This window comes from Phyllobacterium sp. CCNWLW183 (assembly GCF_037203775.1).
Lineage (GTDB): Bacteria > Pseudomonadota > Alphaproteobacteria > Rhizobiales > Rhizobiaceae > Phyllobacterium > Phyllobacterium ifriqiyense.
Map to the genome: position 1 here is coordinate 282,196 of NZ_JBBCBN010000006.1, position 57,312 is coordinate 339,507.

The following is a 57,312-nucleotide window of genomic DNA, read 5'->3' on the forward strand; positions in this document are numbered from 1 at the left end:
TTGGAGGCAAAGCTTGAAACCGAACAGGCCACCCTGCAATGGCTGGCACAAATCCCCGACGATCCGGTCAGGTTCCTGCGGTTGCGAATTGCGGCCGAGCACAAGCAGCGGCAGGAGAAAGGAATCGCCATTCAGTCGCAGGATTCCCTATGGTGAGTCTGGTTGCAATGGCACGCATAATCCTGTTGGCTGTAACATTCCTGGTGACGGGAACAATGACGAGCGCTCAGGATCAACCCCAGTCAGTCGGACGCATCTGGGTGGATGTCGATCAAACAAACCGACTGCCCTTCGTGCAGGAGATGATCCTGCTGCGACTGCGAGGCACCTATACGAGGCCTGTCGCGCTCGTCAAAACGGAGCAACCTGCGCTTCCTGGTTTTCGCTGGATGCTTATTGGCACGGATGAGTGGTCCGATGCCGTCGAAAACAGCCCGCAAGTGCGTGGCTTCGAGCAAGTTATCGCCGTCTTTGCCCAGCGCAGCAGCAATCTCGTGATACCGCCATTCGTCCAGAACCTGACTTATATCGACCGGGGCGGCGCCCGGGTAACGACGGTCATTCAAACCGAACCGGTGACCATTCAGGTCGCACCGGAATTGACGGATGCCAGTTCGTGGTGGCTTGCTGCCCGCAGCATCACTGCAAAGGAGGAGTGGAGCCGCGATCCCGATGGCATCGACATCGGTCAATCGGTCAAAAGGTCTATCACCATAACCGGAGTGGGTGTAACCGACGACCAACTGCCACCTCGCCCGGAAATCAAGGTGCAGGGATTGATTATTGTTCCGGCGGCCCCGGTGCGAAAAACCGAAATTGGCCTGGGCAAACCGCTGAAACAAATGCCGAAACTAAAAAAACCAGGCCCCTACAGGATTGTCGAGGGTAGAGAAGGTCCAATTTCATCAGTGACCTATTCATGGACAATCCGCCCGGTTACCGGCGCCCCTGCAGCACTGCCGGCTATCGAAATCCATTGGTACAATACAGACCTAAATGCTATGCAGCGCATCGTTATTCCCGGACGCACCGTTGCACTCAAGGATACTGGTCCAACACTTGCAGACATGGAGCGGTCGCTGGGGATCATCGAACGATCTGGCGAACGGGAGACAGTTTCTATCGACTGGGCTTTGATTGCGATTGTCTTTGTTATCGCTTTGATCGTGACTTTACTGTCGTGTTCACCGCAATTCCGGGCGCAAATCGCGAAAATTGCCCTACGCTTGCGAGCCTATAGGATCGGGCTTCGGATGAAACGCGCGGCAAACGTTGGCGATGCCGTGCTGGTCTGGCAGTTGCAGCGGCAGGTCGACGGACATTCGCGGTTTGCAATTGAAAACCTGGAGTCCATGGTGTTTGGCAAACAGCAAGCAGACAAGGCCTCGCTGGCTCGCATTGTCAAGCACCTGATCGACAAAAAGCTTGCCATTCATTGAGGTGTCTTTGCAATTTGATAAACGTACCAGGCTGTTGATTCGAACTTTAAGGCCATTGTAGACTTTCATGATACAATCAAACGCCAAAAATGGGCTGTCATCGGCATTTTCAAAGGAAGGGTTGCTGATCACTTCCCGGTTTGTACGCAGCAGTATCTGTAGGTCTGCGATTCAGTTCCATTCAGGGTGCGCAATGCCAACAAGCCGATTGCATCGCTCGGAGCGATCTTTAGTGCGTGGATGCCACAAACGGCGGCCGATTACGACGCACGGGTGAAAGCTGTGGCTACACTACCATCGCCTCGCTAATCGAAACCCACAAGGTCAATGCTGTCGATACGTTTACGTATCTGACCGCCAAACTCGCCTCCATCGTCAACGGTCACAGGCAGAGTCGCATCGATGAGCTTTTGCCGTGGAATTATTCGGGACGAACAAACGGCGAAGTCTGCTGTCGGCCCTAAGCGCACATGATCGAAGGCGAACCGATGAAACCTGCGACGAAAAGATTGGAGCGCCATGCCCATTGTAGGGAAGCGCTTCACAATCGATTTCTTGAAGAAGTTTCAACACGAGAAATGCAAGTAATTGCGGATGAGGCTCAGCTGTCTGGCTGGGTTCTTGGAAGTGCGACGGGCAATCGACAACGTGCGCGCCTCGCGGGCACTGACACGTGCGAATATAGGGCAGTTAAACTTCGTTAAACTGTGACGGTTTCAGGCTTTTCTTTCAATCTGTCCGCCTTTCATTTTGAAAATGCCGTCTTGTCCGCCCTGCGCATTGAAATCGCGCTCAAGCTCGGCCCAGCGTCCAATAAACTGATTGCAGGTGCTGCAAAATATAGGGCTGTCGCCTGTTACCGTCGCTGGAATCGTAAATCGTACCGCAATCCTTGCAGTCTAGCTTGTGGTCGAGTCTTTCCATTTCTCCATCGCCTCAGTGAAGTGGAGCCCACTTTCGCTAGAGATATCATTATCGCAATGTGAAGGAACGTCGCGTGCGCGTGCGACATCAATCAAGCTCGTCTCCCGGCTCATTGCCAGGGAACTCAATGTGCTCGTACAATGCACTCCGCTGTCAAAGAACGTCATGATACACCGCGCCAGCCGGTCACGTTGCAAGGATGGATTTTTTCCAATTTGCTGAATTGCGAGTTCATAGGCTTTCGCCATTACATCCCAGTCAAGGGATGAATATTTATTGGTGTAGACCTGTCTACGAAAAGGCATGACCGTGCTCCTCCCACTAGGCGGAGAGCACGTAAAATCTCTCAAACATCGACCGCCAGCTCAATGCGCAGTCTCGATGGTGCAATTAGTTTACGCTTTCATTCAGAAGAGTCTAGCCTATGTCTGATAGGGAACCTAACCCATTGCTTGGGGTTCACTGACAAATCCTGAAGGTGCGTCGTGGCTGACAATATTCTAAAGCCAAGTGGGACGAGCATATTCTCCGCCGAGAAATGCTCAAACCAATTTTACGGCAGCAATTCGACGGAAATGCTTCTCGTGCCGACCGACGAAAAATTCTTGGATTTGTTAAGTCGGTTGGAGCAAGCCGAAAAGGAGCGCAGTGATTACTCAGCCCGGTTTTCCAGCTGCTCTAGGCACCGCGCTTTCCGGAGAAGCTCGCGCCCAGTCTGGGAGGAACGGGCTCAGTCCGATCAAGGTTGCGCCAGTTTCCTAGTGCCAACCCATTCGCGCATTTCCTTTATCTCCTGCTTCTGAGCTTCAATGATCTCCCCAGCAAGATGGTGATTTTGAGGGTCTTTGCCAAACCTAAGTACGATCTCCGACATGTCGATGGCGGCCTGATGATGAGGAATCATACCCAGCACGAATGCGGCGTCGGGATCGGCATTGCCTATACCGGTGATCATCGGCCCATGCATTTTATCCATGGCTGCCCGATAGGCGATACCTGCATCCTGTGACACGTCCGGCACTGAGTCGCCATGACCGGAAGCCCCGTGGGGATTCTCGACATTTGGCGCGTGTGTGAGCCGGCGGTTGGCTGCAAGATCGATATTTCCAGCTGGGCCGTAAAAGGCAGCATGCAACCCCCAATATCCGCAGATGAAAACGATGAAGGCCGCTGCGAGACCGGCGGGTACCCCTGCAAGTTTGCGTTTCAGAGTTGGAAGGAAGTGCATTTCTCGAGTGTGGTCGGCGGTGATGGCGACGATGATTGCCATGATCAGTGCGTGTCCGATGAGGTCGATGCGGCCAAAAGGGTAGACCGATGCATTGAATATGACGAACAAGGCGATGGCTGACAGACGCCGGACCAGTGGGGTCCATAGCAATCCGAATCCCATCGTGAACTCAGCCACACCCGCCATCGGAATGAACACGTCCCGCGGAAGCCCGAATGTGAGGAACGGCTTTTCGACGACCAGTGGATAGAACCAGTCAGGGTAGGCGAACTTCTCCAGGCTCGACCACATCAAGGCGATCGCCACGCCCCACCGCAACGCCTGGAACCGGTGCTTGCGCCATTCCGGGTTTGAGGACGATTCAAGAACCAGATAGGCCGCAACACCGACGCCCAGTGCAAGGTAATCGAGCAGGTGAAAAACATCATAGTCACGCAGTGCCAGAAGCCACAGCCCGATGATCCCCGCCGCAGCGAAAGGCTGCGTCCTGCGCGAAAAGATCAAACCTGCGATCAGCAACTGCGCCCAGGAAACTAGTTCCGAGGGCGTTTTCAAATCCGGCGTCAGGTATACGCCACCGACAGCGAAAATGGCGATAAAGAAAGCACCGATCACAACCCTGACGAAATCGTCAAGACGCGTCCACAACGGATCAGAGAGCCGGTCAAGTCCAAGCAGAATATTTTCGCCTGCCTTGGACTTTTCGAGCGCACGCGTCGCCACGAAGAATGCAACGACAAGAACGATGCCCGTCCAGAACCAGACATTGCTCAAAGTAAGGCCAATGGACTGGGGAGGGGCGCCGACAATATAAGGGGCGAACCATTTGACGTGGGCTTGCGCGGGAACAGCGATGAAAGCGGCGATGGCCGCCGAAGATACCATAGCGGGGCCAGTGCGGCGGGCGGTGCTCTTTGCAAAAGCAGTCAACTAGGCTCCGGTGGTGCGTCGATCAAGGTTGAACATAAGATTCTCGTTGTGCATGAAGACAACGAAATGAACGTTACTCTTGCCTTGCAACCGCGGCTGAATGCCTTGGACCAAGTTGGAGTGCGTTTGGCCCGATATTGAGACCAATCTGTAGGCTATCAGCGATCCGGTTCGCGCGGACGATGAAGAGTTCCGCGGCGGATACCGTGCAAATATCGTCGACCGTCTTCTTGAAGAGATTCAGCCAATGGACAAAATGCTCGGGCTTGAGTCCTAGATGCTGGTGCATGCTGTGCGGGTTGCCGCTGTACCGGCCCGTGCGCATCGCCACGGACGACCAGAAGTCCACCATCTTGGCGAGATGAAGCTCCCACCGGCCCGCCAAACGGTCTTCAAAAATCGGCCCGAGGAGACTGTCGTCGCGAACACGCCGATAGAACTCATGTACAAGACGCTCAACTAGCATTTCGGTAACGGTATCTCTGCGTTCGGCATCTGACATGTTGGCAGTTCCCCAATAGTTCTTTTCTTATTCTGGAAAAGAGGTATTGTAAATGCATGATTTGGAGAGAGACGTGCGACTAACTGCCCACACAGACTATGGATTGAGAGTTCTGATAGCGCTGGCCGCTATCAACGACCGGCTTGTGACGATCGAGGAACTTTCGGTCAGGCACAGGGTGTCACGCAATCACTTGATGAAAGTGGCACAGACACTCGTCAATCTGGGGCTGGTGAAGAGTGTGCGCGGCAGGCGCGGCGGCCTGACCCTCGCCAAGCGCCCGGCAGATATACGTATGGGAAGCGTTGTACGAGCGTTGGAAGTCGATATGGAACTTGTCTCGTGTTTGGGCGATCAACCAGCCAGTTGTGTGTTCAGTGGCATCTGCCGTCTAACCGGAGCTTTGCGCGGTGCGATGGAGAGCTTTTTCGCAGAGCTCGACCGGCTTACCCTTGCTGATCTTGCCTCTAGTCCACAAAATCTAAGGGAAAGATTGGCAGTGCCAGTGTGACAGGGCATGGCTCCAATGACTGGAAGCCGGCACATAAGGCGGCGAACTGGGAGGATATCAAAGCGCTGAAGATTCTCGTTGATCACGGGGCGGATCTATCCATCCGCACGTGCATTGATGATTATGCAACGTCACTCGAAGAAGCGCGTCTGCTAGGGCGCACCGCCGCTGTCCGCTTTCTGGAGGGGCTGAGTTAAACGGCTGAGCTCCAGTCGAAAACCGGGAAGTTTCCGAACAAATAAAGTCGGTCGCGCGCAGTTAAATGATGGCTGTGGGTTGGAAAAGCTTACCCAAGTGTATCATTGCCGGCTTGTAGAATAAGGTTCACTCGGCACTCTGCAAGGGAGCCACGAATACCTCGGCCGGAGTCTTCTCAAAACGGACTCAATATACCTCATGAAAATTGTCGGGCCTTGGATAATCAACACGCTTTTTGCGTACGATCGGTTTGTGAACGCTCTCAATACAAAGCCCATAGGAGCTGGCGGATTAGTTCAATATAAGGTCGGCCGCTTTGGCAGCCGCAGCAAGAACAGCGGCATTGGTGTTACCGCTTACAATTGTGGGCATCAACGACGCGTCAATTACACGCAAGTTGTCCAAACCACGCACCTTTAGATTTGAGGTTAAAACAGCCTCCGGATCATCGTTGCGTCCCATCTTGCATGTTCCGACCGGGTGATATCCTGTCTTGACCGTCCGCCTGCAGTGCGCAGCAATCGCCTCGTCACTGGTTACGTCTGGTCCCGGAAAGATCTCACGCTCGATCAGTTCGCGCATGGGTGAGGCAGAAAGAACAGAACGGGCAAAGCGGAACCCGGCCATAGACAGCCGCAGATCCTCAGGGTGACCGAAAATCTGTGTGTCGACTATGGGGTTTGCAAAAGGATCCGCTGAGGCAAGGGTCACCGTCCCGCGCGCTTTTGGTCTAAGCAGCAGTGCGTTTATGGTTACGCCGTCACCCGGCTCTGTTCCCAGAACATCACGGTCGAGATAGACGGTTGGGACGCAAAACATCTGAATCGTTGGCATTTCATTGTTTCCGTCCGGATCAAAGAACGCACAGGTTTCAACGCCCGTGGTTGTCACCGGACCCGATTTGAACAGGAGATACTGCAAGCCCGCTTTAAGCATAGCGAGGCCCCTGTCCTGACCATAGTAACCGAATGCACCTCGCGTCGTCGCCACGACGGGGACTTCGTAGTGATCTTGCAGGTTCTTGCCAACGCCGGGGAGATTGATACGGGTCTTGAGACCGTGGCGTGTCAGCTCCTCTTCAGGACCTATCCCTGAGAGCATGAGCAGTTTCGGCGTCTGATATGCCCCGGCAGCCAGCAGAACTTCCATGCCCGCTGCCACCGTTTTCGGAATGCCACCCTGGACATATTCAACTCCGGTCACCTTGTTTTGCTCCAGACGCAACAGGGTCACGGTTGCGCCCGTCTCGATTGTCAAAAGAGGATTGTCCATGACAGGTGCAAGGAACGCATCCACTGCACTGCATCGACGTCGTTTGTCCCAATCCATTGTATGTTGCATGAAACCAACGCCGAACTGGCGCACGCCGTTGAAATCGGGATTGTAGGGAATGCCCATGCCTTGCAGTGTCTTCATGTAGGTTCGGGTCATGGGACTTGTATGGCCAAGGTCAGAGACTTTCAAAGGCCCGCCGACACCGTGGTATTCGCCTGCCAGATGATCGTTGTCTTCCTGCTGACGAAAATAGGGAAGCATATCCCGGTAGGACCATTGCCCGGCATTGCCCGGTTCTGCAACCGCTTCACTCCAGCGATCATAGTCCGCGGCCTGACCACGCATATAGACCATGGCATTGACAGTACTTCCACCACCCAAAACTTTCGCCTGCGGAACGATCGGGCCGCGTCCGCCCAGCTGGGGCTGGTCCTTGGTCTTGTGCATGGTCAGGTAAGTGTCCCGGGCAAGGAACTTCATGTAGCCTGCAGGGTAGTGCATAATCTGACTGGCATTGCGTGGTCCCTGTTCAAGGATCAGGACGCGCGCCTTCTGTTCGGTGATCAGACGGGCCGCAACAACGCAGGCCGAACTCCCGCCCCCCACGATGACGTAGTCAAATTGCCTGTTCTCAGACATGGTTTCTCCCCGCAATCGCGCTTCGTTACCAGTCAACGACTGTGCCATCATCTATCAGCGCCGATTGTGTGATGAAGGGTTCTTGTTGGTAGGGATGCGCATCGGCTATCGCTTCGTCAACTTCTACCCCAAGCCCTGGAGCTTGTGGAATTGACCAGTAACCATCGACCAGCTTGATGGGCCCCCGGACAACTTCAGAGTACCACGGCACGGCACCTGACATTTCTTCCTGAATGGTGAAATTAGGTGTCGAGATCGCAAAGTGGAGCGCTGCCGCTCCCGCAATCGGGCCGAGAGGATTGTGCGGAGCCATGCCGATCCCTGCCATTTCGCACATGGAGGCTATCTTCTTTGTCTCCAACAGTCCGCCCGTGTGGCAGATGTCGGGTTGCGCTATCTGGATTGCTCGTTCCGCGACAAGCACCTCGAATTCCTCACGGCCGATCAAACGTTCCCCTGTCGCAAGAGGAACGGGACAATGCTGTGATAGTTTGATCAGTCCCTTGATATCTTGAGGGGGCAGAGGTTCTTCGATGAACATGGGCCGATATGGTTGCAAGACTTTGGCGAATTGCAATGCCGCACCCCATGAACCACAACGCCCATGGAAGTCCACCATGATCTCGATATCGTCACCAACAGCTTCCCGCAGTGCCTTCATGGAATTGTCGACCTGGCGCAGTGATTGACCATCGGCCGTCATATGCACATAAGGGATGAACACGACTTTGATCGCCTTGTATCCCTTTTCGATAACCTCGAGTGCGCGTTCCACAACTTCGGCCGGCCCGAAGGAGCCATAAACCGCGTCCTGTTGCCCAAGTCCGAGATGCGTATAGACCTTGACCCTGTCGCGCACTTGACCACCAAGAAGACGCCAGACTGGCAGGCCCACCGATTTGCCGAAGATATCCCACAAAGCCATCTCAATGCCGGATACAGCCGTCATCCCGATTACACCCAGTCGCCAGAATCCCTGTTTGATAAACCGACGATAGATCCCCTCAATATTCCTTGGGTCCTGTCCGATCAACAATGGTGCAAGATCGTCGATTGCACCGACAACAGCGCGTGTCTTCCATTCCAGCGTCGCTTCGCCCCAACCGATCAAACCGTCTACATTCGTTTCAACGCGTACAAAAATCCAATTGCGCAATCCCGCGTTGACCACTTGGGTGGTGACCGAAGTAATACGGATTGTATCGCTTAGCTCGGTTATGGCCGGTATTGGCTTTTCGCTTGTCTGTATCATTTCCATTTTTCTCCGCTTAGCCAATCAATTCCGGGCGCAAACTGATTTCGCCTGACAGTGTCTCTCCTGGGTGCAACACCTGTAAATCACCCAGCGACTTCTGGTGATGGCCGTCAGCCAGATGGCTCATCGGCTCAAAGCAGAAATAATCGCGTTTGAAATCTGGATCGAAGGTGGTGTTGGAGACGAAAATGAAAGCATGTTTGAAGAGGCTGTCCGCCTTCAATGTCAGTCGGGTATTTCGCTCCGGCCAGGTGACCTGTGCGTAGCCGCTCCACTTTTCGAATCCATTGTTGACCCAGCGATGCGGCAGTCTGCGTGGTTGGCGAAAGTCGAGGTCATCGGGTATCTCCGTGGCCTCCCCTGGGAGCCAACCATCGAGTTCCGTCCAGAAGCGCTCGGCCGGGGCTAACAAGGTAGTTTCGGGTGTCATTGAAAAATAAGGGTGCCAGCCAAGACCAAACGGCAAGGCGTGTTCTCCCTTGTTGGTAACCGACAGACCGATGGTAAGCCCATCCTTCTCCAAGCGGAACTTTTGCTCTGCTTCATAAATATACGGAGTGTCATTGCTCCGATGCGAGAACCGCAGCGTCGCCGCGGTTGGAGATGTGTCGGTGATGTCCCATGTCGACAGCCACCCTTCACCGTGCAGATAATGTGGATCCCAATCAGTGTTCGGTTCCAGCTTGAAATGCTTACCTTCGAAAGTGAATGTGTTGCCTTTGACGCGATTGCCAAAGGGTACAAGCGGGTAGCATCCGGATTGCAAAGCTGTGGCGGCATCATCAATTGCTTCGCGTAAAATAGCGGTTCGCTTTGACTTTTGCAGTAACCAAAAACCAAGAACAGTTCCGCCGCGGGTGGAAATGCGGGCTTCCAGATTGCCTTCGGCCAGTGTGAGGATAGGCATTTGAATACCGTCAACCCTTGTTGCGCGCGAGGCTTCGCTTGATCGCCTGGATATTGGCGAGCACAGCAATGACGATAATCAATCCCCTTACGACCTGCTGGAAGAATGGATTGATGCCCAGGAGTACCAGGCCGTTACCGATCAGGGTGATAACCAGAACCCCGAGAAGTGTTCCCAGCATCGAGCCTCGTCCACCCGATAGCGCGGTGCCACCTACTACAACGGCGGCAATGACGTCAAACTCCAAACCGTTGGCTGCGGTGGCGTTCCCCGACCCGAGACGCGAAACAAGCAGAATGCCGGAGATGGCGGCCATTGCGCCGGCGATGGCAAACAAGGCGACCCGAATTCGCGCGACATTGATGCCGCTCAGGAATGCCGCATGATCATTGCCGCCGATGGCAAACACTGAGCGGCCAAACGCTGTCTTGCGGCTGACGAATGCAAATACTGCGAAGAAGAAAAGCATGATGACAGCTGCTGGCGGTATACCGAGGATCGGCTGATCCAGGAGATCGACGATATAATTGCGTCCGATTGAAACGGGGAGGGCGTCAGTCAGAAACAGCGCTGTTCCGCGCAGTGCACTCCACAGGCCAAGCGTGGCAACAAAAGACGGCACATCGAAATAGGCTCGTAAAATGCCGGCGATCGAACCGAGTGCTGCGCCGATTGCGATGGCAACCAGGAAAGCGATCGGTGTGGGTATTCCCCACTGCAAAAGATACGCCAATACAACTGAGATGAATGCCACCATAGGCCCGACGCTGACATCAATCTCCCCCGATATGATGATCAGCGTTGCTGCCCAGGCAGCGATACCGATTGTTGCGGCATCACGCAGAATATTGATCTGATTGTTAAAAGACAGGAAGCCATTGGCCAGACTGCCAAACACAACATAGAGCACTAGGATCGCCACGAAAAGACTGATCTCGTTCATATGATTTGAGATGCGCCATGCGCTGCCTGCTGTGGCTTTTGTTGTCTGGATTGCCATAATCTACTCCGTCAATGGCCCGCGATGCAGGCTGTCATCAAGGCATCCTGATCAATGTTAGGGGCCTTAAATTCTTCATTCAGAACGCCATCGCGCAGAACGAGCGCGCGGTCACAAACAAGCGGCAGTTCCTCGATCTCGCTTGACACAAAGATGATACTACAACCATCGGCAGCGAGCTGCCGCATGATCGCATATATCTGACCCTTGGCCTCGACATCGACGCCCCTCGTGGGCTCGTCAAGAAGCAGAATACGGCTATTGGCATAGACCCAGCGCCCGATAACGACTTTTTGCTGGTTGCCGCCTGAAAGGGTGCCAACCGGAGTATTGGTCTGCGCCGCTTTTATATGGAGGCGCTCCATTATCTGACGGGTGGCATTCATCATCATCCGGGCGGACAAGACACCCCGTTGGCTGACAGCAAAAAAATTGGTTGCAAGTGTATTCTCATCGACGCCAAGGAGTGGAACGATGCCCTCATCCTTGCGGTTTTCCGGCGTATAACCAACGCCAAGATCAAGCATTTTTCTGTAGTGAGGAGTGCCGACACCGCGTCCGTCGATCTGGATTTCTCCACCGTCCAGGCTGCGGATACCGGTGATCGCCTGAAGGAGTTCTGTGCGTCCTGCTCCAAGCAATCCTGCTATTCCGAGTACCTCTCCCTGCCTGAGGGCGAATGAAATGGACTTCAGTTTCGGCAAGAGCGAGACGTTTTTCACCTCGAGAGCGATCTTGTCCCTGGCGACGGAGGCGGGTGCCTGGGTCGCGGCAGACTCCGATCTGAGCATGAGCCGGACGATCTCTTTGGTGTCCGCCTTGCGCACGTCCACCGTTTCGATGATCCGTCCGTCACGCATAATCGTTGCCGTTTGCGCAATCTGCCGAATTTCGTTCATGCGATGGCTCACATAGATGACGGCAATTCCTTCGGACGCGATGTTTTTAACCGCAGTCATAACCTTCTCAGCTTCCGCTGAAGCGAGGGAGCTTGTTGGCTCATCTAGAATGACGAGACGCGGCTTGCCCAGAAGCACGCGCGCGATCTCAACGAGCTGACGTTCGGCCGGGGAAAGGCTCATGACGAGCTGGCTCGGTGAAAGCGAAAGGCCAAGACGGGCCATAGCTTCCGCAGCTTCTGCCTCCATGACTTTGTATTGGATTATGCCGTTTTGTTTTGGCCAGCGTCCGAGAAACAGGTTTTCGGCAACGGTCATGCCAGGAACCAGGCTGAGTTCCTGGTAAACCACGCGCACGCCACGGCCAAAGGCTTCGGCCGCACGAAGCGCACCGCTATGAGTGAGCGGCTGGCTGCTGACAGTGACCGTGCCTGTATCTGGTGTTTCGGCTCCGGTCAGCATGCGTATCAATGTTGACTTCCCTGCACCGTTCTTGCCGAGGAGAGCACGAACCTCCCCGGCACGAACAGAAAAATCGGCATTGTCGAGCGCAAGGACGCCCGGGTATTGCTTTGTTACACCGGCGATCGAAGCGATGACTAATTGTGCTTCGGATACTGGATGGTTGAATTCTGCAGGCATAATGACCCCGGACAAACTCAGTTGCGAACACGAACAGTCAATGTCTCACGGCACGCCGTCGGAATGAGCCTTCAACCAACCCTTGCCTGCATCAGAGCTGGCGTAGAGATCAATGTCGTAGGGCACGCGGATATCGGCGGGCTTCTTGCCGTCGATAGCATTGATAGCCTGAGTCAGCGCCAGTTTGCCGAGGCCTTGCCCGGAAATATCGACCACAGCTTTGATCACCGTATTGTCGGCAAGTTCCTGGGCTATTTCTGTGGTCATATCGCCACCAAAAACCACCGTCTTTCCAGTCCGACCCTGGCTTTTAACCGCCCGTGCAGCGCCAAGCGTTGCGCCGCCTGCCTCACCAAAGAAGGCATCAAGATCAGGATTGGAGGAAAGCATCGTGCTGGCGACCGAAACGGCTTTGTCCAGGGTGGCACCTTCCTGGTTGGCAACAATTTTCGCTCCCGGAACTTTCGCCATCAGAGCTTCTTCAAACCCCTTGCGGCGCGTAACGCAAACCTCGACAAACTCGCAGTTCAGTACCGCAATTTTTGGCTCTGTCATCTTTGCTGCTATAAAATAGTCGCCTGCCGCATTGCCGAGTTTGTGCCCAAACTGGAACGGATCGCCTACTGCATAAGCGGACACATATTCAGCCATGTCCTTGTCATTCAGACAGGTATTGTAGCAAATAACGGGAATACCCGCGTCGTGGGCGCGACGGATCGAACGATATGATCCATCCGCGGATACGGGTGAGACGATAATAGCCTGAACGCCAGCGGAGATGAGCGAGTCAATAAAGGATGATTCCTTGCTGACGTCACCTTGCGCATTGGTTTCGATAATATCGAGTTTTCGCCCAGCCTCACTTGCTCCCGTCTGAATGCCTTTGCGGACCCCAGCGTAAAAGCCCTGTGCATCCATATAGATTGCGCCGACCTTCAACTCTTTTTCCTGTGCAGATGCAGATACCAGCCCGCCCAAGGCGAGAATAGCTGAAAGTGCGAGCTTGGCGCTATTTTTCAGTAACATGAAAACCTCCCGGTTTAAAAATATCGGCCGCCATCTGTGATGTGATCGGCGCAGCTCCTCCAGAGCAACCTTCTTCTATCTGTTGATCATATTTATTGTCAATATAAATATGATTTATTTGGGGATTCTGGATGGAAGAGTAATTGATTTGCTTTAATATCGTTTGATAGAGCGCGGTTGCATAAGAAGGGGGATTTTTATATCATATGATAAAATTCAATAAATATGATTAAATAGGATGGCAAATGGTTGGGCGGCTTGCGGGAAAACATGCGATCATTACAGGTGCGGCACAGGGCATCGGAAAAGCCATTGCTGAAGTATTTGCCTCAGAAGGTGCCCGGCTGACCCTTGTCGATGTTGACAAGCTTGGTCTTGATCAGACTTTGAGCGCGCTTCTTGATAGGGGTGCGTCCGCAACGTCCGCTGTTGCAGACATTACCGACAGCAGGCGGCTTCAGTCCATCGTCGATAAAGCTGCGAACCACGGCCGGATCGACACTGTTGTAAACAATGCAGGCATCAATGTCTTTCGGGATCCGCTCAACATGACGGATGAAGATTGGGAAACTTGCATGGCGGTCGACTTGAAAGGGGCGTGGAACCTGACACGCGCCGCTCTGCCATCATTGATTGATGGTGGTGGCGCAATCGTCAACATCGCTTCCAGTCACTCTTTCACTATTATCAAAGGCTGTTTTCCCTATCCCGTTGCAAAGCATGGGCTCATCGGCTTAACGCGTGCCATAGCGATCGAGTATGCCGATAAAGGTGTTCGCTGTAATGCTATTGCCCCTGGTTATGTTGAAACGCAAAAGGCAGTTGAATGGTGGAAGACGTTCGATGATCCTGAGGCGGCGCGGCAGAAGACGTATGATCTTCATCCGCCCAAACGCATTTGTTCACCAGTCGAGGTAGCCAAGACAGCCTTGTTTCTGGCCTCTGATGATGCGCCGTTCATTAATGGAGCAACCATACCGATCGACGGCGGCCGAAGCATTGTTTATCACGACTAGCTCGCCATCGAAGGCGGAAGAATTAAGAGGGATTGATGCAATTCAGAGATACGAAAGATGGCGTTGCAGCAGGAGGCACGTCCGGAGGCGGCGGAAAACGGCGCGTCCAGGAAGTTCTTCTGCAAAAGTTGGTCAATCAGATTGTATCTGGTGAAATCTCGGAAGGTTCGAAACTCCCTAACGAAAGCGAGTTAACAGAGGAATACAATGTCAGCCGGACGTCTATCCGGGAAGCTATGCAGCACTTGCTTGCGCAAGGTATGGTCCGGTCCCGTACACGTGCAGGTACAATCGTACTGCCACGCGAAAACTGGAATTATCTCGATCCTCTGATCCTGGACGCGGCATTGCGGTACAGTGCGGATGATCGCTTTTACCTGTCATTGGTGGATGCAAGGCAGTTGTTGGAGCCGGCAGCTGCGGCTCAAGCAGCCGCAAATGCGAGCACGCGGCAATTGACAGCGATCGCCGAGGCATTCGACGACATGGTTAGCGCCAATGCGCGCGACACCGAAGAGTGGAGCAGGGCAGATCTCGATTTCCATACGGCGATTATCAACGCAAGTGGCAATTGGGTCTATCGCCAGTTCGCAACCGCAATTCGAGCCGCACTATTAGCCAGTTTTCGTCTCACCAATCGCGCCAGCCAATCTCATGACCATGCTATCATGATGCATCGCGATGTCTTGGAAGCCATCCGTATGCGCCGACCCGACGCTGCTCGTGACGCCATGGAACGCCTCATAGGGACTGCCAGAAGTGAGATAACACACGCCCTGCATCGCAATCACGATATGTGAGATGCGGCGGGTCAGATTGTCGACCCAGGCGGATCAAGGCGGCAATTGGAAATCAATCATCCCGGTATACTCTTGTCACTTTGCTCTTAAAGGCGAGATGAAGAATTCAACAAAATCAAAGTCGTTCCATTGCCACTAAATCTGGTATTTTGCCTTTAAATTTGAGATTTTTGCCCCTAAACTTAAGTGGAGAATATAATCCAAGTGCATCATGGCTGTTTCAGGGTGGGGGATCAGCCCGCCACTGTACCTCTCGTCAAGCCGTTGTTGATTACTGGGCGGCCAGCGTCTTCGCTAAACATGACAACACCCGCGAAACGCGAGAGCGAGATTCCTAATCAAAAAGCCCTGGGTTATCCGCCTCGATTTGTGGCAGATCGCTCAAAATACCGTTTAGATGTGTGTACATCGCATTTCCCGCTGCATCTGCATCCTTCAGGTCAATGGCGGTGATGATCTTTTCATGTTGGGTTATTAAATTGCCCATAGAAGCAGGGTTGCGTAACTGCAAGTTGCAGACACGATCCATATGCGCCTTGATGTCGGAAATCGCATTCCAGGCGAGTCCACACCCAGCTCCCTCGGCAATCGCCATATGAAATTGCTCATCTTCCCTGCGGAAACCATTGTGATCTCCCGCTTCCATGGCAGTTCTCTGCCGATCAAGAATTCCATCGAGTCTGCGACGCGTCCACGTGTCGAAGCTTTCACTGGCACGGCGCGCGACGGCAACCTCGATCGCTTCTCGTACGAATCGGGCTTCCATCATCTGCCGAGCGGAAATCTTTACGACGACGGTTCCGCGATTTGGTCTGATCTCAACAAGTTTGGATTTGCCGAGCGCGATCAGCGCCTCTCGTACCGGCTGCCGGGAAACCCCCATGCGGGTAGCAATCTCCTGTTCGGAAAGCCGCGAACCCGGTGAGAGCTCAAGGCAAATGATTGCCTCGCGCAGATCGCGTTCCACCTGCGCTGCAGTCGTTTCACCAGTGTCAATCTTCAAGGTTTCTAGGTTCATGCTCTTTGCCGTAGCCGTCTCGTTGACAATCCCGAATAACCACCATACAGTACCATACAATTAAAGGGGAACACAAGCGCGGCGCAATATGCGCCGGGCAAGATGGAGGGGCCGGGGCAAAATCCCGGTTTATTGATGACGGTACAGCCCAATTTCATACGCCCTGATTCCAGTGATCCGCGATTGCAGAATAAATCGCGTTACCAGATGCTTGTTGATGGCAAGTCCGTAGATGCATCCTCTGGAAAAACCATTGACCGGATCAGTCCGGGCCACGCCGGTGTTGTTGTCGGCACTTGGCCCGATGCTTCCGCTGACGACGTCCGGTCGGCGATAAATGCAGCCCGGCGTGCCTTCGATACGGGACCTTGGCCGCGCATGTCTGGCGCAGAGCGTTCCCGCCTGATGTTCAAGACAGCAGAACTCATTCTTGCCCACGTGGAAGAAATCGCGCTGATCGAAAGCCTTGAGGTTGGCAAGCCAATTGCCCAGGCAAGGGGCGAGATCACTTTCTGCGCGGACCTCTGGTCCTATGCAGCGGGCCAGGCACGGGCGCTGGAAGGACAGACGCATAATAATATAGGTGATAACCGGCTCGGTCTTGTACTAAGGGAACCCGTCGGCGTCGTCGGCATCATCACACCCTGGAATTTCCCGTTCATAATTGCATCAGAGCGGGTGCCATGGGCGATTGGCGGCGGTTGTACCGTTGTACTGAAGCCGTCTGAATTCACCTCCGGCACATCAATCCGAATGGCTGAACTGGTACGCGAAGCCGGCATTCCGGACGGTGTATTCAATGTTGTCACGGGCTATGGCGATCCGGCTGGTCAGGTGCTGGCTGAAGATCCGGGAACCGACATGATCGCCTTTACGGGTTCGGTTCGGGTTGGCACGAAGCTCGGTGAAATTGCAGCGCGAAGCGTTAAGCGCGTCGGTCTCGAACTGGGCGGCAAGGGACCCCAGATTGTTTTTGCCGATGCCGATCTGGAAGCCGCGGCCGACGGTATCGCTTACGGCGTTTATCATAATGCCGGTCAATGCTGCATTTCCGGGAGCAGGCTGCTTGTGCAGGAAAGTGTCCGGGATGAGCTTCTGGAGCGCCTTCTCGATATATCCCGCAAGGTGACCTTCGGCGACCCCCTGAACGAGCAGACCAAAATTGGCGCGATGATCTCTGAGGCGCATGCTGCGAAAGTGCATTCCTATGTGGAAGCAGGGCAGGCGGAGGGCGCAAAACTGTTGCTGGGCGGGGTGCGTGTCGGCGAAGATTCCGGTCTTTACTATGCGCCCACGGTGTTTTCCGGTGTCACCGCCGACATGTCGATCGCGCGGGAAGAAATTTTCGGACCCGTCCTGTCGACGCTGACATTCAAGACAGCCGACGAGGCAGTCGCTATGGCAAATGCCTCGGAATATGGTCTTTCAGCCAGCGTTTGGTCAACCAATCTGGAGAACGCGTTGCAAAGCATCCGGCGTATCCGGGCTGGGCGCTGCTGGATTAACAGTGTCATAGACGGCGCACCGGAATTGCCCATCGGCGGCTATAAAAAAAGCGGCTTGGGCCGTGAGCTTGGCCGTTATGGTTTTGATGAATATTCGCAGTTCAAGGGGATTCACGTGACCTTGGGCAAACCGGATCCTTGGTTCGGATAACACCGATTATCAAACTGAGGTGGAGGAGAACATCTTGACTGGCGCGATCTTTGGTCGGAGCTCGCCAGTCAAGACATGGGTCTTTCGACCCGATTGCACATCCAAAGGGAGGATACGCAAATGAAATTGACCAAAGTGAAAACCGCAATGCTTGCGGCTTGCGCAGCTATGGCCCTCACATCTACCGCAGTAGCGGCCGATGTCAAGGCAACGATGATCATCTATCTCGATCCGAGCGTCCAGTTTTTCAATCCGGTGGTTAAAGGCGCGCAGGATGCCGCTGCGCAGTTCGGCGTCGATCTGGACGTGCAATATGCCAACAATGATCCGGTCCGCCAGAATGACCTGATTGAAAGCGCCACCGTCAGTGGTGTCGATGGCATCGCCGTAGCAATTTCCAGTTCCGACGCTTTTGATTCCAGCATATGTGCTGCCGTCAATACGGGCATCATTGTCATTGGCTTTAACAATGACGATCTTGAAGGCGGTAAGGGCAATTGCCGTCAGGCATATGTAGGAATGGACGAATTCGCTTCCGGATATGAGCTCGGCAATCGCATGATCGAGAAATTCGGTCTCAAGCAGGGTGATGTCGTATTCAACCCGCGCGAAATTCCGGAAGCAAGCTTCGCGGTTGCGCGTGGCGGTGGCATTGAGAAAGCGATGAAAGAACGGGGCATCACCGTCGAGACGGTTCGTTCAGGCCTTGATCCGGCAGAGGCGCAGAACATCATTGCCCAGTTTCTCATCGCAAATCCCGGTGTCAAGGCGCTGTTCGGTACCGGCTCGGTCACCTCGACAGTCGGTGCAGGTGCAATCAAGGACGCAGGCGTGAACATTCCGTTTGGTGGTTTTGATCTCGCGGTCGAAATCGTCAATGCAGTGGAATCGGGCGCCATGTTCGCTACGATGGACCAGCAGCCCTACTTGCAGGGTTATTATCCGATTGCCCAGATTGCACTCGCGAAAAAATACGGCCTGACGCCGACCGATGTCGATACGGGTCAAGGTGCCTTTCTCGATAAATCGCGCATCAGTTCGGTTAAACCGCTGATCGGCAGCTATCGCTAAGGTGTTACGCATGGAAGACCTTTCGGCCGAGCCGAAAGGTCACCGCCATCCCCCTGCAAATAGAGATAAGACAGTGACCATCACCATGACCGACAGTGCCGTGCCGAAATCGCGCACCCGAAAACAATCGCTGCTGAAGCAGATCATGACTATGCCGGCGGGCGCCATCCTGTTGGTTTTCGTCACCCTGCAGATCGTCTGCATCATTGGCGCACTCGCCTATCCGGACGACTTTCGCTATCTATCGCCGCAGAATCTGACAATCCTCATGAAGGCTATACCTGTGCTGGGCTGTCTGGCGCTTGGCGCTGGCATCCTGATGATTGCAGGCGAATTCGATCTCTCAATCGGTTCTGTCTATACGTTCACGGCCATCTTGATGGCGACATTGGTCGATGCCGGAGTGAGCGCATTCATTGCCGCACCTCTTGGCATTCTCACGGGCGTTCTGATCGGCCTTATCAACGGGACGATCACGCTTCGCTTCGGCCTGCCGTCGTTCATCGTCACACTTGGAGGCTTGCTGTTCTGGCGGGGTGCAGTCCTGCTGTACAATGGCGCAGTTCAGGTGCGGTTTGATCCTGAGCCCATCTTCACCAGCCTTTTTGCTGGTACGATCCTTGGTGTGAATGCCGCTTTCATCTGGATAATACTATTTGTGGTGGGCTTCTATCTGCTGCTGCATCGCCACAAGTTTGGCAACCACGTTTTCGCCACCGGTGGTAATCGTGCCGCCGCAACGGCCATCGGCATTAATACTGACCGTGTGAAGCTTGTTGCCTTTGCCATAGCCGGCGGGATGGCGGCGGTGGCGGGAATCATAGCGACCGCGCGTGTCGGCAGCGTTCAGCCGGGGCAGGGAGCAGGGCTTGAACTCCAGGCGATTGCAGCCTGCGTTATTGGCGGACTTTCCTTGAGCGGCGGACGCGGCTCGATCATCGGAATTTTCCTTGGTGTCATGCTGATCCACACCATCACGGATGTTCTTCTTCTTCTGAGAGCGCCAGGCTTCTATCTCGATATGTTCATAGCAACGCTCATCGTTGTCGCCGCTGCCTTCAATCATCTCATCGAACGTCGGGGGGCGGCATGATGTCCTCACCACACTTGCTTGAACTGCATAACATCTCGAAGAGTTACGGCGCCCTGACTGCGCTGAGGGACCTGAGTTTCCATGTTGGCCACAGTGAAGTTGTTGGTCTCTTAGGCGATAACGGCGCCGGCAAATCGACGACGGTCAATCTTATTTCAGGGATACAGAAGCCGACCACTGGTCACCTGAGTATCGACGGTGAAAAGACCACATTTACCTGCCGCTCCGACTCCGCCGATGCAGGTATTGAAACGATCTATCAGAATACTGCGCTCGTGGATTCCCTGTCGATTACACGAAACATCTTCATGGGCCGAGAGCGCGTCAACGCATTGGGATTTCTGAAACAGACCGAGATGCGCGAAATCGCCATGGAAGTGCTGGAGAAAGCCGTCCACATTTCCGGGATCGATTCACCTGATAAGCTGGTCGGTGACCTTTCCGGTGGTCAAAAGCAGGCAGTTGCCATCGCTCGCGCCGTATTCTTCAAGCGCCGCGTTCTGTTGCTCGACGAACCGACTTCGGCTTTGTCCGTGCGCGAAACGGAAGCGCTACTCGCACAGGTGCTGAAGCTCAAAGCAGAGAATGTGTCGAGCGTACTGGTGACCCATAATCTTTATCACGCTTACCAGGTCTGCGACCGTTTTGTCATCATGAGCCATGGGACCAAGGTGTTCGACGTGAAGAAGGCAGACACTACAATTAGTCAGCTAACAGAATACGTCGTGCTCACTTGACGTCATTCCAACATTTAGAGGCAAGTGCCGTGACAATTTCAGTAAATGTGCGCCAGGTAGTTGGCCCGGAAGATGCAGCAAGGCGGAATACACAAGGGTTGCGCGACGGATTTCTGATCGAAGGGTCATTTTCGGAAGGCCGTATCAATCTCACCTACAGCCATTTTGATCGGATGATCGTCGGCGGTATCGTTCCAACGAGCGAAACCCTTGTGATTGATCACGTCAAGGAAACGGGCACCAGCCAGTTCCTGGAGCGACGCGAAGCAGCTATTCTTAACATTGGAGGTGGCGGTAAAGTCGTCGTTGCAAATGCTGAATACCCGCTGGCATTTCGTGATGCGCTCTATGTCGGTATGGGGCAGGGTGCAATGTCTTTCCTGAGTGACGACCCAGACAATCCAGCCGAGTTTTATCTTTTAAGCTCACCCGCACACCGTAATTGTCCGACAGTCCTTATTACGCTTGATATGGCAAAGAAAGTACGTATGGGCTCGGCCGAGGAGGCAAATGCCCGAACGATCAACCAGTATGTACACCCGGATGTCTGTGAAAGCTGCCAGCTATTGGTGGGACTGACAATGTTTGAGGCTGGCTCCGTCTGGAACACCATGCCGGCGCATCTGCATGACAGACGAATGGAGGTCTATCTCTATTTCGGGATGGCAGAAGCGACGCGTATCTTTCATTTTATGGGAGAGCCGCATGAAACCCGGCATCTTGTACTCAAAAGCCATGATGCGGTTCTGTCCCCGGGCTGGTCAATCCATTCCGGCGCCGGCACTGGGCGATATTCTTTCATTTGGGCAATGGCTGGAGACAATATGAGCTTCACCGACATGGATAAGGTACCAATGGAAAGCCTGAAATGAACTCCCAATTCTAGCCGTGCGCGGGCATTGTCAGTTTCGCCCGTTCGCGTGTTTGCAACATGGTCTTTCCTGTCAGTGGCATAAGACCGGCACAAAAAGGAAGTGATAGGTGTCTGACTGCTACACACTGCCTGATGATTTGATCTGGACCGTAACGTCGCCCGGAAATCGCCGCGCCGTTCTTTCGCATCGTCCCGAGTTGATGCTTGTCGCCTTCAGCTTTGACAAGGGCGCGATTGGCGCACTTCATTCGCACCCGCATACGCAGGTTAGTTATGTGGCCAAAGGTGTGTTTGAAATTACAATCGAGGGTGTCACCACCACGTTGGCCTGTGGCAGCAGTTTTATCGTCGCCCCCAATCTCATTCACGGAGTAGTGGCACTTCAAGAAGGGTTGCTGATCGACACGTTCACGCCAAGACGCGACGAATTTCTTTGACACGTATTCAACCAACGGGTTGACAGCGCAGGTGCCTACGAGGTGTGCATGAGACATGCAGCTGACATGGTCGGGCCGAGATTTCGATCTTCACGAAGCTGGAGCCTGCCTTTCAGGTTTAACGATATCGAAGACCAAGCGCGTCCAGTTGCTGCCACTGGGAATCGTCAGATGCTGTCCAGACAAAGGGAGAGCCGTGGGAGCGAAAACAAGCGTTGTCACGTGCTTTGATGGAACTCGATCGCAGGCTGAAAATCTTCACCAACCTGTCTCTTTCGTCCCTTGACCGAATGAGCGTACAACACCATGTGGACGATATCGGCAGGATCGAAGAAAAACAGTAAACGCTGTCAACGAGCATCGACTTTGGGAATTGGACTACATCATGAACACGGAATTTCCGAGAGTAACAGTCAAAAGCAACGGGGCCTCCGGGCTTTGTCATGTGGTTTCGGTCGAACAAGCGGCCGAACTTTTGCTCCTTGACTGGCCTGTCCATGACGGCGCAAGGCTCAAGATGGCACGGCAGAAGTGTTTTGAGGCTATCGATGGACGTCTGCCTGCAGCGGATGCACGCGCGGCCTTTATTGAAGCTGCAAAAGAAGCCTATATCTTTGTAGACTACGGAATTTTCGAATGGAGCGCCAATGCCGTTCGGTCTCCTGATGGTCAAGGGCCGTCACGCCCATCTGTCGCCCCTTCGGCGAATCCGGTGGCGAATGGCCTTGCGTAGCGCAGGTCAGGCTATCGTCTGATCGACTCGGACATCCGAGACGATGATCAACTTCGCAGCCACCCGGCTTATGCTCGACCGCGTTGCAAAACGTTAATCTCCAAACACCCTCTCAGGACACCGCTGCCTCCGTCGGATCGGCCAGAATCTTCGAGATCGGCGAAGCAGGATCTCGGCCGAGTTGTGTAGCAGTCCGGACCGCCACGGTGCAGAGCTTAGGCAAATCGATGCCGGTGCGAACGCCCATACCTTCGAGCATGAATACCACCTCTTCTGTAGCAACGTTTCCGGTTGCTCCCTTCGCATATGGGCAGCCTCCGAGCCCGCCCACTGAAGCATCGAACACCGTCACCCCCTCTTCCAGACAAGCAAGAATGTTGGCCAGCGCCTGACCATAGGTATTATGCTCGTGAAGTGCGATCGCAGCCACGTCACGCGCTATGCCTCTCAACCTAGAGTCCATGAGGAACACCGCGCCCCAAATCGGCAGCGCTACAGTTTAGGTGTTAAAGAAAAAGCTGTGAAAAACCCTTTTCTCATGGGGAAAAATGCGCTATATCGACATGAGAAAACGGTTTCCCATGTTGGTACAAAGGTTTGTCAGATGTGGATTTTGCAGTGAGAGTCACTCTTAATGATGTCGCCGCTGCAGCGGGCGTGAGTATCGCTACGGCGTCCAAGGCGCTCAACGATACCGGTCGCATGTCTGCGGAAACACGGGGCCGCATAAGACGTGTGGCGCTGGAAATGGGATTTCGTCCGAACGCGCTGGCGAAAAGCCTGACCAGCAAGCGTAGCTTCACCGTTGGGCTGCTCACCAACGATACTTACGGTCGCTTCACGCTTCCGGTGATGGCGGGGATTTCCGAAGGACTGATCGATCATGGCGTGTCGGTCTTTCTTTGTACCGTGGAGGACAATCCGGAACTCGCCAAGATTCATGTGGACGCCATGCTCGACAAGCAGGTCGACGGAATCATTGCGACAGGCAAACGGATCGACAAACCGCTGCCTTTGGATCTCTCGAAGCTGTCTGTCCCGGTCGTCTATGCATTGACGGCGGGTCCAGAGGATGCGGTGACGCTGCTGCCGGACGATCAACAGGGTGCACGGGAGGCGGTGCAATACCTTGTAGCCCACGGACGCACACGGATCGTCCACCTCACCGGGCCGAAAGGATTCCGGGTGGTTCAGGAACGCGCGAGTGCGTTTACCGAGGCGCTGGAGCGGGCTGGCCTGCCGGTGTCGGATGCAGCAATCCTGCGGGGCGACTGGTCCGAGCGGTGGGGTCATAAGGCGGTGGAGATGCTGTGGTCGGGCGACGCCCGTCCAGACGGGATCTTTTGCGGCAATGATCAGATAGCCCGCGGGGTCATCGATGCATTGCGGGAACGCGGGGTGGACATTCCCGCACAGGTGTCTGTGGTCGGCTTCGACAATTGGGAGATTGTCGCCGAGCAAACCCGTCCACCACTGACGACGGTGGACATGAATTTGAAGGAACTCGGACGACAGGCTGGGCAGGCGCTCTTGCGCCTTGTGAACGGCGAATCCGTCGAACGGGGACTTTGGAAATTGCCATGCACGCTGGTGGTTCGCGGCTCATGACAACTTGGCAAAGAGAATAACAGGCCAAACCAATCGATTAACGGCTTTTTAGGGAGGAGACCTAATCATGAAGCTGCTCAAGATCGTGGCACTAGCTGCCACCGCACTGGGTGCACTATCGACATCCGCGTTCGCGCAGGAAAAGCTGACCATGTGGTCGCGCTCCAGCAGCGAGGCATTTATGCCAGCGTTGATCGACGCGTTCAACGCGTCCCATAAGACACAGATAGAACTGCAGATCGTGCCCTCGGCTGAAATGGTGCAGAAATATGCGACCGCGGCTGCCGGCGGTTCCGCTCCGGATTTTGTTTCGCTCGACCTCGTCTATGGCCCGGCCTTCGCAAAGTCCGGTGCCCTGGAAGACCTGACCGATGTTGCGAAAAGCCTGCCGTATTTCGATCATCTGTCGAAGGCCCATATCGGGACGGGAACCTTCGAGGGGCGCATCTATGCGATGCCGATGTCGGCTGACGCGTCCGTTCTTCTCTGGAACAAAAAACTGTTCAAGCAGGCCGGTCTTGACCCGGAGAAGGCGCCGACCAACTGGGCGGAGATCGACGAGGCGGCAGGCAAGGTCAACGCGCTTGGTGGCGATATCCGCGGTTTCTACTTCTCCGGCGCGTGTGGCGGCTGCAACGCCTTCACCTTCATGCCGCTTATCTGGGCTTCCGGCGGCGACATCCTGGTCGATGGTGGCAAGCGCGCCACGCTCGATTCGCCGCAGATGTACGATGCGATCAATTTCTATCGCGATCTGGTCGCCAAAGGCTATGTGCCGGAAAGTGCCAAGACTGATTCGGGCAAGAACTTCTTTGGTGGTTTCGCCACAGACAAGGTCGGCTTGTCACCTATTGGGGCGTTTGCGATCGGCAATCTGGTCAAGAACTACCCCTCCGTCGAATTCGGCGTTACCTTCATTCCCGGAAAGACAGGCGGCAAGGCCTCATTCGGCGGCGGCGACAACTTCGTGGTCACGGCAGGTCGAGACAATGCGCCGGCTGCAAAGGAGTTCCTGGAGTTCGTCTACTCGCTCGAAGGGCAGACCCTTCTCGCCAAGCTCGGCAGCCTGCCGACCCGCAGCGACGTCGCGGCCGAAGCGGTCAAGTCGCTGGACCAGCGCTACCAGGTGGCGACGGAAGCCCTGAAGCTTGGACGAACGCCATCATCGCCCGTCTACAATGACATCATCAATAGCAGCACCGGTCCCTGGAAGCAGATGCTGAACGAGGTGTTCTTCGGTGACGATGTCAAGGCGTCGGTCGCCAAGGCCCAGATCGCGATGCAGTCGATCCTCGACGCCGCCGATTGACGCGTCCGGGAGATATCTCCCAGCTTTGGCTTTCGGACCGCGCGGGATCCCCGTGCGGCCCGGCCCGGCATACCCAATGGACGAGAGGCAATGATCAATTCACGGAATATCCCAGATGGTGCGCCCATCCGCCGAAAGAGCATGCGGCACCGGCGCAAGCAACTTGCCGGGCTTCTGTTCATCGCTCCGGCGCTGATCCTGGTCGCCACCTTTTTCGTCATTCCGCTTGGAATGGCGTTCTGGATGTCGCTGCACAACTGGCCTCTGCTTGGCCGGCCGCGATTCATCGGCATCGGCAATTACGTCAGGCTGACCCAGGATGCGCAGTTCTGGTCGTCGATGCGCTTCACCGTCTACTATACCGTGGTCGTCACCATCGCCATCTTCGCCGTGGCCTTTCCGCTGGCCTTGTTCGCCGAGAAGGCTCACCGATTTACGAAGTTCTACCGCACCGCTTTTTTCCTGCCGGTGGTTGTCGGCTTCGGCTCTGCCAGCTTGCTCTGGGCGTGGCTTCTCGATGTCGACTCCGGCCTTTTCTCTCCGGCCGCCGAATATATGGGGTTGATGGCAAAACGCATCAACCTGCTGGCGGATTTCGACACGACCTTCTGGTCGATCATCATCATGGTCGTCTGGAAAACCGCCGGCTTCAACATGATCATCCTCTTAACCGGATTGCAGGGCATCTCGACCGAGGTGCAGGAGGCCGCCCGGATCGATGGCGCCTCCTCGTGGCAGCGGTTCCGCCGCATCACGCTTCCTCTCATGCGCCGCACGATCGCGCTTGCGCTCATCCTTTCCGTTTCGGGCTCGATGCTGGCTTTCGACCAGTTCTACATCATCGCCGACGGCGGTCCGCAGAATCGCACGGTGACGGCGGTCTACTGGATATTCAGCCAGTCCTTTGGATCCTTCCGTCTCGGATATGGTGCGGCACTGTCCATGGTCCTGCTGGTCATCCTCGTTTTCATCAGCGTCGTGCAGTTGCGGCTGCTGCGCAATCCGGAGGGCATGTGATGTCCGCTCGCCGCAGCGCGTCAGCGCGCCATCTGTTCGCCTCCCTGCGCTACAACGGCTTCGGGATTGTTGCAGCCTTTCTTTTCCTGGCGCCGCTTGCATGGAGCGTGATGGTCAGCTTCAAGCCCTCGGTAGAGGCCAGGCAGCCGCCGCTGCCGCCATGGCCGGTCGGCGGCTTCAGCGTGCAGAGCTATGAAAACCTGTCAAAATACGGCGCGGGCCTCTGGACCTATACCGGCAACAGCCTGACGGTGGCCTTAGCAACCGTGGTGGCTTCCGTCGTCGTGAGCCTGCTGGCGGGCTACGGCTTCTCGCGGTTCCATTTTCCGTTCAAGAACGTGCTGTTCGTGCTGATCATCTCGACCGTGATGATCCCGTTTCAGTCGATCCTGACGCCGCTGTTCTTGATCCTGACCAAACTCGGGCTGCAGAATACATTGACTGGGATTGTCCTGGTCTATGTGACCCTGCAATTGCCGTTCTCGATCTTCATGATGCGCAACGCCTTCGATGCCGTACCGAAGGAGATCGAAGATGCGGCCCGCGTCGATGGCGCGTCAATCTTTGCCGTCCTCTACCGCATCATGCTGCCGCTTGTGCTGCCGGGCGTCGTCACGGTGGCGATTTTCGCCTTCCTTGCATCCTGGAACGAATTCCTGGCGGCGCTGATCCTGCTCACCGACCAGAACAAATACACCCTCCCGGTGCTTATGGCGGCGGTGCGCTCAGGCCAGTTCGGCACGATCGACTGGGGTGCGGTGCAGTCCGGCGTGACGCTGATGATGGCGCCATGCCTCGTACTCTTCCTCGGATTGCAGCGCTACTACATCCGCGGCCTGACCGCGGGCGCCGTCAAGTAAAGTAACCAGAAACCGAACGGATATTCGACCCATGACATACTTGAATACACCCAGCTCCTCCGGCTTTCGCCCACCCGCGGTCCCCGATGTCGACGTACGTGGTTTCTGGGGCGAGCGCATCGACGCGGTCGCCGACAAGACCGTCATGATCCTCTACGACCGCTGCGTCGCGGCGGGCATGTTCGACCAGATCGATCCTGACCGGCCGGTGCCAGACCTGCGGCTGCCGTATCACCTGCGCTCCGATGACTCGCCCGATACGGTCAATGTCCAGATGTTCTGGGATTCGGACGTCGCAAAGGTGATCGAGGCTACGGCCTACGTGCTCCACCGCAAACCCAATCCCGATCTCGAGGCCAAGACCGATGCCATCATCGACATGTTCCACAAGCTGCAGCTGCCGGACGGCTACCTGAACTCCTGGTTCATCCGCATGCAGCCCGGCAAGCGCTGGCTCAACCTGCGTGACCATCACGAACTCTATTGCGCGGGTCATCTGATTGAAGCCGCCGTCGCCTATTTCCATGCGACGGGCAAGCGCAAGCTCCTCGACGTTATGTGCCGCTATGCGGACCATATCGACCGGATGTTCGGACCGCAGCCCACTCAGAAACCCGGCTATTGCGGCCATGAAGAAATCGAACTTGCCCTGATCCGCCTCGGCCGGGCAACCAGCGAGCAGAGATACCTCGATCTTGCCCGCTTTTTCATCGAGCAGCGCGGCCAGCAGCCGCACTATTTCGACGAGGAGGCCGCCGCCCGCGGGGCCGACCCGAAGCAGTTCCGGCACCGGACCTATGAGTACAACCAGTCGCATCTGCCAGTTCGGCAGCAGCCCAAGGTTATCGGCCATGCGGTGCGCGCCATGTATCTCTATTCTGGCATGGCGGATGTCGCTACCGAGTTTTGCGATAACAGCCTCACCGACACACTTAAGGTCCTGTGGGACGATCTTACCACCAAGCAGATGTATGTCACCGGCGGTATCGGCCCGGCTGCCAGCAACGAAGGCTTCACGGACTATTACGACCTGCCCAATCATAACGCCTATGCCGAGACCTGCGCTGCCGTCGGCCTGGTCATGTGGGCAAGCCGCATGCTAGGGCGCGGTCCGGACCGGCTCTATGCCGACATCATGGAGCAGGCGCTCTACAACGGCGCCCTTTCCGGCCTTGCTGACGACGGTGCGACGTTCTTCTACGACAACCCGCTCGAAAGCAACGGCAGCCATCATCGATGGACATGGCATCGCTGCCCCTGCTGCCCGCCGAATATCGCCCGCACCGTGGCATCGATTGGCAGCTACATGTACGGCATATCGTCGGATGAACTGGCGGTCCACCTTTACGGCGACAGCACTGCCCGGCTGGCATTGGGCTCAACAGCGGTTACGATTGCCCAGCGTACCGACTATCCCTGGGACGGTCGTATCGCGTTGACGGTCGGGGTCAACGCACCCGCCTCCTTCACGCTGGCTTTGCGCGTGCCTGGTTGGTGCGGCCAGGCGAGACTGTCGATTAACGGCGATGTCATCGACGTCTCTGCGGTCGAGGAAAGGGGCTATCTGCGGATCGATCGCCTGTGGCAGGGCGGCGAAACGGTTGTTCTGGATCTGCCGATGGACGTCCGCGCCCTGCACGCCAATCCTGCGGTCAGAGCCGATATCGGTCGCGTCGCGCTGGCGCGTGGCCCGATGATCTACTGCGCGGAAGAAATCGACAACGGTAAGGAACTACACAGCCTGATCCTGACAGGGAATGTCAGCGAAGCTGATACGGTATCGATCGAAGGGCTCGAAAAGACTGTTGCGATCGACCTAAAGGCGAAGCGCGAGGTGTGGAACGACTGGCAAGGCAAGCTGTACGACACGGGCGAACCAACGCTGAAGGACACCACAGCGCGTTTCCTGCCGTATTACCTGTGGGACAACAGGGAGCCCGGCGAGATGCTCGTCTGGGTCAGGGCGCAGAGATGACCGGATCCGAACAGGAAAAAGCGAAGATCGAGCTTCGCGATGTCAGGAAGAGTTTTGGCGGGGTCAATGTCATCCACGGCCTGGACTTGACGATCGAAGGCGGCGAGTTCGTCGTCTTCGTCGGGCCGTCCGGTTGCGGCAAATCCACCTTGCTGCGCATGATCGCGGGCCTGGAAGACGTAACGTCGGGTGACATTCTCATCGCCGGTCGCGACGTGACGGATCTCGACCCGTCCAGGCGCGGAATTGCCATGGTTTTCCAATCCTACGCGCTTTATCCGCACATGAACGTCCGCGAGAACCTGTCTTTCGGGCTCGAAATGGCCAAGACGCCACGCGACGAGATTGAACGTCAGGTTCAGGCGGCGGCCCAGATCCTCAAGATCGAACCGCTGCTCGATCGCCGCCCCGGGCAACTGTCTGGCGGACAGCGCCAGCGCGTGGCGATCGGCCGGGCGATTGTGCGCAAACCGCTCGCGTTTCTGTTCGACGAGCCGCTCAGCAACTTGGATGCAGAGCTGCGTGTCAGCATGCGCATCGAGATCGCGCGTCTGCATCGCGAGCTTGGCAATACCATGATCTACGTCACCCACGACCAGACGGAAGCGATGACACTGTCGGATCGCATCGTCGTGCTGAAGGATGGCGTGATCGAGCAGGTCGGCACGCCGCGCGAAGTCTACGAAGACCCCAACAACCTTTTCGTCGCTGGCTTCATCGGTTCGCCCCGCATGAACTTTGTCGATGCGGTCTATTTGGCGGAGAACCGGATCGGAGTGGCGGATGCGATCATCCCACTTCCGCAGCCTTTAACCGGGCTATCGGCAGGAGACCACGTCAAGCTCGGCATCCGCCCGGAGCATCTGACCGTGGGAGTCCGCAGGGACGATGCGCTGCAGGTTAAGGTCGATTTTTCCGAATATCTCGGCAGCACCCGTTATCTTTACTGCTATCTTGCAAGCGGCGAGATGATCACGGTCGAACAGCGCGACGGACGCGACTTTTCACCCGGCGAAGAAGCGTGGCTCAGTTGCTCGGCGGAATGCCTCAGGCTGTTTGCGGCGGATGGCCAACGGTTGCGCCCGGCAGCGCTCAACACGGTCGCTACGCCATGAATGCGTGTATCAACGACGTGTTCGAACGTCCCCTGATAGCACTGGCCATGGGTGATCCGGCCGGAATCAGCCCAGAGCTTGCAGCCCGGCTGATCGTATCGCCGAGAACCGCCGCCGCTGCGCGCCTGGTGATCATCGGCGACCGACGCATTCTCGAGCGTGGCGCCAAGGCGGCGGGGCTGACGCTCGACATAGACACGGTGGACAGCCCCGAGGTGGGGCCTGCCGAGCGGCCGGTCCTGATCGACCTGGGCAATCTCGATCCGAGAGCCGTGACCGTCGGCGAGGCGACGCTGGCGGGTGGAAGGTTTGCCGTCGAGAATTTCTCGTACGCCCTGCGGCTGGCAGATGCTGGACGGGTGGCCGCCGCCTGCTATACGCCCCTCAACAAGAAGGCCATGCGCTTCGCCCATCCGGGTTATGATGATGAAAGCCGCTTTATCCAGGAGCTGTTGCAACTGGCCGGCAGGATCAAGGAGTTCAACGTCCTCGATACCCTTTGGAATGCCCGCGTCACCTCGCATATTCCACTGAAGGATGTCGCGGCCCATCTGTCGTGCGAGGCGATCCTGGCCGAGATTCGCTTGACCGTGAACTGCCTGAAACAATCAGGCGTCGATGCGCCGCGCCTGCTTGTGGCCGGCCTCAACCCGCATGCGGGCGACGGCGGCAGTTTCGGCATGGAGGAAATTGATATCATCGGTCCGGCCGTCGATGCGGCCGTTGTCGAAGGCTACGATGTCTCCGGCCCGTATCCGGCCGACACCGTCTTTCTGACGGCGCTCCGGGACGGATATCACGCGGTGCTCACCATGTATCACGACCAGGGCCAGATCGCCATGAAGCTGATCGGTTTCGACCGCGGTGTGACCATGCTCGGGGGCCTTCCCTTTCCCGTCTGCACGCCCGCGCACGGCACAGCCTACGACATTGCCGGCAAGGGCATTGCCAATACGCTTGCCAGCGAAGAGGCCGTGTTGCTGGCTGCCCGCATGGCCACTGCGGGGCAAAACAGAAGCCTTGGCGCATGACCGGCGGCATCATCATCGAGGATCCGCTCATGCGGACGCTGGTCGATCCTGACGGCGCACTCGAAAAGCTCTGGACCGGCGCGGTGTGGTGGGAGGATGGTCATGTCAGACGCGCAAGTTGCGGCAGAGGGCCGTCAACTCTATGATGGCAAACGGCTTGAGACAACAAAGCGCGCCTGCCATTACGCGTTGCCTCTGGCTCAGTCTCCAGACGCATAGAGCAGTGAGATGTCGCGGTGATGCGATTGGCAACTCGCGCCCTCCGACTTCATCACTGCGCGCTTTGGCTCAAGCACGACCACGCAACCATTTTTGTAGCGGTATTGCCTATCGCCGCCACTAAGGGTCTTTTGCGCCGGCACCTCATCCATTGGCCTCTGATCCTTAGTAGTGGCGCCAGCACGGGTGATGTTCGGTTCGGCTGAGCAGGCCATGAGGGTTGTAATGAGCGGCAAGAAAAGGGTTGCGGACCGGGACTTCATTGGTTTCTCCTGAAGTCGAAAGTAGGTTGGCACTAAGGTAGGTCAAAAAAGGGGCAGGGGAGAGGTATCACCCCGAAGAGCCCGTTGCCTGTTGTTCAAGCCAACACTGTGGCAGAACCATCATTGGGCGGCCTCGACGGAGGCGGTTCAGGCAAGAGATTGAGGTAATTCGTTCTCAAAAGACCAATAAACAAGTTGGCCGCTGCGGCACGTGAAAAGCCGCAAATCAGAGGCTTGACACACGACTCCTTATTGGAAATCTGAAGTGAAAGTTGTGGAACAGAGGCGGCGGGAGTAAACAAGAGTTTCATTATCAAGTTTTACCTGACATAAAAGCGCGGGATTCATTGCGTGGGGTATATTCCGTGAGTCGATCACTTTCTTTCAAGATATTTCTTGGTTTTTCCGTTTCTTCTCTGGTTCTCGTCTCGGGAGCGCAAGCCCAAGATGACGCTTCAATTACCCTTGAGACCATCGTGATCGAGGGCCAGGGCAATGCGACAGGACCTGTTAAGGACTATGTCGCAACACAGAGCGCAACCGGCACGAAGACAACCACGCCACTGCTCGAAACGCCGCAGTCGATTTCCGTGATCACCCGGCCGCAACTTGAAGACAGGGGCGTCCAGAACCTGAACCAGGCGCTATCTTATACCGCCGGGGTGGTCGCAGCACCCTTTGGCAATGACGCACGATATTTCGCACCGATCATGCGTGGCTTCACCTCCGTAGACAATGTCTACCTGAACTCCTTCCGGTTCATCCGCGATTTCGGTGCGCTGACATTCGAACCCTACGGTCAGGAACGAATCGAGGTCATCAAGGGTCCCGCATCGGTTCTGTACGGTCAGGGCGAGCCGGGCGGCATCATCAATCTCATTGCCAAGCGCCCGACTTTCGAGAAATTTGCGGAAGTCGGTGCCGAGTTCGGCACCCACAACCGGTATCAGGTGAAAGTCGATGCAGGGAATGTCTACAATGATGTACTTTCTTATCGCTTTACGGCGCTTGGCCGTCTTGCTGACGGTGAGCAGGATTTCACCGGCGATGACCGCCTTTACATCGCACCGTCGCTGACCTGGGCGCCCGATGAGGACACATCGCTCACCATTCTTGGATCACTGCAGCGAGACACGGGGAACTCCCCGCTCGGCCTACCGCAGGCCGGCACACTCGACTTCAATCCGAACGGCATCATCCCGGTCAAGCGTTACATCGGCGAGCCCGATTTCAACGACAACAAGAGCCTGTTGGCAACCGTGGGGTATGAGTTCAAACATCGTTTCAACGATATTGTCGAGTTCCGTCAGAACGCCCAATATCTTTCCTTTGATGCCGACTACAAGAACCTCTATTACCGGTCGCTTGGCGCCGACCTTCGCACTGTGCAGCGCGGTGTGAGCGTTCAATCAGAAGAGACTGACAGCTTCGGGATAGACAACCAGCTGGAAGCACGGTTCGAGACCGGGGCGCTGGAGCATACCGCGCTTGTCGGTTTCGACTATCGCAATAACAAACAGCTGCGTTCATCGCTGTTCGACTACAATCGCACCGGCCGGCACGTCATTGATCCGATCGACGTATTCAACCCTGTCTATGGCTCGCCGATAACCTACGATGCATCGATTACCGATCATATGGATTACCGGCTGAAGCAATATGGCCTCTATATTCAGGATCAGGTGGCGGTCGACAGGTTGCGCTTGACTCTGGGCCTGCGTCAGGACTGGTTTGATATCAGAAGCAACGCTCTTGAAGGCGACAACCAGTCCACCACGATTACGCGCAACAAGAACGATGCCCTCACAGGCCGCGTCGGCGCGCTTTACCTGTTCGATAATGGCATTGCACCGTATATCAGCTATTCCACCTCCTTCAATCCTCAAGCAGGTATCAACACTGATACCCAGCGGGCCCTGGAGCCAACCGAAGGTGAGATGTACGAGGCCGGTGTCAAATTCCAGCCCGCCGGCTGGAATGCAATGCTGACGGCAAGCATCTACCAACTGACAAAGACCAATATCAGTACAACCCAGAACGGCATTACAACCGAAATTGGCGAAGCCCGTTCGCGTGGCTTCGAACTTGAAGGGGTTGCGGGCATAGCCGAAGGATGGGATCTCACTGGCAGCTATACCTACACCGACACGGAGGTTACTCGCAGCACCCCTGCCACGACAGGCAATCATCTGCTCAATGTGCCAGAACACTCCGCTGCACTGTGGGTTGGTTACACATTCCAGCCCGATACACTGTTCGAAGGTGTAAAAATCGGTGCCGGCGCGCGTTATATCGGCGAACGCTACGGCAATGTTGCCAACACGATCGAACTCCCGGATACGACCGTATTCGACGCTTCTGTTTCCTTCGAGAAGGCAAATTTCAAAGCATCTCTGGCCGTGCAGAACCTTGCTGACAAGCGCTACGCCGCAAGCTGCAACTTCGGCTGCTTCTATGGCGAAGGTCGTACGGTCGTGGGCAGTCTGGCTTATAAGTGGTGATGGTACACGTGAAACAGGAAGTTACGATTGCCCACCCCCTCCACACATTGGAGGGAGTGAGTTTTCACGTCCGGTTACGCCCGATCATCGAAAAAATGAACCCAACCGTTGAGGAAGGGCGTATCCACGGCTTGATCGGCGCGAATGGATCGGGCAAATCCATGCTGATCAAGGTGCTGGCGCAGCAGCAAAAGCCTTCCTCCGGCAACATTTCATTTTCCGGCCGGTATATAGAGACCCTGTTACAGAGGGGATTTGCGCGAAAAATTGCCTGTCTATGGCAATTCATGCCGGCAACTGATGGGATGAATGTCGAGAAATTCGACGTGCGCGGCCGGTTTTCCTGGCATGGCACATTTGGTCGATTTGCTGCTCAGGATAGGCCAAGGTGAACGAAGCGCGGCGACAGACCGATGTGGACCGTTCCGGTCACGACTTGTCGACAGGCGTCCTGGAGGCGAACAACAGGGTGTCTGGCCGGCAATGCTTCTGTCACAGGACCCCGCCTGTCTCGTACAAGGCCCCGATAGCGACATTCCCGTGGCTTGCGTAAAATGATCACGCGACGCGGCATTCTCGCACTTGGCTGTCTGGTGACCGCTGCAGTGTACAAACCGGCTCGTGCCTCTTCCGAACAGATTGCCATCGTCGACTGGGCGCTTCTGGAAACCGCGTTGGCAATCGGCATAACGCCGGTGGCGGCGGTGGAGCTTGTCCTCTTCCGGGAACTTGCAATCGAGCCGTCCGTCCCGGAAAGCGTGATCGATCTGGGACTTCGCGGGTCCATCAATTTCGAACTTCTCGCGACCCTTCGCCCTTCGCTGATTTACGGCTCGAATTATTCCGCCTGGGCCAACGAGACGCTGCGCGAGATAGCACCTGTGCGCGCTTGGACAATATTCCAACGCGGCGAGCCGCCCTACGAAAAGGCCGTCGCCGCCATGCGCGAGATGGCGGCGGACCAAGGACGCCTAGCAACGGCGGAAGCCTATATCGCGCAAACGGAAAGCCTGTTTACGAATATCCGTCAGCGACTTGCACCAAAGGCCTTGCGTCCCCTCCTGATCATCAATCTTGGTGACGCCCGGCATTTCCGGGCCTTCGGCACAGATTCGATGTTCGGAGACGTCGCAACCCGGCTGGGCTTTCAGAACGCTTGGAGCAGAGGAACGGCCTATAGTGCCACCGCACCTGTCGGGCTCGAAGCTCTGGCTGACCACTCGGATGCTACGGTGGTGGTTATCGGTCCGCTCCCCGTCGAGGCCCAACGCATTTTACCCCGTAGTGCAATCTGGCAAAATATGCCTGCTGTACGCGACAATCGGTGGGTAACGCTTTCTCCCGTCAACCCGTTCGGGGGACTTCCGGCTGCCCGGCGTTTTGCCCGCCTTCTTAACGAAGCGTTGGAGCACACGTGAATACCGACCGTCTGCGTTCGACAAATATCCCGTTTCGATCTGCGGCTGTCGTTTGCTCCGCTCTGGCAGCAGTTGCCGTAGGGTTGTTTTTTTATGGTGTCGCTTTGGACTGGCCGGCTCCCGGAGACGATCTGGCCGCCATTATTCTTTACAATTCCACCCTGCCACGAGGAGCCGTCGCATGGCTCGCCGGCGCTGTTTTGGGCCTTGCAGGCGCCTTGATGCAACGCGTGCTCCGCAACCCCATTGCCGATCCTTCCACAGTTGGTGTTTCCGCTGGCTCGAGCCTGGCCATGAGTTGCGCCCTGATCTATGCTCCGTCCCTCATGGCGGCAGGGCGTGAATATGTGGCCTTTTTCGGGGGAGCGGCCGCGCTTTCCATCTTATTGGCGCTGTCCTGGCGGCGTGCTCTAGATCCCGTCACCGTCGTTCTGTGTGGCATGCTGGTCTCGCTCATGGCTGCGGCCATATCTGCAACTCTGATCCTTGCCCGGGGCGAATACATGATGTCGCTCTTCATCTGGGGCGGCGGGTCGCTGGAGCAGCAGGATTGGGGACCTGCTCAGTCCCTGGCGCTTCGTCTTGCAATCGGTGCGGTCGCAACAGCTTGCCTGACGCGGGCGCTGACCCTTCTGGCACTTGACGATGCTGGCGCGCGCGCGCTCGGCCTGGGCCTAACCGGCACGCGGCTTGCCATATTGACGCTCGCAGTCTTCCTGTCCGCTTCAGTGACCGCAGAAGTCGGAATCATCGGCTTTGTCGGGCTTGCCGCGCCAAATCTTGTTCGCCTCATAGGGGCACGTACTCTCAGGCAAACCCTTCTTTTCTCACCGATTTCCGGCGGAGTTATCGTCCTTCTCTCCGACGGTCTGTTACGGCTGCTTTCCCTTTCTGTCGGCGAAACGGTTCCAACCGGCGCAGCGATTGCATTGTTCGGAGGTCCCATTCTCCTCTGGTTGCTGCCGAGGATCGGCACGTCATTACGCACGTCTCAACAGCAATTTAGCGTGACAAAGCGCGTGCCACGTTGGTCGACGATCCTCATCGCACTCTCCTGCCTGTCTGTCATATTTGCAGTCATCGCTCTTTTTGTCGGCAGGTCGGGAGGTGGATGGACTGTCGCGACGGGTTCGATGTTCGAACTTGTTGCACCATGGCGTTGGCCACGTGCTCTGGCCGCAGCCAGTGCCGGGGGCATGTTGGGGGCGGGCGGCTTCCTGATGCAGCGCGTGACAGGAAATGCCATGGCAAGCCCGGAAGTGCTGGGCGTTTCATCAGGTGCAGGTGTCGGACTGGCCGCAATACTTATTCTGGTTCCCGGTGCCAATCATCTGACCGAAACCATGGGTGCAATGGCCGGAGCCTCGGTTGCTTTCATGGGCGTTATTGCCTTTGCAGCCCGGCATCGCTTTGCCGCCGAGCGGCTGCTCCTTTCCGGTATCGCGATTGGGTCGCTTGCAGGTGCGCTCGTCACGCTCTTCATGGCTGGTGGCGGGCCGGAATCCCGGCGTCTGATCAGTTGGCTCAGCGGCACGACCCAAAGCGTTTCACCGTCTCAGGCACTATGGACCCTTGCAGCGGCTATACTTCTGATCGCGCCATTGCCGCTTTTTGCGCGCTGGCTAATGATTCTGCCCCTCGGGCGTCCGTTTGCTTCCGGGATGGGTCTGAAGCACGTGCTTTACGCCGGTATATTGGTCGTTTTTGCCACTCTTCTTTCCGCAGCATCCACCCTTTTTGTCGGTCCCCTTTCGTTTGTAGGGCTGATGGCGCCGCACATGGCCCGCATGATGGGCCTTTCGCGCCCTGTTCCTCAGCTTGCAGGATCGGTGCTTCTGGGCATAGTCCTGATGATAATGGCCGATTGGGCCGCAAGAACGCTTGCATTTCCCTATCAGCTTCCGATCGGCCTGATCGCCACCATGGTCGGGGCACCGTATCTGGTTTGGATGCTCAACCGGCGCTGATTATTGGAAATCGAGGCTTAAGGAGCTTGTAAGTGCCGCAACGCGGTGAAGTCGAAACCATGCTGTTTGTGCAAATTGAAGGAGACCCTAAAAATGAGTCAAAGCGACTGGAATTGTTGTTCGATTTCCTCGCGGCTATCGCCCCGCGCAAGACAAAGCGCTAGCAGGATTCGAGCCCTTTGAGGATTGATGTCGCCACCACCGATAATTCCGAGCTCTCGGTGATGTGCGCTGTCTACAATCAGTCCCGACCCGGTTCTGGAAGACTGAACAACCACCATACCTGCCTCGACAAGGGTGGCAAGCGCCAGTGTCTCAGCCGGGGTTGCCATTCCTGGCCCGAAACCCGCGGAGATGATGCCGCGTGCACCAGCAGCGGCGAATGCTTGAGCGGCGTGCCCATCGGCCCCGGGGTAGCTGTACGTAATATCGACGCGAGGAAGAACTCGAAGAAGGGCGTGCGAAAATACCTGATATCTGCGTTCTTCACGCCTCGCGATCCTCACGTCTGGTCCATCCACGTAGCCAAGCGGGCCCGTCCAAGGTGACTGGAAGGCACCAAGACGCAACGTGTGCGTCTTGGTTACTGTCCGGGGTGAGTGGATCTCGTCGTTCACAACGACGAACACGCCCGGACCAACATCCGGGGCCGATGCAACTCGGACTGCGGCTGCAAGATTGGCGTTTGCATCGGTCGATATACCAGTCAGGGGCCTCATCGAGCCCGTCAGAATTACGGGTATTGTCGGTGCCAATACGAGCGACAAAACCCAGGCTGTTTCCTCAAGGCTGGCCGTGCCGTGTCCGATTACGATGCCTGCCAGGTCCGGCTCGTTGCAAAGCGACTCGCAGGTTTCTGCCAGGTCCGCCCAATCATCGTAGGTCAAAGCAGTGCTATCGATCTGCCGGAAATTGACCGGGATTATGTCGGCAATCTTCCCCTGAATTCCTACCCGATCAATCAGTGACGCGGCGTCGACACGCACGTTGCTCGCGTTGTAGTCCAAGAGGTCGAACTGATCTGTTCCGAGGGAAGCTATCGTTCCACCGGTTCCGACAAAGGCAATTTTGGGAAGCATTCTTGTTCCGATCTCAGGAGGATGAATGACAGATGCGTGGATCTCTGTCCTGGATGGGCACTACACCAGACCATCGTCTGAGAAAATATCGGAAATAAACTAAATGTAAGAAAGCCGCTTACAGGCTTCTGCCGAATGGAACGTCAATCGGTTTGTACGCTCAGAGGCGCGCGTTCACAGGAGGTATTCTAAATCGATAACCTGAGAGAATAGATTAGCCCAATCTTATTGTTGGACGGCGCGCTTCAGCACTCGCATATTGCCGTTGTTGGTTAATGATGCCGGTCCTCCCAAGCGTTATCCAAAGCCATCGTAAACACAATAAGGGGAACATCAATGTTCAAAACGCTCACTCATCTGCCGCTAATCGCAGCATTTACTTTAGTTGTTTCTGTTGGCCCTGGCCTCGCTCAGAGTTTCGACACATCTTCGATTAAAACCGTGGACGCACTCGCTGCTCGGTTGCCGGAAAAGATCAAGTCGTCCGGTGTGCTTACAATCGGATCCGACACGGCTTATGCGCCTTGGGAATTTCTGAGTGAAAAAGATGGTCAGACGCCAGAAGGCATCGACGTCGATATCGCTAATGCGATCGGTAAAAAGCTTGGTGTGAAAATCGATTTTCAGACCTCGGCATTCGAAGCGATCCTGCCGGCGCTTGGCACGAAGTTCGATATCGGCGTGTCCGCGTTCTCAGTTACCAATGAACGCATGAAGGCCGTCAACTTCGTAAGCTATGCTGACACCGGCAGCATGTGGGCTGTGAAAGCGGGCAATCCTGCGAAATTCGATCAAAACGATTTGTGTGGTCGCAAGATAGCGATCCAGTCCGGGAGCTATCACGAAAAGGCAGTCATTTCCGAAAACGAACTCTGCAAGACGGCAGGAAAGGCCGAGATCGATATACTTCCGTTCTCGAAGCAGCCTGAAGCGCTCACGCGCGTGGCTGCCGGCGGTGCAGACGCGACAGTGTCAGGCGAAGCGGGTATTGGCTACGCGACAAAACAATCCAAGGGCGCTTTCGAGTTGCTGAAGCCAACCGCGGGCGCTTTGAGCAAGCATGGTCCGAACGGCATCGCGGTTGCCAAATCGGACATGGCCTTGACGGAATTGATTGCCGACACGATCAATTCCCTAATAGCTGATGGCACTTACAAGGCCTTGCTGGACACCTGGGGCGTTGGCTCTGTGATCGTCGAAAAAGCGTTGGTTAACCCAGAAGTCAAGATCTGATCCATGACCCTTGCCCGTGAAGACCTGGGGGCTGGCGTCGAGCCGGTTTCCCTTGAAAAACCAGAGATCACACGCAACTTCGTGGTTCCGCAAAGACATCCCGGTCGCTGGCTGGCGGTTGTTGTTCTTGCAATCATCGTGTTCCAGGTTGGCCAAGCTGTTTCGGTCAACCCGAACTTCCATTGGGATGTCTACCTCACCTATCTCTTTTCCTCCCAGGTCATTCGAGGCGTCGGGTGGACGCTTATTCTGACAATTGTTGCCATGACAGTGGCGATTTCAGTCGCGGGCCTGCTGGTGATCATGCGTGACAGTGACAATCCTGTGCTGCGCGGCCTTGCTTATTCCTGGGTTTGGTTTTTCCGGGGAACGCCGATTTACACCCAGCTGCTGTTTTGGGGTCTGTTTGCGGTACTGTTTCCAACTCTCAGCCTGGCAATCCCGTTTGGTCCTGAAATCATCAGCGTGGAGACGAAGTACATTGTCACACCTGCCATGGCTGCAATTCTCGGTCTCGGTTTTAATGAATCGGCCTATTTGACGGAAATTTTCCGGGCCGGGTTCAACTCGATCGATCGCGGACAGGCCGAGGCGGCACAGGCACTTGGAATGCGGCCAGCAAAAATCTGGTGGCGCATACTCATGCCACAGGCGATGCGTGTGATCATCCCGCCAACCGGTAACGAGACCATCGGAATGCTGAAAATGACATCTCTGGTTTTGGCGATACCGTTCACGCTGGATCTGACATTCGCAACCAACGCAATATCAAACAGGCTCTATCTGCCGGTCCCGCTTTTGCTGGTTGCTGGCACTTGGTATCTCGGCATAACAAGCGTGCTCATGGTTGGCCAATATTTCCTCGAACGCCACTTCGGTAAAGGCGTTTCCGTTCATCCAGCGCGGGCGGAGTAGGCCATGCACCCGAACCCAGATTTCTATGTCGAAATGCACGACATCCACAAATTCTACGGTCCTGTGCACGCGCTCAAAGGCGTGGATTTAAAAGTGAAAAAGGGCGAAGTATGCGTCGCTATCGGTCCATCCGGCTCGGGCAAGTCGACGATGCTACGCTGCATCAATCAGCTTGAAAGCATTTCGACCGGGCGGGTCTTCCTTAAAGGCGAACTTCAGGGTTTCACAGAAAGAGATGGCCGGTTCTATACCTTGTCAACGCGACGCATTGCTGCGCAACGCCGGCTGACTGGTATGGTCTTCCAGCGTTTCCAACTGTTTCCGCATATGACGGCGCTCGAAAACGTCATGGAAGGACCTTCGCACGTCAAAGGATGGTCGAAGGAGCGCTCACGTAGCAAAGCGCACGATCTTCTCAAGCGTGTCGGACTTGACGGGTTCGGAAACCGGTACCCGGTGCAACTCTCTGGTGGACAGCAACAACGCGTCGCAATCGCTCGGGCGCTCGCCATGGAGCCAGAGGTGATGCTGTTCGACGAGCCCACATCCGCGCTTGATCCCGAACTTGTGGGTGAGGTTCTGGATGTCATCAAAGACCTTGCAAAGAGCGGGATTACAATGGTCGTCGTGACACACGAGATCGGCTTTGCCCGAGAGGTGGGAAATCACCTCGTCTTCATGGATCAAGGACAGATTGTCGAAGAGGGGCATCCACGCGCAATGCTGGCGAACCCGCAGAACCCGCGTACGGCGGCGTTTCTGTCCAAGGTCCTGTGATCCGTCATGGCTATGACCATTGAGAAGACATCAGATCGCGCCGCGCAAATCTCGAATGAAGTCTTGGAGAATTTTGGACGGAAGGCGATTTGGTGGGGTGATCAGAAGCGTGCGGAAATGCAACGCGGGCTCGAAGGCTCTCAGCGTCAATCCGTAACCTTCGTACGGTTCGGCCGTCAGGGGGTTGACCAGACCGATCCCGACACCCGCAGCCACCATGGCGCAGATCGTCGTAGAATAGGGCGTCTCCATTACCGGGCGAATAGTCACGCCAGCACTGTTAAAGGCGTTCTCTGCCTCACGTCTGGTCGTGTCTTCAGGAGCAAGAGCAATAAAAGGTTGTCCCGCAAGGTCGGCGGGACGAACGACGCTCAGAGCTTCAAGCGGGTGTCCTTTCGGCAAAGCGACAGCCACGCGAAACTGGGCAAACTCCTCGATTTCGACGCCAGTGCGATCAATCTCATCGGCAACGATGCCGAGATCGAACTGGCCGGAAGCAACGAGATCACGCACGTTCGACGACATGCGCGCCTGGAATGTGACTGCAACGTTCGGGTTGCTTTTCATGAATGCCCGCAGCGCTCGCGGCAAGACGTTGGTCGAAAGCGCAGACAGGCACGCGATCCTGATCTCGCCAGAGCCATAGTCACGGATGCGCGCGGCAGCACCGCGCAGATGGGCCAGTCCCAGAAACGCTTGTTCAACCTCGCGGAAGAAAAGCTGGCCTTCCTGGGTCGGATGCAGGCGCCCCTTGATCCGTTGGAAGAGATCGAAGCCCAGGGATCGCTCCAGTTCCTGGATCATCTTGCTGACCGCCGGTTGGGAGACATGGAGAACTTCTGCCGCGCGAGCAGTCGTCCCGTTTGTCATGACCACCCGAAATATCTCGACCTGCCTAAGATTCATTCCCGCCCCTCGTTTCAAAGCAATAACTCCAGAGAATAGAAATAGCGCAGAATCCATTTTTTTGGAATTGGTTTCTTGCGTTTTGGAGTTGTCAGAAAGGTTCACTCATGAACGATCTTACTCAATGTGTTCTCACGCCTGAGGTGCCGACAGAGGGGTTCAACCCACTCGGCGTCGGGGTACACCGCGCTTCCACGATCGTGTTTAAGGACGCAGCTGCTTATGCGTCGCGTGGAGAGCGTGGACATGATGGGTATTCGTACGGGCTGTACGGCACTCCCACGACACGCACGCTTGAAGCCAAACTGACAAGCCTCGAGGGCGGCTTTTGGAGCTTTCTCACGCCGTCGGGGCAGTCTGCCAATGCTCTGGCTGTCATGCCATTTTTGGCCGCAGGGGATCACATTTTGGTCGCTGATACGGCCTATCCGCCGATGCGTGATCTGGCGGAAACGGATCTGCGACGTCTCGGCGTCGAGGTCGAGTTTTTCGATCCTCAATCGCCAGAAGACGTGGCAGCGAAAATGCGGACATCAACGAAGATCGTCTGGTGCGAAAGTCCCGGCTCTACCACGATGGAGATATTGGATCTTCCAAAGATTGCAGCGATTGCCCATGACCATGGCGCTCTGGTTGGGGTAGATAACACCTGGGCGACCCCACTCAATTTCAAGCCACTCGAGCATGGCGCTGACATTGTGACCGAGGCGCTGACGAAATTCGTGTCGGGTCATTCCGACGTCTTGATGGGATCGATCACCATCAAGGATCAAGCGCTGTTGAAGCCCATCCGCTCACTGATCGGAAGAATGGGGATCGGCGTATCGCCCGATGATGCCTCGTTGGTATTGCGCGGCTTCGAGACCCTTGGTGTGCGACTGCGCCACTCGGAACGAGTGGGCCTCGACTTCGCGCGCAAACTCGAACGTCATCCTTTGGTGCAGCAAGTCCTGCATCCTGGCCTTGAAACCTTTCCGGGGCATGCGCTCTGGAAACGAGACTTTCTCGGTTCCAGCGGCGTGTTCAGCATCGTTTTCAAGCAAGAGGCCTCCGCTCACATTTCTGCGGCGCTCGATACATTGAAGGTTTTTGCCATCGGCGCGTCCTGGGGCGGCACGCGCAGCCTTGCGGCTCCGATGTCTATAGATAACTTTCGCAGCGCGACCGTCTGGTCCGGTCCAGATGTCATTCTTCGACTCAGTATAGGCCTTGAGGATGAGGAAGAGCTTTGGGCCGACCTTGAGCGGCTGCTGGCGGACCTAGACACTCGAAGCGATGCAACCGCACATGACACATCCCTTAAAGCGGTCCGCCAAGGCTGAAGCGAATTTTCATAGATACGGGAGGATAAGGCGTGCCAAATACAGACGACGTGTTGCGCGATATCGACGGCAATTTAGACAGTACACTCCGCAAGCTTCTTGAGCTTGTCTCGATACCCTCAATCTCCGGGGAACCTTCCGGTAATGAAGGCATCGCTCGGGCAGCCGATTGGCTGAAACATGAACTGTCTTCCATTGGCTTGACAGCGGATGTCGTGCAGACGAAAGGTCATCCTGTTGTTTTGGCGAAGTCCGTCTGTAATTTCAACCAGAAGCGTCCACGGTTGCTGTTCTATGGACATTACGACGTGCAGCCGATTGGCGATCTCAACCAATGGAAACATCCTCCTTTCCAGCCGCGCATCATCGAAGAGGATGGTCTTCACCGTTTTTACGGGCGAGGGACGTCTGACAGCAAGAGCCAACTGTGGACTTTCATCGAGTCGCTGCGGGCATGGAAACATATTTTCGGTGAATTTCCAGCCGACGTTGTTGTGATGCTCGAGGGCGAGGAGGAATGCGGGTCGCAAAGCCTGCCCGAATTCATTCAGGCGCATAGACATGAACTGGCCTGCGACGTCGCCTTCATTTGCGACGCCGAGATGTGGTCGGCGACACAGCCGGCCATTACAACGCAGCTCAAGGGTCTGGTGCATGAGCGTGTGACGATCTCGGCCCCGAATCCAGATCTGCATTCAGGGCATTATGGAGCGGTCGCCGCCAATCCTGTCCGGATACTGGCAACGATTCTGGCTGGACTGCACGACGATCAGGGGCGCGTTACCATTGATGGCTTCTATGACGGCGTAAAAGACATACCGGAGGCGGTTCGGCTGCAATGGCGAGAATTGGCGCGGGAGCCGGGTCTGTTGGGAGATGTGGATCTCACCGGGGGTCTCATGGAGGAGGGTTACTCTCCTCTCGAAGCCATGTGGGGTCGCCCGACGGTGGATATCAACGGCATCACCGGAGGCAACCAGGGACCCGGTGAACGTTCAGTCCTGCCTGGAAGCGCAACTGCCCGCCTGTCATTCCGGCTTGTCGCAGGACAGTCTCCGGAAACGATCCGCCTGCGCTTTCGCGACCATGTCGAAAGCAGATTGCCGAAAGGCTGCCGGATTGAGTTTGAAGGTAACGGCGGCAGTTCGGCGGTGATGCTGTCGCAGGAAAGTCCATATCTGAAGGCAGCAACACGCGGTCTGGAGAAAGAATGGCAAATGCCTACTGTCCTTCGAGGGACAGGTGGTGCCATACCGCTGGTCGAACAATTGACCGAGGCCCTTCAAACTGAATGCGTTGTGATTGGCTTCATTCTTCCGAGTGACGCGATCCATGCGCCTGACGAGCGTTACGATAGCGAACGTCTTCGCCAGGGCGCTCGCAGCTGGATTCGGATTTTCGAGGAGATACAGTTACAGAGCGATGGCAAGGCGTAAGAGTCAAATGACATCAGCCCAGCCAGAAGCAACAGGAACGCCATCCCTGCCGTCTCGCCTTGAGAAAGATGCGCTCGGCACTCGGCTCATTGCAGGCGATATAGTGTACGGAATTCAGACGGCGCGAGCCGTCGACAACTTCTCGATCTCGGGCCGTACCATTGCAGATATCGAGGGGTTTGTGCCCGCCATCCTGGTCATCAAGCAGGCGGCAGCACGCGCCAATCAACGTGCAGGTAAGTTGGAGCCGCGTCTGGCTGATGCCATAGAAGCTGCCGTGGTGAGCTGTCTGGCCGACATCCGCAGGCGGGACTTTCCCGTCGATATCTACCATGGCGGCGGCGGCACTGCGGCAAACATGAATGTAAATGAGGTTGTTGCAAACCGGGCCAGTGAAGTCCTGACCGGGAAGTTAGGTCCGGACCCTGTGCATCCCAATACGCATGTCAACATGAGCCAGTCGACGAACGACGTTATCCCGTCTGCCATGAAAATGGCAATTGGTGGAGAACTGAGTGCGCTTCAGCATATGCTGGACAAACTCGTAAACACCATATCACAAAAAGAACTGGAATTTGCAGGTACCGTAAAACTTGCCCGCACATGTCTGCAAGACGCGCTGCCCATAACATTTTCGCAGCAGTTTTCGGGCTATCGTGCCGCATTCCAGCGTCAGGTAGAAGAACTCCGCGTCTTGCAAGAAGGATGCTTGGGATTACCGCTGGGTGCCACGGCGGTTGGAACGGGGGTCGGAGCATCACAACAATATCGAGCTTTAGTGTACGAGGAGCTTCATGCCCTGACGGGCAAAGCTTACAACCTGGAAGCCAACCTTTTCGATGCCCTCCAGAATGCAGATTTCTGGATACGCGTCTCTTCAGGATTGAAGACGATTTCGGTGACACTATCCAAGTTCGCGGCCGATTTACGGCTGATGTCGTCAGGCCCTCGCGCCGGATTTGGCGAGATCACCCTGCCATCGGTGCAGCCCGGTTCGTCCATCATGCCTGGCAAGGTCAACCCGGTGATGCCTGAGATGATCATGCAGGTCGCCTTCCGGGTGATCGGCAATGATGCCACCATAACCCGCGCAGCAGAGGGTGAACTCGATCTCAACGTCTGGGAATCCATCATTATCGAGAGCTTGAGCGAGTCCATCCGATTGATGCGACGAAGCATACCGCTTTTCGTCTCCGGTTGCGTGGCTGGCATTGAGATCAACCCCACACGCGGCGCGGCAGACGCGTCCTCATCCCTTGCGCTTTCGACGGCGCTCGCTGAAATCTTCGGATATCCTGCAGCATCCGCCGTTGCAAAACACGCTGAAACCCACGGCACGTCCATCTCCGAAGCGGCCGTGGAATGCGGGCTAATGAATGCGCAAGACGCAGGCCGTCTATTCGGCGACGTGTCTATCTACACTGAGCTAGAAAAGAGCGAGAGCATTCTCGATGCGCTCCGTAAATCGCAATTGGCACCATGATGCGGAGCGTCATCGACTTCGGAAAGCGCAATGTCTGACATGGATGCGCTCCCAGTGAAAACTTCATCCTTACCTTTTTTCGGTTATGGATTGGGAATACAGCCTCGGGACTGGCCACATGGGCGTTGCCGCCCGTGCCATCATTTTCGCTGAATTGGAGGGGCCGGGATGATGAGCCCTTTCGCACCCCTCGATCTAACGGTGCATTGTATCCACAGATCCAGCGCTACCAGGTGAACGGCGCGAAATCTCTCTTCCGCGATCGAGGCCGAATATTTGCTTACCGGCAATTGCTACGCCAGGGTGGTCTGCGAATCCGCCGAAGCAAAGTCGCTTCGCGCCCTGCTGTTGTCCAAGGCGCCGGGGCGCAGTTGCCATACATGATGTAGACGGTCAAGACGGATAATCAACCAAACGAAGGAATTGAGAAGTCTCGACCTTCGCGTGCCATCCCTTATTGTCGAGCCAGATGGAAAGGTCCGCGAGAATCTGCAGTCGGGATTTTGACGTGTTTTGGCACGCCAACATTCGACCACCGGCACGAGACGTCCGTTACGTCTCGTGCGAAAAGTAACGAACCGCGGGTTCAATGAATTCGCTGTTTTCCCAAGTCGGATATTTGGCCCGGATCTCTTCTAACAGTCGTTGGTCGGGTCCATTGGCCCTCCTGACCAGTTGTCGAACGTCCTGAAAATATCCAGACACTTGCGAAATGATTTCTGGTCCTCCAAGGCTGCCGTGCCCCGGTACGACAAGGCTTGGCTCAAGCAGAAGGATATCTCTTAGCCCCAGTTCCCATCGCGCGATATCCATGTCATTTGCGGTGATCATGGGCGGAAACAGCGGTACGATCGGAAACATGCGCTCTTCAGCGAGGTCACCTGTGAAAACGATGCGTTCGCCAGGGACGAATACAATCTGGTCGCCGGGCGTATGTGCTCTACCCCATGTCCGGAATTCCACCTGTCGTCCGCCCAGGTCAAGCATGACACGTTCCTGATCATAGGTTTGATCAGGCGGCGTCAAAACAATGTTATCCAGCAGGTATTTGTGATCGGCAGGTAGGACGCTTGACCTGAAACCTTCCAGAAGCTTCTGGCCCGTTTGGGCGAAGTAGTCCTTCTGCAGAGCGTTGTAATAGATTCGGCCGGCGGACTTGAACACCTGCGCGCCAAAACCGTGCTCGGGATGGGCATGCGTGACGGTGAGCACGACCTGCCGGCCGGGCGCCAGTCGCCTGGCCAACGCCAATACATCTTCAGCACTCTCTATACCGAGGCCGCAGTCGATGATGAGTACAATATCTCGGCCAACAACAATGCCGATGTTGGGCACCAGCGGGATGCGTTTGTCGAGAAGAATAAAAACCCCAGATGCCACTTCGACGGGAAAACGCGCATCGACGATAGGCAATGGTCGTTTTGGAAACGGCAATGGCGCCTTCAGTTCCTGGGCCATTGCGGTCTCACTGGACGCGGCTACAGCCAAGGCACCCAACCCGGCAAGCTTGAGCATCTGGCGGCGATAAATAGGGCGGCCGGAAGAAGTTTGGTTGCTAGTCATTACATCCACCTTTTGAGATTTACACACGATGCCACGAGCGTTCACGCGGCAGCGTCGACCTTAGTCCGTTTTAAAGGTGGCGAGGCGCGCTACGAGTAGCCAATTGATAATCTGTATGTGACCGCATCGACCGGCCGAATGTTCGCCATCGACTGACCGCTCTTTCCAGCCACTTTTGACCGGATTTTGCTTGCGATACGGAGTGCGAGTGATCAGCAGGCTCACGTTGGTGGCTATATGTTGTCGTGGTCGCACCTTCGTACATTAGTCCCATCAGCAACATCCTCGCGGGTGAAACGCTCGAGGATTCTCGGCTCCACGCGTTTGCGACGATCTCGATTTATTTGTTCGAGAAAGTTCGAGGGCCTAAATTACATGTCTCAAGAAAGGTCGGTAGTCATTTGGCTTTCAAGCCTGCGCCGCATTGGGTTCAGCAGCCGTAAAGAGCCGCGATACAATCCCTGAACCACCGCTGTGCAGGATGTACATCGTTGCGCCGATGCCAGGACAAGCTGAACTGGACAGGGTCCAGTTGGATTGGAGGCTGCAAGATGATCAATTGTTCTGCATATTGCGACGCATCGACCACGCCGCTCATGAGGGTCGCAATCAGATCCGAGCTCGCGACCAGCAGCGGCGCCGCATACATATGAGGCAAGGTGAGGGCAAGACGCCGCTTGAGGCCGCGTTGCGCAAGTTCCGCATCCACGCGTCCAAAACGATCATTCTCCGGTGAGACCAGGAGATGCGACAGTTCAAGGAACCTGTTGAGATCTAAAGGTGTTTCAGTCACCGGATGATCTTTCCTAACGATGCACACGAACCGTTCCACAAAGAGCGGTCTTGTCAGGATGCGGCCTGAAGACGTCGGGGGGACCCCAATCGTTAAATCAACTTCGCCAGCATCGAGCATTGAAATCGCATCGTCGCGCGCGGTGAAGTTGCGAATTCGCAGCGTTATGCCGGATGCCTGCTCCCGTAAGGTCTGGAGAAGCCTCGGAAGAACGACGAAAGTCGGATGATCCGAAAGACCTAGGGAAAATGTTGCGGACGATGTCGATGCATCGAATGCCTGGGTGAACTCCAGCGTCCGCTGTATCTCCTGCAGTGCGTGAGACAAAGGCTCGGAGAGATCAAGAGCCCGAGGTGTCGGCTGAAGTCCGTTCGGTCCGCGCACGAAAAGCTCGTCATTCAACAGGCCGCGCAGTCGGGAGAGCGCTGCACTCATCGCCGGCTGAGTCCTGCCGATCCGCGTTCCGGCGCGGGTCACGCTGCGTTCTGCCATGAGCGCATCGAAGGCGACAAGTAGGTTGAGATCAATTCCGTGTAAATCCATAGTATGGATATAATCACATACCATCAATCGATTTCAAGCATACAATTGGACGCTATAATCTTTGGGGGTCGCTGCATTCCAAGATAGGAACCCTAATGACAAACAATGTTAATGAGCCAAAAGTTTCAGGACTTACGCCTGAAGAACGACACGCGCTTGAAACGCTGTACGAAGCTTTTCATGGCAATCCCGATCTGTTGGACGAGGCTGTCGTCCCTGATTGGCAGGACATACCACTTTCGCCACATCAGCAACCTGGCCGCGATGGCATGAAGCCGCTGATCCGCGAGTTCAATGCCGCCTTCCCGGATTTGAAGATCACCCTTTTGGAAATGATCGGCACGCCGGGAAAAGCCGCTGTACGCGCGCTGATATCGGGCACGCATACAGGCTCCTGGTTCGGCATTGCTCCGACTGGCAAGTCGTTCCAGATGCCCATTCACGAATTCCACTATATTGCGGACGGAAAGGTGACGCACACCTGGCACCTTGAAGACTGGTTCGGCTGGCTGTTTCAGGTGGGCGCCTGGCCGGTGAATACCGGGGAGGCGGCGTGATGAAGGCCCTTCGAATTCGCGGATACAATGCGGCGCCTGTCATCGAAGATGTAGATATTCCCGAGATCGGACCGAGCGAGGTACTGGTTCGGGTCACCGCCGCCAGTCTCAACCCTCTCGACGTCAAGATGCAGCTTGGCTACATGGACGCGTTCTTTCCCGTGAGTTTTCCGTACATTCTAGGTACGGATCTTGCTGGAACCATCGAACGAACCGGATCTCGGGCGACCCACTGGCGCTCGGGTGACGAGGTCATCGCTCGGGTCGACCCCGGCAGCGGGGGCGCGCTTGCTGAATTCGTCATTGTACCGTCCGACTATCTTGTCAGGGCGCCGTCTTCTATTTCGCTGACTGATGCCGCTGGTCTTGCCACCGGTGCTGGCACCGCCTGGCAAGCATTGCATGAGATGGCAGACCTGCGACCGGGTCAGACCGTGCTTGTTCATGCTGGCGCCGGCGGCGTCGGCAGTTTCGCCATCCAACTCGCACGTTCGGCAGGAGCCCGGGTTATTGCAACAGCATCAGGCGCAGGCCTCGATATGGTCCGACGGCTCGGCGCTGATCAAGTCATCGACTATCGCAATGAAAACTTTGCAGAAAAAGTGTCAGACGTCGACGTCGTCCTCGACCCGATTGGCGGCGAGACCCAGCAGGCATCCTACGGTGTCCTTCGAACAGGCGGCCGGCTGCTCGCAACCGCTTCGCCGCCGGACGAGGCTCTCGCAAAAGCGCATAACGTGACGGCAACTTTTGTCTTCCACTCCTCCGATGCTAGCCGCCTCGCCAAGATTGCCAAAAGGGTCGATGAGGGTGCGCTGAAAATCCTCGTGGACAGCCAGGTCCCATTGGCGGGTGCAGTCAAAGCATTCGAACACCAGGGATCGGGGCGCGCGAAAGGTAAGATCATCGTCTCGATATGACGGTCCGGTCGGCAGCATCAGTGTTGCTGGCCTCATCAACTTCGAAACTTTGGGTTTACAGCTGGCGAAATGCCTCTTCTAGACTTGGTGCCAACGTTTGACGCTTTTGTCTGCTTGTTGCGCGCTCGGCGGGTGGAACGCCAGAGATCGAATTCAGAAGATGATCGCCGCCACGCGTACGGCTCGACGACGCGCAGCCGCCGTCGTGCTCGCGAGCGAGGCGTCGGTTCGCCAGCATAATTTGCAGCCGTTGGCGCGACCTGTGGCCTATGGTTACGCCGGTGTCGATCCCGCTTACATGGGGATCGGACCTGTTCCGGCCATGCGGCTGGGACTGGATCGGGCCGGCTTGGGCATCGCGGATATTGACGTGATCAAGTCCAGCGAGGCCCTATCGCACAGTGGTGCGCCGTCGCCCGCGAACTGCAGCTCGTTTCCGAACGAGTGAACCCAAACAGGAGCGGCATTTCACTCGGCCATCGACGCGACCGGTGTGCCGTTATAACGACCAAGTTGATGTACGAACTGCGGCATTCTGGCGGCCGTTAGGGCTGACGACGATGCGCATCGGTGGAGGCCAAGGAATCGATCTGGAACGCGTCTAAACGCGGCGAGCTTTTCGGCCCTGCTATGCGTTTGATCCAGCGCCAACATCAGTGCTATGCGCCTTTTGAGCCGGTCTCCTCCGGCCCCAGGTAGAGAGTCGACTTAGGTCTATGGCTGCTGGAAATTTGGATAGGCAGTGTCTCACGCGTGCTCCGTGCTCAACGAGCGAACGGCAAAGTAACGCGATGGTGTGGTCCCAAGCGCCTTCTTGAACATGACGATGAAGGCCGTCGTCGATTCATACCCTAAGCTGCCTGCTACCCGCTGGACTGTCGCACCGCCGGCAAGTTCCCGCAGCGCGATGACTAGATGTAGCTGACGCCGCCAACGGCCGAAGCTTAATCCTGTCTCTTGGACCATAAGTCTCTTCAACGATCGTTCACTGACGGCGACTTGCTCGGCCCATTGCCCGAGGGTTCGGCGGTCGCTCGGGTCTGCCAAAAGAGCCGCAGCGATCAAGGCGATCTTTGGATGGTCAGATACGGGTAGCTCCAGCCCCTCCCGTGGCATCAGCGCGAGCTCATCGAGCATGACCCGCATGAGCCGATCAACATGAGCGTCGCGCGCATCACTTTCTGATAATTCCGCTACCCAGAGTATCATCTCCCGAAGCATTGGCGATATCGAAAGCGTGCAGCATTCAGCCGGAAGCATGGCCGCGCCGGGCTCGACAAACAGGTATGCTACACGAGCATTGGACGTGACCTGATTGCTGTGAGGAACGCCACTAGGTATCCAAACTCCGCAGTCGGGCGGAACGATCCAGACCCCACTTTCCGATCTGCAGGTAACCGCGCCATGTAGCGCCAAGATGAGTTGACCCTGCCGGTGCTGGTGCTGCGTCTCCTCGGCTTCATAGTCGGCAAAGTCCATCCTGATTGCCATCGCCGGCCCATGAGAGAGGCTCAGATCGATAGCGGCACTGCAGGGACGTGACTTATTCGAAGGTTGGCCCGATTTCGAGATCATATGGCATTATCTCCACTTTTACTCGCAACTCAACCCTTTAGGATCTTGCTTCATCAACTTTAGGAGATTAGCCATGCGTATCGCCGTGGTTGGCGCGACCGGCAGGATCGGTGCCAAACTTACCGAGAACCTCTTGGCCAAAGGCCATTCAGTCAAAGCTCTTTCGAGAGGAGGGCCCGCCCTCGATGCACTTGTCTTAAAAGGAGCAGAACCGTTCCTTGGCAGCTTCGACACAGGTGCTGGTGAGCTTAACTCGTTTTTCGAAGACGCTGACGCTGCGTTCCTAATGGTCAAAACCATTTGGGGGTCGGAGGACTTCCATGGGCACTACCCTACGGTAGCGCTTCGCTTTTTCGACGCACTTCGGGATTCCCCTGTGAAATTTGCCGTGAGCCTGACCGGAATGGGATCCGATGTAAGCGGAAACACTGGCCATTTCCAGCCCTTCTATGTCCTGGATCAGATACTCAACCGACTACGAGACATCAATTTGGTGCATCTGCAGGGTGGCTGGTTCATGGAGAACCTGTGCGGGTGGATCGACTCGATCGCGCAGCACGATAGGATCGGCTGGTCGCTTGACCCCAACGTCAAAACTCCTTGGGTTGCCATCCAGGACATCGCGGATCTCGCAGCGAAAGAGTTCGACACGCCGACTGACCAGCACCGATCCGTAAAGCAACTGGGCATCGATTACACGATGACCGAGATCGCGGCGATAATCGGCCGGGCACTCGGTAAAGACGTGGACTATCGTTTCATCGATAGGAGCGATCGCGAGGTCGAGACGGTATTCCGGGAGAGATTCGGAACTCTCGGACGGTGGGTCTACGATAACGACACCTTGGCTGCTCTTAACGATGGGCGTATAGCGTTTCACGAGGATCGTCCTGCGCTGCGCACGACAATTGAAGAATTCGTGAGGGACACCCTCAGGCCGCTGATCGAGAAGGCGCGGACGGATGGCGTCAAACCAGAGACCTTCCTAACGTGGAGCTCAAAAGGATAATTGCTAAGTTAGCGTAATCTACGTCAGAACCCCATACGGCAGCCACAAGCAACCCAATGTCCGAGCCCGGCTCGATCCATCCGCGCTTCGTGACCGCCGATCCCTGAAAGGTCATTGCTGCCGTCAGGCGCGGGCACCAAGCCTTAGATTCGATCCGCTAGACATTGGTGCCGGTACTCCGTACCTTGCGTTTCGATGGAGACGCCACCGTTTAGCGTGAGGCGGTAGCCCTATTCTGGGGCCGACCGGCTTCTGACCACGAGTGAGCGCGACTGCATTGTGACTAAAAAATTCCGAAGGGGTCACCTGCATCAGATAGGCCGGTATCGACGGATATAGTGCCAGGTCGGGACGCGTTGCGAGCGAGCGGGTTAACAGGTCCAGCACAAGGTCCGCGATCCTCCGCGCGAAGGTCATTCACATCGAAGGTTAGACCCCCGACCCCAGCCTACCCATACACCCATATGATGTAGTCCTACGAGCAACAGGATCGCACTGGATATGGTGCCCAATCCACCCCCGTCATCGCACATCCTAAAGTTACCTGACAGCGTTAAGGAGACGCGTTCCGAGCAATTGGCGCGTGTAGTCATGCATCGGAGAATTGAGTACCCGATCAGCATCCCCGGCCTCAATTATTTCACCGTGGCGCATGATAAAGATTCGATCGGCGACAGCTTCAACGACGTCAAGATCATGGCTGATAAAGAGGCAGGAAAAGCCGTAACGGGCTTGCAGTCGGTTGAAAAGCTCGAGCACCTGGCCACGCATTGAAACGTCAAGCGCAGACACGGGTTCGTCGGCGACAACGAATTGCGGGTTACCGATCAGCGCCCGAGCGATGGCTACTCTCTGCCTTTGTCCGCCGGAAAGCTGATGCGGAAACCGCTCGGCAAATTCCGACCCCAAACCGACCTCTTCCAGAATCATCATAGTCCGCTTGTATTTTTCGACACTGTTCCCGTAACCGCTTACACCAAGAGGTTCGGCGACAATTCTGGCGATCGTCATCCGTGGATCAAGAGACGAGTAGGGGTCTTGGAATATCATCTGGCAGTTTTGGCGATAGATGCTGTAATTCGCATCCCGGGCGTTAACTTTCGCTCCGTTGAATATCAGGGACCCCACGGTGGGACGGAGAAGTCCAGCGGCTGTCCTGCCGATCGTGGTCTTGCCGGAACCAGATTCGCCTATCAACGCAACGACTTCACCTGGCAACACTTGCAGCGAGACATGCTCAATGGCGCGCTTTGATGTGGCCTTGCCGAAAAAACTGGCCCTTGCGCGGTAGTCGACGGCAACATTCTGGAGTTCGATGATCGGCCGTAGTTCAGATTTTTTGCGTGGAGGCCGTAGTTTTGGGATCGATGCCAAGAGTCGGCTTGTGTAGGCATGAGTTGGCCGCTGCATCACGTCGGCCGTTTTCCCTGCCTCAACAATTTCTCCATTCGCCATGACGATCATGCGCTTGCAATAACGTGAGATCATTGCCAGATCGTGGCTAACGATGAGGATGGCCGTGTTCTTCTCGCGGGCAAGTTCTACCATCAGGTCGAGGACGTCCTTTTGAATCAATGCGTCCAAAGCCGTTGTCGGCTCGTCGGCCAGCAAAAGAGCCGGCTCCAACAGCATGACAGAAGCTATCATGATGCGTTGTCGCATACCTCCGGAGAACTGATGGGGGTGAGCGGAAAGAGCTTTTTCCGGATCCAAGATGCCGACTCTTCGCAGCATTTCGAGGATTTGGGTTCGGCGTTCCACACGCGTATATCGCCGATGCAACCGTAATCCTTCTTCGAGTTGACGGCCTATGGTCATCGACGGATTAAGCGAAGTCATCGGCTCTTGGAAAATCATGCCGACCACCGCTCCCCGGATATGCCGGAATTGGTGGTCTGAATATTGTCCGATGTCTCGGCCGTTCAGCACGATCCGGCCGTTCGTCCGTCGAACGCCAGGCGGTAGAAGCCCAAGGATCGACTTTGCGACCATGGTTTTGCCGGAGCCCGATTCACCGACAATGCCGACGATTTCTCCTGGTTCGACCGTCAGGCTGCAGGAATGAACGAGCGCAATATTTTTCGCCGCGATGTTGAGATCGGTGATTTCAAGTAGAGCGGGCATCTAGAGCTCTTTCATGCGAGGGTCGAGAAGGTCGCGCAGACCATCTCCTAGGAGGTTTATGGCCAGCAGGGTGAGGGAAATGGCAATGCCGGGGAAGATGCCAAGCCAAGGCGCTTGCGAGAGAAAGCTGCGGCTGGCAGATAGCATGTTTCCCCAAGTTGGCGCGGGCGGCGCCAGTCCCAATCCGAGAAAGCTGAGGGCGCTTTCCGCGAGCAAGGCCCAGCCCATCATAGAGGTAGCCAGTACAATGACCGGTGCAATGCAGTTGGGCAGAATGTGCCGGCAAAGCGTGACCAGGTCCGAATTGCCCATGACGTGCGATGCGTCGATAAACTCCCGTTCACGCACTGAAATCACTGTTCCTCGCACGATGCGAGCGACGGCCGGTGTGAAGGCGAGACCGAGCGCGAACACGATTCCTCGGACGCTTGCGCCGAGAACTGCAAGAAGTCCGAGTGCGAGCAAAATGCCAGGAAATGCCATCAACGCGTCATTCAACAGCATCAGAAGCCGGTCCGGCCATCCTCGCCAATATCCGCTGACGACGCCGAGGATCGTGCCGATGGCCAGCGCGGTCACGACGGCAAGCAGGCTGATGCCCAGAGACGGGACGGCGCCCGTCATCAGGCGGCTCAAAAGATCGCGCCCGAATTCATCGGTCCCGAGCGGGAAGACTCCACCCGGCGGCCTTAGCCGTGTGGAGAAGCCCATTGCAAGTGGATCGTGGGGTGTCCAGACAAGCGCCGTCAATGCCGCAGCGGAAACGAAAACCATGACCGAACCGCCGGTCAAGAGATTGAATCGAAATTTCATGATAGCGCTACCCTCGGATCGAAGGCCGGGTAAACGAAGTCGATCAAAAGATTGACGGCCACATAGAAGAGAGAGATGCAAAGAAGGCAGCCCTGTATCACAGGATAATCGCGCGCAAAAATCGCCTCGACGAGGAGGCGACCAAGACCAGGAATGGTAAAAATGGTC

General features: G+C 56.0%; 53 protein-coding genes and 2 pseudogenes (2 of these 55 cut by a window edge). 35 read left to right on the top strand and 20 right to left on the bottom strand.

The genetic code is table 11. The features are described 5' to 3' along the window. The 3 genes and pseudogenes from V9K95_RS15655 to V9K95_RS15665 all read left to right on the top strand — a co-directional run. Positions 1–156, top strand: the end of a protein-coding gene (locus V9K95_RS15655; protein ID WP_336441081.1) for a tetratricopeptide repeat protein. Its footprint begins 687 nt before the window's first position; the window shows 156 of its 843 coding nt (coding positions 688–843); the start codon falls outside the window, past its left edge; the stop codon is at positions 154–156. Next, positions 150–1,439, top strand: a complete 1,290-nt coding sequence (locus V9K95_RS15660) for a hypothetical protein (RefSeq protein WP_336441080.1) — start codon at positions 150–152, stop codon at positions 1,437–1,439. The genes V9K95_RS15655 and V9K95_RS15660 overlap by 7 nt, the downstream gene beginning before the upstream one ends. Positions 1,440–1,726: 287 nt before the next feature. Further along, a pseudogene (locus V9K95_RS15665) lies at positions 1,727–1,903 on the top strand (transposase domain-containing protein); the annotation flags it as partial. Between the two features lie 435 nt (positions 1,904–2,338). On the opposite strand, the gene V9K95_RS15670 reads toward V9K95_RS15665, so the two are convergent. The 3 genes from V9K95_RS15670 to V9K95_RS15680 all read right to left on the bottom strand — a co-directional run bounded on the left by V9K95_RS15670 (position 2,339) and on the right by V9K95_RS15680 (position 5,026). Further along, complete coding sequence (locus tag V9K95_RS15670; RefSeq protein ID WP_336441079.1) at positions 2,339–2,668, bottom strand: hypothetical protein; 330 nt, start codon at positions 2,666–2,668, stop codon at positions 2,339–2,341. 434 nt (positions 2,669–3,102) lie between these two features. Beyond that, a complete protein-coding gene (gene copM, locus V9K95_RS15675) occupies positions 3,103–4,524 on the bottom strand; it encodes a CopM family metallochaperone (protein ID WP_336441078.1) in 1,422 nt (473 codons plus the stop codon). Between the two features lie 73 nt (positions 4,525–4,597). After that, on the bottom strand, positions 4,598–5,026 hold the full coding sequence (locus V9K95_RS15680) for a group III truncated hemoglobin (RefSeq protein ID WP_336441077.1): 429 nt from the start codon (positions 5,024–5,026) through the stop codon (positions 4,598–4,600). A gap of 73 nt (positions 5,027–5,099) precedes the next feature. Between V9K95_RS15680 and V9K95_RS15685 the strand changes: the two genes are divergently transcribed. Both V9K95_RS15685 and V9K95_RS15690 read left to right on the top strand, forming a co-directional pair. After that, positions 5,100–5,537: an RrF2 family transcriptional regulator gene (locus V9K95_RS15685; protein ID WP_336441076.1), complete on the top strand. Its 438-nt coding sequence runs from the start codon at positions 5,100–5,102 to the stop codon at positions 5,535–5,537. Continuing rightward, entirely contained in the window at positions 5,534–5,734 is a 201-nt protein-coding gene (locus tag V9K95_RS15690) for a hypothetical protein (RefSeq protein ID WP_336441075.1), read from the top strand. Before V9K95_RS15685 ends, V9K95_RS15690 begins: the two co-directional genes overlap by 4 nt. Positions 5,735–6,026: 292 nt before the next feature. Here V9K95_RS15690 and V9K95_RS15695 read toward each other — a convergent pair whose 3' ends face one another. The 6 genes from V9K95_RS15695 to V9K95_RS15720 are packed head-to-tail and all read right to left on the bottom strand — an operon-like array spanning position 6,027 to position 13,378. Next, entirely contained in the window at positions 6,027–7,649 is a 1,623-nt protein-coding gene (locus V9K95_RS15695) for a GMC family oxidoreductase (protein ID WP_336441074.1), read from the bottom strand. A 25-nt stretch (positions 7,650–7,674) separates the two neighbouring features. After that, on the bottom strand, positions 7,675–8,901 hold the full coding sequence (gene dgoD / locus V9K95_RS15700; RefSeq protein WP_336441073.1) for a galactonate dehydratase: 1,227 nt from the start codon (positions 8,899–8,901) through the stop codon (positions 7,675–7,677). A 16-nt stretch (positions 8,902–8,917) separates the two neighbouring features. Continuing rightward, positions 8,918–9,811, bottom strand: a complete 894-nt coding sequence (locus V9K95_RS15705; RefSeq protein ID WP_336441072.1) for an aldose 1-epimerase — start codon at positions 9,809–9,811, stop codon at positions 8,918–8,920. Between the two features lie 10 nt (positions 9,812–9,821). Beyond that, complete coding sequence (locus V9K95_RS15710) at positions 9,822–10,811, bottom strand: ABC transporter permease (RefSeq protein ID WP_336441071.1); 990 nt, start codon at positions 10,809–10,811, stop codon at positions 9,822–9,824. Positions 10,812–10,822: 11 nt separating this feature from the next. Further along, positions 10,823–12,352, bottom strand: a complete 1,530-nt coding sequence (locus V9K95_RS15715; protein WP_336441070.1) for a sugar ABC transporter ATP-binding protein — start codon at positions 12,350–12,352, stop codon at positions 10,823–10,825. Between the two features lie 45 nt (positions 12,353–12,397). After that, on the bottom strand, positions 12,398–13,378 hold the full coding sequence (locus V9K95_RS15720) for a substrate-binding domain-containing protein (RefSeq protein ID WP_336441069.1): 981 nt from the start codon (positions 13,376–13,378) through the stop codon (positions 12,398–12,400). Positions 13,379–13,623: 245 nt separating this feature from the next. On the opposite strand from V9K95_RS15720, the gene V9K95_RS15725 reads away from it, so the two are divergent. Both V9K95_RS15725 and V9K95_RS15730 read left to right on the top strand, forming a co-directional pair. Then, positions 13,624–14,394 carry an SDR family oxidoreductase gene (locus V9K95_RS15725; protein ID WP_336441068.1) on the top strand — a complete coding sequence of 257 codons (771 nt, stop codon included), beginning with the start codon at positions 13,624–13,626 and terminating at the stop codon, positions 14,392–14,394. 35 nt (positions 14,395–14,429) lie between these two features. Continuing rightward, positions 14,430–15,194, top strand: a complete 765-nt coding sequence (locus tag V9K95_RS15730) for a FadR/GntR family transcriptional regulator (RefSeq protein WP_336441067.1) — start codon at positions 14,430–14,432, stop codon at positions 15,192–15,194. A 334-nt stretch (positions 15,195–15,528) separates the two neighbouring features. Here the strand turns inward: V9K95_RS15730 and V9K95_RS15735 are convergent, their stop codons facing one another. Next, entirely contained in the window at positions 15,529–16,212 is a 684-nt protein-coding gene (locus V9K95_RS15735; protein ID WP_336441066.1) for a GntR family transcriptional regulator, read from the bottom strand. 135 nt (positions 16,213–16,347) lie between these two features. Between V9K95_RS15735 and V9K95_RS15740 the strand changes: the two genes are divergently transcribed. The 7 genes from V9K95_RS15740 to V9K95_RS15770 all read left to right on the top strand — a co-directional run bounded on the left by V9K95_RS15740 (position 16,348) and on the right by V9K95_RS15770 (position 22,813). Further along, positions 16,348–17,868: an aldehyde dehydrogenase family protein gene (locus tag V9K95_RS15740; RefSeq protein WP_336441065.1), complete on the top strand. Its 1,521-nt coding sequence runs from the start codon at positions 16,348–16,350 to the stop codon at positions 17,866–17,868. Between the two features lie 120 nt (positions 17,869–17,988). Beyond that, positions 17,989–18,939 carry a sugar ABC transporter substrate-binding protein gene (locus V9K95_RS15745; RefSeq protein ID WP_336441064.1) on the top strand — a complete coding sequence of 317 codons (951 nt, stop codon included), beginning with the start codon at positions 17,989–17,991 and terminating at the stop codon, positions 18,937–18,939. A 145-nt stretch (positions 18,940–19,084) separates the two neighbouring features. Continuing rightward, a complete protein-coding gene (locus V9K95_RS15750) occupies positions 19,085–20,032 on the top strand; it encodes an ABC transporter permease (protein WP_442958569.1) in 948 nt (315 codons plus the stop codon). Next, the gene (locus V9K95_RS15755) at positions 20,032–20,769 is read left to right on the top strand and encodes an ATP-binding cassette domain-containing protein (protein ID WP_336441063.1); all 738 of its coding nucleotides are present in this window, start codon (positions 20,032–20,034) and stop codon (positions 20,767–20,769) included. The genes V9K95_RS15750 and V9K95_RS15755 overlap by 1 nt, the downstream gene beginning before the upstream one ends. Before the next feature lie 29 nt (positions 20,770–20,798). Beyond that, positions 20,799–21,641 (top strand): 5-dehydro-4-deoxy-D-glucuronate isomerase, encoded by an 843-nt coding sequence (kduI, locus tag V9K95_RS15760; protein ID WP_336441062.1) that lies wholly within the window; start codon positions 20,799–20,801, stop codon positions 21,639–21,641. A gap of 109 nt (positions 21,642–21,750) precedes the next feature. Beyond that, positions 21,751–22,080 carry a cupin domain-containing protein gene (locus V9K95_RS15765; protein WP_336441061.1) on the top strand — a complete coding sequence of 110 codons (330 nt, stop codon included), beginning with the start codon at positions 21,751–21,753 and terminating at the stop codon, positions 22,078–22,080. A gap of 385 nt (positions 22,081–22,465) precedes the next feature. Continuing rightward, positions 22,466–22,813, top strand: coding sequence for a DUF982 domain-containing protein (locus tag V9K95_RS15770; protein WP_336441060.1), 348 nt, complete (start codon positions 22,466–22,468; stop codon positions 22,811–22,813). Positions 22,814–22,925: 112 nt separating this feature from the next. Here the strand turns inward: V9K95_RS15770 and V9K95_RS15775 are convergent. After that, a pseudogene (locus V9K95_RS15775) lies at positions 22,926–23,234 on the bottom strand (hydroxymethylglutaryl-CoA lyase); the annotation flags it as partial. 197 nt (positions 23,235–23,431) lie between these two features. On the opposite strand from V9K95_RS15775, the gene V9K95_RS15780 reads away from it, so the two are divergent. From V9K95_RS15780 to V9K95_RS15810, 7 genes are all read left to right on the top strand, one after another. Continuing rightward, positions 23,432–24,421, top strand: a complete 990-nt coding sequence (locus tag V9K95_RS15780; protein WP_336441059.1) for a LacI family DNA-binding transcriptional regulator — start codon at positions 23,432–23,434, stop codon at positions 24,419–24,421. 67 nt (positions 24,422–24,488) lie between these two features. Continuing rightward, positions 24,489–25,730, top strand: a complete 1,242-nt coding sequence (locus V9K95_RS15785) for an ABC transporter substrate-binding protein (RefSeq protein ID WP_336441058.1) — start codon at positions 24,489–24,491, stop codon at positions 25,728–25,730. 90 nt (positions 25,731–25,820) lie between these two features. Continuing rightward, entirely contained in the window at positions 25,821–26,747 is a 927-nt protein-coding gene (locus V9K95_RS15790) for a carbohydrate ABC transporter permease (RefSeq protein ID WP_442958561.1), read from the top strand. After that, complete coding sequence (locus V9K95_RS15795; RefSeq protein WP_336441057.1) at positions 26,747–27,607, top strand: carbohydrate ABC transporter permease; 861 nt, start codon at positions 26,747–26,749, stop codon at positions 27,605–27,607. The genes V9K95_RS15790 and V9K95_RS15795 overlap by 1 nt, the downstream gene beginning before the upstream one ends. A 31-nt stretch (positions 27,608–27,638) precedes the next feature. Next, positions 27,639–29,582, top strand: a complete 1,944-nt coding sequence (locus V9K95_RS15800; RefSeq protein WP_336441056.1) for a glycoside hydrolase family 127 protein — start codon at positions 27,639–27,641, stop codon at positions 29,580–29,582. Next, the gene (locus V9K95_RS15805) at positions 29,579–30,697 is read left to right on the top strand and encodes an ABC transporter ATP-binding protein (protein ID WP_336441055.1); all 1,119 of its coding nucleotides are present in this window, start codon (positions 29,579–29,581) and stop codon (positions 30,695–30,697) included. The genes V9K95_RS15800 and V9K95_RS15805 overlap by 4 nt, the downstream gene beginning before the upstream one ends. Next, entirely contained in the window at positions 30,694–31,728 is a 1,035-nt protein-coding gene (locus V9K95_RS15810; RefSeq protein ID WP_336441054.1) for a 4-hydroxythreonine-4-phosphate dehydrogenase PdxA, read from the top strand. The genes V9K95_RS15805 and V9K95_RS15810 overlap by 4 nt, the downstream gene beginning before the upstream one ends. 200 nt (positions 31,729–31,928) lie before the next feature. On the opposite strand, the gene V9K95_RS15815 is transcribed toward V9K95_RS15810, so the two are convergent. Next, complete coding sequence (locus V9K95_RS15815) at positions 31,929–32,210, bottom strand: hypothetical protein (protein ID WP_336441053.1); 282 nt, start codon at positions 32,208–32,210, stop codon at positions 31,929–31,931. A gap of 365 nt (positions 32,211–32,575) precedes the next feature. On the opposite strand from V9K95_RS15815, the gene V9K95_RS15820 reads away from it, so the two are divergent. The 4 genes from V9K95_RS15820 to fhuB all read left to right on the top strand — a co-directional run bounded on the left by V9K95_RS15820 (position 32,576) and on the right by fhuB (position 38,096). After that, positions 32,576–34,711 (top strand): TonB-dependent siderophore receptor, encoded by a 2,136-nt coding sequence (locus tag V9K95_RS15820; RefSeq protein WP_336441052.1) that lies wholly within the window; start codon positions 32,576–32,578, stop codon positions 34,709–34,711. A gap of 8 nt (positions 34,712–34,719) precedes the next feature. After that, positions 34,720–35,103, top strand: a complete 384-nt coding sequence (locus tag V9K95_RS15825; RefSeq protein WP_336441051.1) for an ATP-binding cassette domain-containing protein — start codon at positions 34,720–34,722, stop codon at positions 35,101–35,103. A 162-nt stretch (positions 35,104–35,265) separates the two neighbouring features. Then, on the top strand, positions 35,266–36,129 hold the full coding sequence (locus V9K95_RS15830) for an ABC transporter substrate-binding protein (RefSeq protein ID WP_336441050.1): 864 nt from the start codon (positions 35,266–35,268) through the stop codon (positions 36,127–36,129). Continuing rightward, positions 36,126–38,096 (top strand): Fe(3+)-hydroxamate ABC transporter permease FhuB, encoded by a 1,971-nt coding sequence (fhuB, locus tag V9K95_RS15835; protein WP_336441049.1) that lies wholly within the window; start codon positions 36,126–36,128, stop codon positions 38,094–38,096. The genes V9K95_RS15830 and fhuB overlap by 4 nt, the downstream gene beginning before the upstream one ends. A gap of 98 nt (positions 38,097–38,194) precedes the next feature. On the opposite strand, the gene V9K95_RS15840 is transcribed toward fhuB, so the two are convergent. Then, positions 38,195–39,175 (bottom strand): asparaginase, encoded by a 981-nt coding sequence (locus tag V9K95_RS15840; protein WP_336441048.1) that lies wholly within the window; start codon positions 39,173–39,175, stop codon positions 38,195–38,197. 336 nt (positions 39,176–39,511) lie between these two features. Between V9K95_RS15840 and V9K95_RS15845 the strand changes: the two genes are divergently transcribed. The 3 genes from V9K95_RS15845 to V9K95_RS15855 are packed head-to-tail and all read left to right on the top strand — an operon-like array spanning position 39,512 to position 42,100. Continuing rightward, positions 39,512–40,408, top strand: coding sequence for an ABC transporter substrate-binding protein (locus tag V9K95_RS15845; RefSeq protein ID WP_336441047.1), 897 nt, complete (start codon positions 39,512–39,514; stop codon positions 40,406–40,408). A 3-nt stretch (positions 40,409–40,411) separates the two neighbouring features. Beyond that, positions 40,412–41,323, top strand: coding sequence for an amino acid ABC transporter permease (locus V9K95_RS15850; RefSeq protein ID WP_336441046.1), 912 nt, complete (start codon positions 40,412–40,414; stop codon positions 41,321–41,323). Positions 41,324–41,326: 3 nt separating this feature from the next. After that, the gene (locus V9K95_RS15855) at positions 41,327–42,100 is read left to right on the top strand and encodes an amino acid ABC transporter ATP-binding protein (RefSeq protein WP_336441045.1); all 774 of its coding nucleotides are present in this window, start codon (positions 41,327–41,329) and stop codon (positions 42,098–42,100) included. A gap of 30 nt (positions 42,101–42,130) precedes the next feature. Here the strand turns inward: V9K95_RS15855 and V9K95_RS15860 are convergent, their stop codons facing one another. Then, the gene (locus V9K95_RS15860; RefSeq protein WP_336441044.1) at positions 42,131–43,006 is read right to left on the bottom strand and encodes a LysR substrate-binding domain-containing protein; all 876 of its coding nucleotides are present in this window, start codon (positions 43,004–43,006) and stop codon (positions 42,131–42,133) included. Positions 43,007–43,113: 107 nt separating this feature from the next. Here V9K95_RS15860 and V9K95_RS15865 point away from each other — a divergent pair, with 107 nt between their 5' ends. The 3 genes from V9K95_RS15865 to V9K95_RS15875 are packed head-to-tail and all read left to right on the top strand — an operon-like array spanning position 43,114 to position 47,247. Further along, on the top strand, positions 43,114–44,328 hold the full coding sequence (locus V9K95_RS15865; RefSeq protein WP_336441043.1) for a trans-sulfuration enzyme family protein: 1,215 nt from the start codon (positions 43,114–43,116) through the stop codon (positions 44,326–44,328). Positions 44,329–44,360: 32 nt separating this feature from the next. Next, a complete protein-coding gene (locus V9K95_RS15870; protein ID WP_336441042.1) occupies positions 44,361–45,764 on the top strand; it encodes a M20/M25/M40 family metallo-hydrolase in 1,404 nt (467 codons plus the stop codon). 7 nt (positions 45,765–45,771) lie between these two features. Continuing rightward, on the top strand, positions 45,772–47,247 hold the full coding sequence (locus tag V9K95_RS15875) for a lyase family protein (RefSeq protein WP_336441041.1): 1,476 nt from the start codon (positions 45,772–45,774) through the stop codon (positions 47,245–47,247). Positions 47,248–47,799: 552 nt separating this feature from the next. Here V9K95_RS15875 and V9K95_RS15880 read toward each other — a convergent pair. Both V9K95_RS15880 and V9K95_RS15885 read right to left on the bottom strand, forming a co-directional pair. Continuing rightward, complete coding sequence (locus V9K95_RS15880) at positions 47,800–48,855, bottom strand: MBL fold metallo-hydrolase (protein ID WP_336441040.1); 1,056 nt, start codon at positions 48,853–48,855, stop codon at positions 47,800–47,802. 385 nt (positions 48,856–49,240) lie between these two features. Then, positions 49,241–50,146 (bottom strand): LysR family transcriptional regulator, encoded by a 906-nt coding sequence (locus V9K95_RS15885; protein WP_336441039.1) that lies wholly within the window; start codon positions 50,144–50,146, stop codon positions 49,241–49,243. Between the two features lie 95 nt (positions 50,147–50,241). Between V9K95_RS15885 and V9K95_RS15890 the strand changes: the two genes are divergently transcribed. From V9K95_RS15890 to V9K95_RS15900, 3 genes are all read left to right on the top strand, one after another. After that, a complete protein-coding gene (locus V9K95_RS15890) occupies positions 50,242–50,703 on the top strand; it encodes an ester cyclase (protein WP_336441038.1) in 462 nt (153 codons plus the stop codon). Further along, positions 50,703–51,623, top strand: coding sequence for an NADP-dependent oxidoreductase (locus tag V9K95_RS15895; protein ID WP_336441037.1), 921 nt, complete (start codon positions 50,703–50,705; stop codon positions 51,621–51,623). The genes V9K95_RS15890 and V9K95_RS15895 overlap by 1 nt, the downstream gene beginning before the upstream one ends. A gap of 97 nt (positions 51,624–51,720) precedes the next feature. Continuing rightward, the gene (locus V9K95_RS15900) at positions 51,721–52,071 is read left to right on the top strand and encodes a hypothetical protein (protein WP_337345110.1); all 351 of its coding nucleotides are present in this window, start codon (positions 51,721–51,723) and stop codon (positions 52,069–52,071) included. Positions 52,072–52,370: 299 nt separating this feature from the next. Here the strand turns inward: V9K95_RS15900 and V9K95_RS15905 are convergent, their stop codons facing one another. Beyond that, positions 52,371–53,198 (bottom strand): AraC family transcriptional regulator, encoded by an 828-nt coding sequence (locus V9K95_RS15905; protein WP_336441035.1) that lies wholly within the window; start codon positions 53,196–53,198, stop codon positions 52,371–52,373. Positions 53,199–53,271: 73 nt separating this feature from the next. On the opposite strand from V9K95_RS15905, the gene V9K95_RS15910 reads away from it, so the two are divergent. Then, complete coding sequence (locus tag V9K95_RS15910) at positions 53,272–54,207, top strand: NmrA family NAD(P)-binding protein (protein WP_336441034.1); 936 nt, start codon at positions 53,272–53,274, stop codon at positions 54,205–54,207. A gap of 540 nt (positions 54,208–54,747) precedes the next feature. On the opposite strand, the gene V9K95_RS15915 is transcribed toward V9K95_RS15910, so the two are convergent. The 3 genes in view from V9K95_RS15915 to V9K95_RS15925 are tightly spaced (each overlapping or abutting the next) and all read right to left on the bottom strand, a layout consistent with a single transcriptional unit that may run on beyond the window. Beyond that, positions 54,748–56,331, bottom strand: coding sequence for an ABC transporter ATP-binding protein (locus V9K95_RS15915; protein ID WP_336441033.1), 1,584 nt, complete (start codon positions 56,329–56,331; stop codon positions 54,748–54,750). Next, a complete protein-coding gene (locus V9K95_RS15920; RefSeq protein WP_442958568.1) occupies positions 56,332–57,147 on the bottom strand; it encodes an ABC transporter permease in 816 nt (271 codons plus the stop codon). Continuing rightward, positions 57,141–57,312 carry the end of an ABC transporter permease gene (locus V9K95_RS15925; RefSeq protein ID WP_336441032.1) on the bottom strand. The gene runs 773 nt beyond the window's last position, so the window shows 172 of its 945 coding nt (coding positions 774–945); the start codon falls outside the window, past its right edge — the gene reads right to left on this strand; it ends in the stop codon at positions 57,141–57,143. Before V9K95_RS15925 ends, V9K95_RS15920 begins: the two co-directional genes overlap by 7 nt.

What these genes read in the sequence shown, in the direction of transcription:
- V9K95_RS15660 (WP_336441080.1), top strand. Translation starts at nt 150, where the DNA reads ATGGTGAGTCTGGTTGCAATGGCACGCATAATCCTGTTGGCTGTAACA.
- V9K95_RS15670 (WP_336441079.1), bottom strand. Translation starts at nt 2,668, where the DNA reads ATGCCTTTTCGTAGACAGGTCTACACCAATAAATATTCATCCCTTGAC.
- V9K95_RS15680 (WP_336441077.1), bottom strand. Translation starts at nt 5,026, where the DNA reads ATGTCAGATGCCGAACGCAGAGATACCGTTACCGAAATGCTAGTTGAG.
- V9K95_RS15695 (WP_336441074.1), bottom strand. Translation starts at nt 7,649, where the DNA reads ATGTCTGAGAACAGGCAATTTGACTACGTCATCGTGGGGGGCGGGAGT.
- dgoD (WP_336441073.1), bottom strand. Translation starts at nt 8,901, where the DNA reads ATGATACAGACAAGCGAAAAGCCAATACCGGCCATAACCGAGCTAAGC.
- V9K95_RS15705 (WP_336441072.1), bottom strand. Translation starts at nt 9,811, where the DNA reads ATGCCTATCCTCACACTGGCCGAAGGCAATCTGGAAGCCCGCATTTCC.
- V9K95_RS15710 (WP_336441071.1), bottom strand. Translation starts at nt 10,811, where the DNA reads ATGGCAATCCAGACAACAAAAGCCACAGCAGGCAGCGCATGGCGCATC.
- V9K95_RS15715 (WP_336441070.1), bottom strand. Translation starts at nt 12,352, where the DNA reads ATGCCTGCAGAATTCAACCATCCAGTATCCGAAGCACAATTAGTCATC.
- V9K95_RS15720 (WP_336441069.1), bottom strand. Translation starts at nt 13,378, where the DNA reads ATGTTACTGAAAAATAGCGCCAAGCTCGCACTTTCAGCTATTCTCGCC.
- V9K95_RS15725 (WP_336441068.1), top strand. Translation starts at nt 13,624, where the DNA reads ATGGTTGGGCGGCTTGCGGGAAAACATGCGATCATTACAGGTGCGGCA.
- V9K95_RS15730 (WP_336441067.1), top strand. Translation starts at nt 14,430, where the DNA reads ATGCAATTCAGAGATACGAAAGATGGCGTTGCAGCAGGAGGCACGTCC.
- V9K95_RS15735 (WP_336441066.1), bottom strand. Translation starts at nt 16,212, where the DNA reads ATGAACCTAGAAACCTTGAAGATTGACACTGGTGAAACGACTGCAGCG.
- V9K95_RS15740 (WP_336441065.1), top strand. Translation starts at nt 16,348, where the DNA reads ATGACGGTACAGCCCAATTTCATACGCCCTGATTCCAGTGATCCGCGA.
- V9K95_RS15745 (WP_336441064.1), top strand. Translation starts at nt 17,989, where the DNA reads ATGAAATTGACCAAAGTGAAAACCGCAATGCTTGCGGCTTGCGCAGCT.
- V9K95_RS15750 (WP_442958569.1), top strand. Translation starts at nt 19,085, where the DNA reads ATGACTATGCCGGCGGGCGCCATCCTGTTGGTTTTCGTCACCCTGCAG.
- V9K95_RS15755 (WP_336441063.1), top strand. Translation starts at nt 20,032, where the DNA reads ATGTCCTCACCACACTTGCTTGAACTGCATAACATCTCGAAGAGTTAC.
- V9K95_RS15770 (WP_336441060.1), top strand. Translation starts at nt 22,466, where the DNA reads ATGAACACGGAATTTCCGAGAGTAACAGTCAAAAGCAACGGGGCCTCC.
- V9K95_RS15785 (WP_336441058.1), top strand. Translation starts at nt 24,489, where the DNA reads ATGAAGCTGCTCAAGATCGTGGCACTAGCTGCCACCGCACTGGGTGCA.
- V9K95_RS15790 (WP_442958561.1), top strand. Translation starts at nt 25,821, where the DNA reads ATGATCAATTCACGGAATATCCCAGATGGTGCGCCCATCCGCCGAAAG.
- V9K95_RS15795 (WP_336441057.1), top strand. Translation starts at nt 26,747, where the DNA reads ATGTCCGCTCGCCGCAGCGCGTCAGCGCGCCATCTGTTCGCCTCCCTG.
- V9K95_RS15800 (WP_336441056.1), top strand. Translation starts at nt 27,639, where the DNA reads ATGACATACTTGAATACACCCAGCTCCTCCGGCTTTCGCCCACCCGCG.
- V9K95_RS15805 (WP_336441055.1), top strand. Translation starts at nt 29,579, where the DNA reads ATGACCGGATCCGAACAGGAAAAAGCGAAGATCGAGCTTCGCGATGTC.
- V9K95_RS15810 (WP_336441054.1), top strand. Translation starts at nt 30,694, where the DNA reads ATGAATGCGTGTATCAACGACGTGTTCGAACGTCCCCTGATAGCACTG.
- V9K95_RS15815 (WP_336441053.1), bottom strand. Translation starts at nt 32,210, where the DNA reads ATGAAGTCCCGGTCCGCAACCCTTTTCTTGCCGCTCATTACAACCCTC.
- V9K95_RS15830 (WP_336441050.1), top strand. Translation starts at nt 35,266, where the DNA reads ATGATCACGCGACGCGGCATTCTCGCACTTGGCTGTCTGGTGACCGCT.
- V9K95_RS15840 (WP_336441048.1), bottom strand. Translation starts at nt 39,175, where the DNA reads ATGCTTCCCAAAATTGCCTTTGTCGGAACCGGTGGAACGATAGCTTCC.
- V9K95_RS15845 (WP_336441047.1), top strand. Translation starts at nt 39,512, where the DNA reads ATGTTCAAAACGCTCACTCATCTGCCGCTAATCGCAGCATTTACTTTA.
- V9K95_RS15850 (WP_336441046.1), top strand. Translation starts at nt 40,412, where the DNA reads ATGACCCTTGCCCGTGAAGACCTGGGGGCTGGCGTCGAGCCGGTTTCC.
- V9K95_RS15855 (WP_336441045.1), top strand. Translation starts at nt 41,327, where the DNA reads ATGCACCCGAACCCAGATTTCTATGTCGAAATGCACGACATCCACAAA.
- V9K95_RS15860 (WP_336441044.1), bottom strand. Translation starts at nt 43,006, where the DNA reads ATGAATCTTAGGCAGGTCGAGATATTTCGGGTGGTCATGACAAACGGG.
- V9K95_RS15865 (WP_336441043.1), top strand. Translation starts at nt 43,114, where the DNA reads ATGAACGATCTTACTCAATGTGTTCTCACGCCTGAGGTGCCGACAGAG.
- V9K95_RS15875 (WP_336441041.1), top strand. Translation starts at nt 45,772, where the DNA reads ATGACATCAGCCCAGCCAGAAGCAACAGGAACGCCATCCCTGCCGTCT.
- V9K95_RS15885 (WP_336441039.1), bottom strand. Translation starts at nt 50,146, where the DNA reads ATGGATTTACACGGAATTGATCTCAACCTACTTGTCGCCTTCGATGCG.
- V9K95_RS15890 (WP_336441038.1), top strand. Translation starts at nt 50,242, where the DNA reads ATGACAAACAATGTTAATGAGCCAAAAGTTTCAGGACTTACGCCTGAA.
- V9K95_RS15895 (WP_336441037.1), top strand. Translation starts at nt 50,703, where the DNA reads ATGAAGGCCCTTCGAATTCGCGGATACAATGCGGCGCCTGTCATCGAA.
- V9K95_RS15905 (WP_336441035.1), bottom strand. Translation starts at nt 53,198, where the DNA reads ATGATCTCGAAATCGGGCCAACCTTCGAATAAGTCACGTCCCTGCAGT.
- V9K95_RS15910 (WP_336441034.1), top strand. Translation starts at nt 53,272, where the DNA reads ATGCGTATCGCCGTGGTTGGCGCGACCGGCAGGATCGGTGCCAAACTT.
- V9K95_RS15915 (WP_336441033.1), bottom strand. Translation starts at nt 56,331, where the DNA reads ATGCCCGCTCTACTTGAAATCACCGATCTCAACATCGCGGCGAAAAAT.